We start from the raw sequence: 56222 nt of genomic DNA on the forward strand, positions 1-56222 counted from the left end.
TCCTTCGGCCTGCCCGCGGAGCAGTACGCGATCCAGACCGGCACCCACCCGCGGACCACCACGATGGCCAACATCGAGAACATGAAGCGCCAGCTCGGGGCGCTGGGTCTCGGCCATGACCAGCGTCGCTCCGTGGCCACCACGGACCCGGAGTTCTACAAGTGGACGCAGTGGATCTTCCTGCAGATCTTCAACTCCTGGTTCGACGTCGCCCAGCAGAAGGCGCGGCCAATCGCGGAGCTGTACCCGATGCTGGAGGCCGGCGAGGTCTCCATCCCCACTGAGTTGGCGGAGAAGCACGGCACCGCTTTCGCGGCCCTGGACAAGGTGGCCCGCGAGGAGATCATCGATGCCTTCCGGCTGGTCTACCGCTCCAACTCCACCGTGAACTGGTGCCCCGGACTGGGCACCGTGCTGGCCAACGAGGAGGTCACCGCCGAGGGCCGCTCCGAACGTGGCAACTTCCCCGTCTTCCGCAAGAACCTCTCGCAGTGGATGATGCGGATCACCGCCTACTCGGACCGCCTGATCGACGACCTGGAACTGCTGGACTGGCCCGACAAGGTCAAGGCCATGCAGCGCAACTGGATCGGCCGTTCCCGCGGTGCCGAGGTGGACTTCACCTGCCAGGACCATCCGATCACCGTGTTCACCACCCGTCCGGACACGCTTTTCGGTGCCACCTACATGGTGCTGGCGCCGGAGCACGAGCTGGTGGACACCCTGGTGGCCGGTGGCACCGGCTCCTACGAGGGCGTCGACTCCCGCTGGACCAACGGCAAGGCCACCCCGGCCGAGGCCGTCGACGCCTACCGCGCGTCCATCGCCGCCAAATCGGACCTGGAGCGCCAGGAGAACAAGGAGAAGACCGGCGTCTTCCTGGGGGCGTACGCCACCAACCCGGTCAACGGTGACCAGATCCCCGTCTTCATCGCCGACTACGTCCTGACCGGCTACGGCACCGGCGCCATCATGGCTGTCCCGGCGCACGACACCCGTGACTACGAGTTCGCCACCGTCTTCGGCCTGCCGATCATCGAGGTCGTGGCCGGTGGGGACATCGCCCAGGAGGCCTACACCGAGTCCGGTGAGGCGGTGAACTCCGCTAACGACCGTGGCCTGGACATCAACGGCCTGGCCAAGGACGCCGCCATCGAGCGCACCATCGATTGGCTGGTCGCTCAGGAACTGGGCCGGGAGAAGATCCAGTACAAGCTGCGCGACTGGCTGTTCGCCCGCCAGCGTTACTGGGGTGAACCCTTCCCCATCGTCTACGACACCGACGGCGTGGCCCACGCCCTGCCCGAGGAGATGCTGCCGATTGAGCTGCCTGAGGTCGAGGACTACAAGCCCGTGTCCTTCGATCCGGAGGACGCCGACTCCGAGCCCTCTCCCCCGCTGGCTAAGGCCCGTGAGTGGGTTGAGGTGGAACTGGACCTGGGCGATGGCAAGCAGACCTACTACCGCGACACCAATGTGATGCCGCAGTGGGCAGGTTCCTCCTGGTACCAGCTGCGTTACATCGATCCGACCAACAGCGAGCAGTTCTGCAACCTGGAGAACGAGCGCTACTGGACGGGGCCGCGCCCGGAGAAGCACGGGGTACATGACCCGGGCGGCGTGGACCTGTACGTGGGCGGCGTGGAGCACGCCGTGCTGCACCTGCTGTACTCCCGCTTCTGGCACAAGGTGCTCTTTGACCTCGGTCATGTGACCTCGAAGGAGCCTTACCGTCGCCTGTACAACCAGGGCTACATCCAGGCCTACGCCTACACCGATGCCCGTGGCGTCTACGTCCCGGCCGCAGAGGTCGAGGAGCGCGACGGCAAGTTCTTCTATCAGGGCGAGGAGGTCAACCAGGAGTACGGCAAGATGGGCAAGTCACTCAAGAATGCCGTGGCCCCGGACGACATCGCCGAAAACTACGGTGCGGACACCTTGCGCGTCTACGAGATGTCAATGGGGCCGCTGGACACCTCGCGGCCCTGGGCCACCAAGGACGTCGTGGGTGCGCAGCGTTTCCTGCAGCGCCTGTGGCGCCTGATCATTGATGAGAACACCGGGAAGGTGCTGGCCACCGGCGGTGACCTGACCGACGAGGACAATAAGCAGCTGCACCGCACCATCGCCGGCGTGCGGGAGGACTACGAGCACCTGCGCGTGAACACCGTGGTGGCCAAGCTGATCGAGTACGTCAACTACCTGACCAAGACCTACCCGGGCCCGGTACCGGCCGCCGCGGTCGAGCCGTTGGTGGTCATGGCCGCACCAGTGGCCCCGCACATCGCGGAGGAACTGTGGCAGCGACTGGGCCACGAGGAGACCGTGGCCTTCGAGAGCTTCCCCACTTGCGAGGAGAAGTGGCTGGTCGACGACGAGATCGAGCTGCCGGTCCAGATCAACGGCAAGGTCCGCTCCCGGATCATGGTGCCGGCCGACGCCGCACAGGACGACATCGTCGCCATCGCCGTGGCCGATGCGAATGTGGCCTCCCACCTGGAGGGCAAGAACCTGGTCAAGCAGATCGTGGTCCCGGGCCGCATGGTCAACCTGGTGGTGAAGTAGGCGCAGTAGTCTTCGCGATAGCCGACGGCAAGGGCCGGTGCGGAGGCATTCTGCTCTGTGCCGGCCCGCGTCGTCGGTGAGACCATCGATGCTGCCCGTGGCGTTCGGCCGAGGGGCTTGCGCGGGTCAGCGTTTTCCCCTAATCGTCCGCCGGGAGTTGCAGGGTCTGAACTGAATGGCGCTTCAGGATGTCGATGACGGCCCGATGCGCCGGGCTAACAGGCAGATGCTCAGGAATGCAGGCGACGACGCCTTGTGCGGGGAGTTCACCGGTCAGGGGGACGGCTGTCAGTGGTTTCCCTTCATCCGAAGTGAAGGAGAGCCCAGGGCTGACGACGGGGCTGACGGCGAGATTTCTCCCCACCAGGTTCTTGATCACGTCGGTGCTTGTGGTCTGCCAGTGAACGGCGTGGGCAACGCCGTGGCGCCGGAGCAGGTCGTGGAGGAGTTCAGAAACCGGGTTCAGTGACCGGATGATGAGGCGTTCATCGCCGAGTTCATTGAGTGCGATGCTCCTGCGGTGTGCGAGCGGGTGGTCTGCGGACACGAGAACCCGGAACTGCACCGGGGCGATGGGGACCACCCGGACGCCCGGCTGCACGTGATTGCGGAAACCGATGATGATGTCGAGTGTCCCGCGGCGCAACCGGTCGTGTAGGACGTTGAAATCTGATTCCAGCAGTTCGATTCTGACATCCGGGTAGTGTTCGGAGAAATCGGCGATCACCGGAGGCACCGCCCATCCCGACAGGGTGGGAAAGGTGCCGATCCGCAGGATGGGCTTCATTCGCTCCGCAGCGGCGTCAATGAGAAGCGGTAGACGTTCCACCGACTGGAGGATCTCCCGGGCGTGGGTGACAACCTCCTCCCCGAGGTCGGTGAGTGTGACCCCTCTGGAACGTTGACGGCGAGTCAGGACAGCCCCGAGGGAGCGTTCCAATTCATCGAGTGACTGGCCTACCGCGACGGGTGACACATGACATTGTGCAGCGCCTTTACTGATCGATCCCACATCAGCGACAGCGACGAGATATTCGAGCTGGCGGAGCGTGACTTCATTCATAACCAGCAGTTTACAAGATAGTCACTTAAACAAGGTTTACTTTTGTTAGCCAAGGCTGATTTCTGCGTTATGGTGCTGTGTGTCACATAGAAAGTTGTCAGAGAGGTAAGCCATCGTGAGCACAGTAACTGAACCCCGAGTGATCACCCTGGGGACTGGCGGAGGCCCGAAAGTATGGACCAGCCCTCACCAGGAGGATCTTCCGCGCAATGGCATCGCCACGGCCGTCGTGGTTGGTGAGCGGTGGTACCTGGTCGACGCGGGCAACGGCACCTTCACCCAGCTGAAGCGGGCCGGCCTGGACGTCTCCCGGCTGGGCGGAATCTTCCTGACTCACCTGCACTCCGATCACATCGTCGACCTCAATTCAGTCGCCCTCTTCGGGATGTTCGACCTCGTCGGCGAGCTGCCCTCCATCCCGATCTACGGCCCCGGCGACAGGGAGGTACTCCCGGAGACATCTCCTCGGGCCCAATCACCGGTGGAGCCGATTTACCGGGAGGATCCCACTCCGGGAGTATCCAGTCTGTTCCGGTCCCTGATGCACGCTCACGCCACCGACCTCAACGATCGCATCCTGGATGCCCTGCGTCCTTCACCGCTTGATGTGTTTGTTCCGCAGAACATCGCAATTCCTGCGGAAGCGAATTTCCATGCGAATGACAATCCTTCCCCTCTGATGGATCCGTGGGTCATTCATGAGGATGACCGTGTCCGGGTCACCGCCACCTTGGTCATTCACCCGCCCATCGCTCCGGCCTTTGCGTTCCGCTTTGACACTGAGGGTGGCAGCGTCACCATCTCCGGCGATACCCGCCCCAGTGACAATCTGGTCACCCTGGCGGAGAAGACCGATCTGCTCCTGCACGAAGCCATCGACTTTGACTGGGTGAGCACCGTATATCCCGGGAGGACTGAGCTGGAACGCGCTTCCGCGGATCACCACCGGAAGTCGCATACCAGCCCTGTTGAAGCCGGGGAGATTGCCGCCCGTGCGGACGTCGGCCGACTCGCCCTGCACCATGTCGTTCCCGGTAACAGCCCGCGAGCCGTGTTCCAGGCGGCGGCAACCAGTTTCGCGGGAGAAGTCCTCGTTCCCGATGATCTCGATGTCATCGCACTGAATTCCCTACGAGTGCGTTAGCCCGAACAGGAGAAGGCAACCAATGGAGACCACCAGACAACATATTCTGCGTGCCCGGGCTGTAATGGCCGTCGTCGTGCTCGCCGGACTATTGCTCAGCGGGTGCCAGGCCAATGCCCAGAGCGTCGGTGAATACCCGAGCAAACGGGTTCAGTTGCTCGTCGGCTACGGGGCGGGTGGCGCAAACGACACCACCGCTCGCTCCTTCGGTCAGGCCTTTGAGGAGGTCAGTGGCGAGACCATGCTCGTGGTCAACCGGCCCGGCGCCGGCGGCATCATCGGTGCAACCGAGGCCATGCTCGACGCCCCGGACGGCCACCGGCTCTTCCTCGCCCCGATCGCGGCGTTTACCTCCGCCCCACTCCAACAGGACGTGCGCTACGGTGACGAGGACTTCCGCTCCTTCGCTGTGCTGACGGAACAGCCCTTGGTCATGGTGGCACCGGCGGACTCGCCCTACGACTCCATCGAGGATCTCGCCGAGGCGGAAGGTCCCCTCACCCACACCACTTTCGGTGAGGGGCACATGACCCAGCTGGTTGCCGGAGAGGTACTGCACTCTCTCGACGTCGAGTCGCAGGCGATCCCCTTCGACGGCTCCCCCAGCGCCGTTCAGTCGGTGGTCAACGGCGAATCCGACCTCGGTGTCATCGATATCACCAGCGCCCGCCCGCGGGTGCAGTCAGGTGACCTGAAGGCGCTGGCCGTGACCGGACCGGTCCGGGCGGAAGGACTCGAGGATGCCCCCACCGTCACGGAAGCCGGCTTCCCGGAGGCGGACTACGTGGTCTCCCAGGCGCTGGTGGGTCCCGCCGACGTGCCGGACGAGATCGCCGAGGAGATTGAGAAGTTAGCCGCGGAGGCCGTGAAGCAACCGGTCTTCCGGGACTACCTGGAGACCACCGGCAGCCATCTTCCCGACTCCCCCGGGCCGGAGTGGATGACTGATTACGTACCCGCGGAGCGAAACCGCACGGAAGAATCCTACGACAAACTGGGGGTGGAACGATGACCCAGCTGGATAACACCAGGGAACAACCCGTCAGGGCCCCCGTGATGAGGGAAGTAGAACCCGTGATGACGATAACTGGACAGTCTGAGATACCGGAACCGGAGGAAGTCGCAGTTCACACCGGAAAACGTGCCCCGGTGATCTCGGAGTGGCTGACCTGCGCCGCGATCGCGCTCATGACGGTCATCGTCATAGCGCAGATGTTCGGCATCGGGGTCGGCACCCTCTCGGAGCCGGGGCCGGGGCTGTGGCCCCTGATGATCTCCGTGGTCATCCTGGCCGCAGTTCCATTCGCGGTGTTGGACAAGTCCGCGTCCGAATCTTACCGGGTTGCATCGATGGCTCGACCCGCTCTCATGGCAGCTGCGCTGCTGGCCTTTCTTCCGCTCTACCCGCTCCTCGGGTTCATTCTGGCGACCTTCGTCACGATGTTCGTCATCACCCGGTGGGTCTGCCACGAAGGGTTGATCACCTCCGCGCTAGTCAGTCTGGTCACTCCAACTGTGGCCTACCTGCTGTTCGGTTTCGTTTTCAAGGTCGCACTGTCTCCCCTCCCACTATGGCTGGGTCTGTGATCCCACCCCGACACTGAAAGAAGAGAAGCCATGGACATCCTTTCCAGTCTCGGCGCTGGGTTCGAAGTAGCCTTCAGCCCGGTCAACCTGTTTTACGTCACCCTGGGCGTGGTGGTGGGAACCGTCATCGGTCTCATCCCCGGCCTGGGCCCGGTGACCGCTATTGCGCTCCTGCTGCCCCTGACATTCAATCTCGACGCCCCCACCGCCATCATGCTGCTGGCCGGAATCTACTACGGGTCCATGTACGGCGGCCGCATCCCGGCGATCCTGCTCCGTCTGCCCGGCGATGCATCCGCGGTGGTCACCACCTTCGACGGCTATCCACTGGCACAACAGGGCAAGGCCGGATCAGCGCTCAGTCTCACCGCGATCGGCTCGTTCATCGGTGGCACCGTGGCCATCATCGGCCTGACGTTCCTCGCCCCCACCTTGGCGAACCTGGCCGCTGGCATCGGCGCCCCCGATCTCTTCGCCCTGGCTCTGATCGGCCTGCTCATGATCGTGTTCATCGGGCAGGGCTCGAAGGCGAAAGCTCTCATCACCGGTGGCCTGGGTATCCTCGTGGCCACCATCGGTCTCGACCCGATAAGTGGCACTGAGCGGCTGACCTTCGGTTCACTGGACCTGCTCTCCGGCATCGACATTGTGGCGGTGGCCGTGGGATTGTTCGGCATCGGCGAGACCCTATACAACGCCGAGCACGGCTTCCACGCCGGCATGAAGAAGATGAAGTTTGACCGGATGCTCCCATCCAGAGCAGACTGGCTGCTTTCCCGGATGGCGATCTTGCGCGCCTCGATTCTCGGCTTCTTCGCCGGTGTCATTCCCGGCGGTGGTGGAACGGTGTCTTCTGTTCTCGCCTACGGCGTGGAGCGCAAGATCTCGAAGCACCCCGAGAAATTCGGCAAGGGCGCCATTGAGGGACTGGCGGCCACCGAGACCGCGGACAATGCTTCGTCCAATTCGGCGTTCATCCCGCTGTTGACGCTGGGCGTCCCGCCAAACCCGGTTCTCGCCCTCATCTTCGGTGCTCTCCTACTGCAGAACATCACTCCTGGTCCGACCATGATCAATGATCACCCGGAGGTTTTCTGGGGAGTCATCGCCTCCATGTACATCGGCAACATCCTGCTGCTCGCCCTCAACCTTCCACTCATCCGGGTCTTCGTCCAAGTACTGCGCCTGCGGGGCAGCCTCATGGCACCGATCATCCTCGTCGTCGCTATCTGCGGTGTGTTCAGTGTGAGGAATTCCATCTTCGATGTCGGCGTGGCAATCGTCTTCGGCATCGTCGGCTACCTGTTGCGCAAGGCATCCTTCGACCTCGGGCCATTCATTCTCGGCTTTATTCTGGGCCCCATCCTGGAGGTCCAGTTCCGCCGCTCCCTGCTCATCTCCGACGGTGATTTCGGGATCTTCCTGGAGCGTCCCCTTTCCCTTGCCGTGATCCTCATAGTCACGGCGGTGCTGATCCAGACCTTGCTCAGTAAAGTCCGGGCACGCCAGCGCAAGCTGCGGGAACAGGCGCATCCCGAGTCGATCTACGTCTAGGGCAAGGCACCATGGATTCTTCTCCGGCTGATCAGAAATCACACGAAGCGGTAGTGGACAAGCGTTCTTTTCTGGCGCGGAACCTACTGCCCGAAGGGGTGGAGCCGGACCCCCGGTTCACGCTGGCTAATGAACGAACCTTCCTGGCCTGGACCCGGACCTCCCTGGCTTTCCTGGCCGGCGGTATCGCCCTGGCGGCCTTCCCCTTTCCCGATACCTCGGCTGCGACGCAGTCCGCGACGGCGGTGTCGATCATTGTCATCGGCCTGCTGATCTCCACGGGGGCGGCAGTGCGGTGGATCCGGGTCGAACGCGCCATGCGGACCGGGGGCCCGCTGCCGGTGCCCGCCATCGTCCCCCTGATCGCCATAGTGGTGATCGTCGCCTGCGCGATTGCGATATGGAGCCTGCTCTGATGACGCTGGTCGCCCGTCTGCACAATGACCCGGGGCTGCAGCCGGAACGCACCTCATTGAGCTGGGCTCGGACCACCGTGTCCTTCGCGGTGACCGGTGCGGTGCTGCTGCGGTGGGCCAATCATTTCCCGGCACTGATCTACGCGCTCGTCGCCGTAATGTCCATGATGGCGCTGGCCATCTACCTCACCCAGCGCCGGCGCTACCTCCGTGCCGGATCGGGGCTGGCGGAGGGGAGAATAGAAGCCAGTGTCGGAACGGTGCTGGCCATGATGCTGGGCCTGGTCCTGTTGGGAATCGCCGGCCTGGTTCTCGTCTACCTCGGTGTGTCGCCGTGAACCCTGTGCCGCAGAGCCGGGAAAGCAGATCTGGGGAAAGAGCGTTGAGACTGAGGCGGGGATAGAACGCTGGCATGGCCCTCATAGCTACTCCCAGCCCGCGTAACTTCAGTCAGGCAGGCAGACTCCTCTGTCGGACACCACAGTTAATCCGGGAGCGAAATGACTTGTGCTGCGCTACAAGTTCTCTATCTTTCCGGTCCAGCTCCGGACTTCTCACGGGCAGACAGATTATGGTGAAGGGGATATGGCGACCGAGCCCCGGCTGCGCAGCCGGGGCTTCGTTCTGTTCCCGGCCCGGCGAAGATGACGCCGGAGCCGATCCGATGCCTGTCTAGGGCGTGATCATCCCACCGGTGACGGCGAGGGTCTCGCCCATGACGTAGGACGCCTCGTCAGAGGCCAGGAACACGTAGGCACCGGCCAGCTCCACGGGCTGCCCCGCACGGCCGAGGGGAGCCATGTCGTCGAAATTGGTCAGTGTCTCCTCCGGCTGACCATGGCTGGGCTGCAGCGGGGTCCAGATCGGACCCGGTGCCACGGCGTTGACGCGGATCCCCTTGGGAGTCAACTCCTGGGCCAGGCCCTTGCTCAGGTTGTTCATCGCCGCCTTCGTCATCGAGTAGTGCATCACCGGCGGGGAGGGCTGATAGGACTCGACGGATGAGGTGAAGATGATCGCCGAGCCGGGTTCCAGGTGCGGTAGGGCCGCCTTGGTCACCCGGAAAGCGGAGTAGACGTTCGACTTCATGGTGGCGTCGAATTCCTCGTCGGGCAGCTCCGCGAGACTCTCGAACCAGATCTGTCGGCTGGCGTTGTTGACCAGGATATCCAGGCCCCCGAAAGCCTTGACGGTCTCCTCGACGATCTTCTCGCACTGGGCGAGTTCCTGCAGGTCGCCGGGCAGAGCCAGGGCCTGCTGGCCGGCGTCCTCGATCGCCTTGATCACCCGCTCAGCGTCGGGTTCTTCCTCCGGGAGGTACGAGATGGCAACATCGGCGCCCTCACGGGCGTAGGCGATGGCCACGGCGGCACCGATGCCGGAATCCCCGCCGGTGATCAGGGCCTTGCGGCCCTTCAGGCGGTCATTGCCTTTGTAGGTTTCCAGGCCGATGTCGGCGGTGGGGGTCATTTCCACGTCCAGGCCTGGGTGCTCCTGGAGCTGATTCGGCGGGTTGACCTTGGGGAACAGGGTGCGAGGGTCGTTCAGGGAAGTCATTCTATGGTCCTTCCTGGCAGTTGCTGCTTGATGTGTGACGGCCTGCGTCACCCGAGGGTAGTGAAAGCCGGTTGTCTCCGTCGCCCTTATCCGGGATTGGCAGGTCAGGCGGTTTCGGGGCAGCTAGTCCAGGAGGAAGGGAAATTCCTCTTCCTCGGTGAGAGCCTTATCGAAGACCTCGGCCAGTTCGTCGGGCCGTTCCCCCTGTTCTTCGAAGCGCTCGAGGAGCCGGCCCAACCGGTCCAGCTCATCGAGGGTGAGCCGCAGCGGGTGCAGTCGATAGCCGTCCGGATGCACCCGTTGGTGTTCCACGCAGGTGGCGTAGAAGATGTACGGGTCGGTCCGTTTGGCGTCCAGCGCGGTGTACCAGCCCCACTTCCCGGTGATGCCCGCTAAGAATTCGCGGGTCTGCGGTAACAGCCAGGGGTTCGAGGTCGGGCAATCGTGGATGAAGAGTTCCAGCGTCCCTCGTGCGGTGCGTGTGAAATCGCTGATACCCAGGCCGTCGTTTTCGAGCTGGCGACCGAAGACCTTGAGGGCGGGCGGAACGATACCGGACTCGACCACCGCCCAGGGCAGGCTGAGTTGCCAGCTGCCGAGTTTGTAGATATTTCCCTCCAGGACGTATTCGCCTGTTTCCCGGCTGGAGTAGATCAAGGGGAATAGGAAGGCGGCGTCAGCCTCCAGGGGCAGGTTCTCCCGGCAGGCGGCGTGGTAGAGCTCCAGCGCGGAATTCGTCCGCTCACTGAAGAATGCTTGACTACCGAGCAGGGTGTCTGGGTTGTGGAAGACGTCCAGTACCCGGAAGTGCCGCAATGCCTCAGCCAGGGTGGCCACCGGAACTTCGGAATGGGATTCGGCCGACTCCCGGTCGCGGTTCTCCAGGATCTTCACATTGGGGATTAGATCCAATATCCGGCGGGATACGGGTGGCCAGTCATAACCGATACTGAAGTACTCGTGGACGTCCAGGTCAGTGTCGACGAAATCCGGATCCCAAGAATCCGGGTCCGCGGTCACGGCAGCACATAACCAGTCGAGGTCGTTGGGGAATCGGAACATGGGCATCGGCCATTCTTTAGTTGTCGGGAACGTTTCCCGGTGATCCTCGCATTCCACCCGGACACCGCAGACAGACCCTCGCCCAGATTTTCTAATACAGTTGTGGTACTTCAAGGGCCGGGAACGGATTCTGGGACAGGTTGCCAGCTGACAATTGGGTTTCCTGCCAGGCCGCGTACAGGTGAGCTCGCTACGGTCTGTCGCATGGTCATGCAGAAGACAGAGACGCAACGTAACTTCGTCGCCTTCGCCCTGGGCATCGTCGGGGTGACGGTGATGATGCTGACTCTGATGAAGAGTCAGTTCGTCATCGGCGATCTGTGGAATCCCGCGGCCCATCAGCAGCGCTCATTGGATCTCGTCCTGTTCAACGGTTTCGTCGACGCGCCGGTCTGGTACGGACCCTGGGTCAACAGCGTGGGCAACGTGCTGCTCTTCCTGCCCGTCGGCGCGCTGGTGCAGGACCTGCTCCAGCGCAGCAGCCGGCATCCGGTGCTCTGGGCAATCCTCATCGGTTTCACGGCCAGCTTGGGCATCGAGGTCGCTCAATTCGTCTTTGCCGTCGGCTATTCGGATGTCGATGATCTGCTGCTCAACACGGTGGGAGCGGCCCTCGGTGCCTGGTGGGCCGCACGTACCGGATCGCGCAGCCGCCGGGTGTTCACCATCGTCGCGGTGGCCGGTTGTCTGGCGGTCCTGACCGCGATGACGGTGGGATAGCTCAGTATCAGTCGTTGTGGTCAGCTGGGTCAGCAGTCGGCAGGTTCAGGGGTGTCGGGTAGGTAGCGGCTACTGCTGGTTTGTGGGCTGCTGTAGGGGGTAATTGTTCGGTTTCCGCTACCTACCCGACAAAGCCGTGGAGAGCCGGCCCCTGTGGCCGCCAATCCCCACAGCCCCTGTGGCTCCCCCGGCCTTGTCCGGCAGGTTCAGGGGTGTCGGGTAGGTAGCGGCTACTGCTGGTTTGTGGGCTGCTGTAGGGGGTAATCGTTCGGTTTCCGCTACCTACCCGACAAAGCCGTGGAGAGCCGACCCCCGCAGCCCCCAATCCCCACAGCCCCCGAGGTCCCCCGGCCCTACCCCAGCTTTCCGCTCAACCGCTCCAACCGCTGCTGACTCGGCCCGTCCAGGCCGATGATCTCCACCGTCTTATTCCGGTCCGCGAACTTCTGGGTGATGGAATCCAGGGTCGCCACCGTGGAGGCGTCCCATACCTCGGCCTGGGTCAGGTCGATGACGATGTGGTCGGCGTCGTCGTTGTAGTCGAAGCGGTAGACCAGGTCATTGCTGGAGGCCCAGAACAATTGGCCGTGGACCCGGTAGGTGCGCACGTCGGCGGTGCCGTCACCGTCCACGTCCAGCTCGGAGACCTTCTCGATCGAGACGATGTGGGCCACACGCCGGGCGAACATGATCATTGCGGTGATCACGCCCAGCACCACGCCGATGGCCAGGTTGCTGGTCGCCAGCGTCCCCACCACGGTGACCAGCATGACGAGCGTCTCGCTCAGCGGCATCATCCGCAGGGTGCGCGGGTGGATGGAGTGCCAGTCGAAGGTGCCCACCACCACCAGGAGCATGATCGCCACCAGGGCGGCCATGGGGATCAGGCCGACGATGTCTCCGAGGGAGACCACCAGGATGAGCAGGAATACGCCCGCCACCAGAGTGGACAGCCGGGTACGCGCGCGGGAGGCCTGGACGTTGATCATGGTCTGGCCGATCATGGCACAGCCACCCATGCCGCCGAAGAAGCCGGTGATCACGTTGGCCACACCCTGTCCCCAGGACTCGCGGGTCTTGTCGGAGTGGACCTCGGTGATGTCATCCACGAGTTTCGCGGTCATCAGGGACTCCATCAGTCCCACCAGCGCCATGGACAGGGCGTAGGGGGCGATGATCTGCAGGGTCTCCAGGTTGAAGGGGACGTCCGGGATGATCCACCCGGGCAGGGAGGTGGGAAGTTCACCCTGGTCACTGACGTTGGGTACCCGCCAGCCGAAGAGCAGCACCAGACCGGTGATCACGATGATGGCGATCAGCGGTGCCGGCACGATGGTGGTCAGCCGGGGCAGCCCGAAGACGATGACCAGGCCGAGGACGATCAACGGGTAGACCAGCCACGGCACGTCGACCATGTGGGGTACCTGGGCCAGGAAGATGGTGACGGCCAGGGCGTTGACGAAGCCGGTCATCACCGAGCGCGGCAGAAACCGCATCAACTTCGCCACGCCCAGTAGCGCCAGGATGATCTGGAAGACGCCGCCCAACAGCACCGTGGCGATCAGGTAGTCGAGTCCGTAATTCTGGGCCACCGGGGCGATCACCAGGGCGATGGCTCCGGTGGCTGCGGAGATCATGGCCGGGCGGCCACCGGTGAAGGCGATGGCCACCGCCATGGTCACGGAGGCGAACAGACCGACGCGGGGGTCCACCCCGGCCAGGATGGAGAAGGAGATGGCCTCCGGGATCAGGGCGAGGGCGACGACCAGCCCGGCGAGGACCTCGGTCTTGAACCGCCCGAATGAGGTGAAGGCGTAACGGAAGGAGGCCAGGACACCGGTCGGGGCGTCGGAGCCGTCCGGATCCGGGTTCTTGGCCACCTCATGAACGATGACATTGCTCATGGATGAAGATTCCTAATGATGGGAGGGAGCTGCCGGGCAGCGGGCCGGGACCGGGCCGCTTGCTAGGATCAGCATGAGATTCAGAAACTCTACCGTAACGGTAGAGTTTTGCTCAGGCAAACGCTGAGCTGGTGAAACGTATGCGAAGCCGGTCACACCCCGCGCGGGCGTGCAGAGAGCCGGCACACGGTCAGGAGGCAATCAGGTGGAGGGCATGAAGATCGGCGAGGTGGCCGAGCGCACCGGCCTGTCGATCCGCACCATCCGGCACTATGACGAGCTCGAACTCGTAGTGCCCTCCGGCCGTTCCCCGGGCGGCTTCCGCCTCTACTCCCCCGCCGACGTGGACCGGCTCCTGCTGATCCGCCGGATGAAACCCCTGGAGTTCAGTCTCGAGGAGATGCGGGACTTCCTGCGGGCCACGGATCTGCTCGGCGGCGCAGCGGAGTCCGCCGCCGCGGAGGAACTTGCCGACGCCCGGGCCACCGTTGCCTGGGTGCGGGAGGAGACCGGTGCGCGGCTGGCCAAGCTGCGCAAAAAGGTGGGGTACGCCGAGGAATTTCTCGGGTTGCTCGGCACCCTGCCGGGGGCCGGTGCCCCAGACCGGGCTTAGCGTCCGATGCGGCTGTCGAGGACCTCGGAGAGAAAACGCTTCCCGGCGGGCGTCGGCTGTTTCGGGGCCAGCACGGGCCTGGTGCGGTCCAGGACATTCATCACGAGCAGCAGGTGGTAGTTGTCGGCGTAGCCCTCGGGTTTGCCCAGGTGCCGATCCTCGTCCCCGTTGTGCCAGAACAGAAAGATCTCCAGCATCGCGGGCAGATCGGTCACCTCGTAAAGCAACGGCAGCCGGGCGATGATGTAGCGTGCCAGCTCCAGCGGCTGGGCGAGCAGTTCCCGGCCGAGTTTGGTCACCAGCACCTTGCCCCGGTACTTGCGCAGCAGCTTCAGGTGGGTCAACGCGTCCCGCAGGTTCATCACGGGCAGGGTCTCCACCTCCCGGTTGAATTTGCCGATCCAGTACTTCTCCGCCTCGATCTGGGCGGCGATGGCCTGCACGTCCCGCGGTTTCAGGTAGCCGGCCTGGGTCAACGGCAACCCGTCCCCGACATAGTCGAGGAACCAGCGGATGGAGTCGGTCACGGCCTCCGCCGCGGCGTCGTCCAGTCCCTCCCACTGCTCTTCGTCCAGGGTGGGAGCAGATCCCGGGTCCGCGTCGGCGGTGACCTGACTGAGGGCGTCGTGGATCTCGGCCATGGTCTCCGCGTCGAAGCCGCGGCGGTCCTCCTCCGGAAGCTGTTCCGGCACCTCGTCGGAGCCGACGGGATCCGCTGCGGTCATTCCGGGGTAGTCGGACGGGTCCGGTTCATCGGGGGGGAAGAGGTCGGGGGTTCCCGCTCCCTCCATCATCTTCGGCGGAGTCGCAAACGCCACGCGGTGGGCGATCGAGGCCGGGTCGGTGTAGGCCAGCCGTTGGGCCGCCCGGTCCGGGGACATGCCGGGCAGGAAGATGGTGATCAGGTCGAGAGCGTCGGCGTCCACGGGCAGCTCGGCCTGGGTCTGCACTGCCGCCCGCCGCATCGCGCTCATCGCCTCTGCCCCGCCGCACCCTTCGACCACGTCGGGGCCGAGGGCGTCGATCAGCTGGGGGACGAGCATCTCCGAATGCGGATGACCGAGGTTCTCGATGTCCACCGCCCAGGTGTCCCCGTCCGCGTTGCCGTAGTGGTAGGTGGCGCGGCCACCCGGGATCTTCAGCAACGTGGCCAGGACGGCCAACGGGTGGGGCGAACCCGGGTGTTCGGCGGAATAGCTGTGCTCCTGCAGCCCACTGAAACCGAAAGCCGCGCAGATGACCTCGTGGATGGCACCCATCCCACCGGCGGGATCGATCAGAACTGTGCGGCGGATGGCCGGGTCGGAATTCCGCACGGTCATCTCCAAAGTGATGCTAGGCATGGGTGCAGCATAGAGCCTGGGGCGGGCCCCGGGGGCAAAGGTCCGCCGGGGACGGCCGCGTCCCGGGATGTCGTCCGCGACACTTATCATGAGCCTGAGAAGCCCACCGCACCGATTCCGCCGAAGGAGCCAGCATGGCATCCGCATCCGTTCCCACCCTGGAAGTGCCGCTCAAGGAGGCCACGGCCCCGTTCGTGCTCGCCCTCGACGTCGGTTCGACCGCTTCCCGTGGCGGGCTCTACGACGCCACGGGACGCCCGGTCACCGGCACCAAGCAGCGGCAGCCGCATGAGTTCACCAAGGCCGCCGACGGCACCAGCACCATCGACGCCGAGCAGGTGGTGCAGGAGTGCCGCAGCATCATCAAGGGAATCTGGCAGTTCATCGCCGATGAGGGTATCGGCGGACAGGTCACCGGCGTGGCCATGGACACCTTCGCCTCCTCCCTCGTCCTGGTCGGCGACGTGGACGGCCGGCCGCGGGCGTTGACACCCTGTTTCACCTACGCGGACTCCCGCTCTCACGGGCAGGTGCGGCAGCTGCGGGAGCGGATCGACGAGCAGGAGTATCACGCCCGTACCGGAGTCCGGCTGCACACCTCCTACCTGCCGTCCCGCATCCTCTGGCTGCAGCAGACCCGGCCGGAGCTGCTGGAGCAGACGGAATCGCTGATGAGTCTCGGCGAATACGTCTACTTCCGGCTGGCGAAGGTGCGCGGACTGGCACGTTCCACCGCCGCCTGGGCCGGCATCCTCAACGCCCACACCGGCGAACTCGATGCGGAGATCCTGCGGGAGGTCGGCGCGAAGTCGGAGTGGTTCGCGGAGCTCAAGGATCCGGACGAGCCGGGCCGCAGCATGAAGAAGAAGGTGACCAGACACTGGCCGGCCCTGGCGGAAGCCGCCTGGTTCCACGCCATCCCCGATGGCTGGGCCTCCAACGTCGGTCCCGGCGCGGTGGACGAGAAGACGGTGGCCGTGGCCGCGGCCACCTCCGGCGCGATGCGCGTCATCCTGGACACCGTGCCCGAAACCATCCCCCAGGGTCTGTGGTGCTACCGGCTCTCGCGCTCGCGCTGCATCCTCGGTGGGGCGCTGAACGACGTCGGCCGCGCGGTGAGCTGGCTGGAGGAGACGGTCGCGCCCGTCGAAAGCCTTGCCGACGTCCTGACCGGCTCTGCTCCGGAGGGCACTCCGGTGGTGGTGCCCTTCTTCAGCGGGGAGCGGGCCACCGGCTGGGCCGCGCAGGCCACGGCCTCGCTGACCGGGGTCACCGCCGCCACCGGGCCGGCCCATCTGTGGCGCGGGGTCGTCGACGGGCTAGCGCTCTCCTACGCCCGGGTGTGGGAGCAGCTGGAGGCGGCCGGTGCCCGGCCGGAACGGGTCGTGGCCTCCGGCAGCGTGACCACCGAACTACCCGCCTGGCTGCAACCCCTGGCCAACGCCCTGGAAACCCCGGTCACCCCACTGGAGATGAAGCGCGCCACCCTGCGCGGCACCGCCCTGATCGCGATGGAGACCCTCGCCCCACGGACGGCGGCCTCGCAGCTGCCGTTGGGCGAGGCCTATGAGGAGCTCGACGGGGTAGCGGAGTATTACCGTCAGCTGCGGGAGCGCTTTGAAGCGCTGTATGCCGCCACCGTGTGAGCGGATGGCCTGCCGCCTCAGCGCAGCAGTGGCCGGGACCAGCCCAGCAGTACGGTGAGCCCGAGGACGGCGAGCACCGCCATGATCCACAGGGTCAGGCTGATCTGCCCGGCGTCCACCACCACGGAGCCGGCGGCGGCGCCGCTGGCGATGCCCACCTGGAAGGTGACCACGTAGATCGAGGAGGCGGCGTCGGGGTTCTTGCGCCCGGCGTGCAGGAAGAAGGTGGTGGCCACCGTGGGTAGCGCGCCGTAGGCCACGCCCCAGATCGCGATGGCGCCGAACATGAGCGCGGCCGCCGACCCGCCACCGAGCAGGAAGGCCCCCTCGCCGAGCACCGCGGCCACCACCATTCCCCCGGTGACCAGGAGAGTCGCCCGGATCATGCGGTGGTCGACGAAGCGGGCCGCCAGCATCACGCCGACCAGGCCGAAGAGACCGAAGGCCACCAGCCCGACCGGTACCAGCGACTGGTTGACCGTCTCCTTGAGGATGAGGCCGAGGTAGGTGTACCCGGCAAAGGCGGCGGTGCAGGTCAACAGCAGGTAGACCACCAGGGAGGGCAGGCCCCAGCGGGAGGCGCCGAGGTGCAGCTCCCGCTCGGTCGCGGGCACCGGCGGCAGCGGGGGCAGGGTACGCACCAGCACGGCCACGGCGAGGACCGTCAGCGCGCCGAGGACCCACGTGGCCGCCCGCCAACCGGACAATTCGCCCAGCAGGGTGGACAGCGGGGAGCCGAGCACCATCGCCATGGTCGAGCCGATCGAGACCATGCCGATCGCCTTGCCGGAACTGCCGGCCGGTGCCAGGCGGGTGGCCATCGGGGCCACCAGCGCCCAGAACACCCCGTGGGTCAGGGCGGCGGCGACGCGCGCGGCCACCAGCATCGCGTAGCTGGCGGCGGTGGCCTGGAGGACGGTGCCCAGCAGCAGGAAGGCCAGGGTCAGCAGGAACAACGGACGCTTGTCCAGCTTCCGGGCGAACCACATCACCGGCAGCGTGACCACCGCGACCACCCCGGCGTAGACGGTCATGAGCAGCCCGATGCGGGACTCGGCCACGCCCAGGTCGTGGGCCATCGGGCTGATGAGTCCGACGGTGAAGATCTCGAAGGTGACGTAGACGAACGCCGCGAAGCTCATGGCGGTCAACGGGACATGGGGGAAAGCCCGGGTTCCGCTGGCGGAGCCAGGCGCGGAATTCACCGGATCGGGTGACGCAGGGGTGGAAGAGACAGCGGTGGAGGTCACGGCGATGGCTCCTTTCGAGGGGTCGGCGGCGATGAAGACCCGCGGGATATTACGCTGCCGGAGGACGATCGTCACCATGGAAAGTGCTGTTCGTGGGGGGTTTTACCCGCAACGAGCGGTTGTGTGTCAGGTCACATTGCTACGGTGGGGGTACGGGGCGCCCCTGACTCCCCCGGGCGTCCGTCCAGCCCCAACGAGTAAATGAGGAGCACCACCATGGCGACCATCGAGGACAAGGCCAAGCAACTACTGGAACAGGCGCGCAACGCGGACAACGGCCGGCAGGCCAAGCTCCTGGCCAAGGACGGCCCGCTGCGGCAGAGTGTCATCGCGATGCGCGCCGGGGAGGTTCTGGCCGAGCACAACTCCCCGCCCGCGGCCTCGGTGTTCCTGCTCAAGGGCCGGGTGAAGGTCTCCGCCCAGGAGGACGCCACGATCGAGGAGGGTGAGCTGGAGATCCTCACCCACTACCGGCATTCCGTGGAGGCGCTCGAGGACTCGGTGTTCCTGCTGACCACCGTGACCAGCGTGCCCGGTGCCGAAAGCCACTCCGAACAGCGCGATTAGCACTCCTTGGGCCCCCGGGAGGGCAGGGCGTGGAAGAACCCCGGGTCCGTATCTATCCTGGCGGGCATGCGAGCAATGACTTATTCCAGGTACGGCGACGACGATGTTCTTGAGCTGCAGGACCTGCCCATCCCCACGGTGGGGCCGGGGCAGCTCCTGGTGCGGGTGACCCGGGCCGCGGTGAACCCGGTGGACTGGAAGGTCATGTCCGGCGGACTCGACGCCCTCATGGACGCCCACTTCCCGGTGATCCCGGGGTGGGACGTCGCTGGCGTGGTGGAGCAGCTCGGGCCGGACACGCCGGAGTTCTCCGTCGGTGATCGGGTGGCCGCCTACGCCCGCAAGATCGTGGTGTCCGGGGGCACGTTCGCGGAGTACGTGGTCCTGCCTGCCGAGTTCGCGGCCGCCGTCCCGGAGGGGGTCGGTGACCGGGACGCGGCGGCGCTGCCGTTGGCCGGGTTGACCGCCCGGCGGGCGATCGAGGCCCTGGAGGTCACGGAGTCCGACACGGTTCTCCTGCACGCCGCCTCGGGTGGGGTCGGCTATCTCGCCGCCCAGCTGGCGGTGCTGCGGGGGGCCACCGTGATCGGTACGTGCTCTCCCGGTAACTTCGACAAGCTGCGTGATGTCGGCGTGACCCCGGTGGAGTACGGGGAGGGACTGGAGGACCGGGTCCGGGAGGTGGCGCCGGACGGTGTGGACGCCGTGGCGGACTTCGTCGGCGGGGTCCGGGGCACCACGCTGGCCCTGCTGAAGGAGGGCGGCCGGCACGTCTCCATCGCCGATCCGGAGGTCACCGAGCACGGCGGCCGGTGGCTCTGGGTGCGTCCCGACGGCCCCGCGCTCCGGCAGCTGCTGGAGCTGGTGGCGGTGGACCGGCTCTGTGTGGACATCGACGCCACCTATCCGCTGGGAGAGGTCGCCGCGGCATTCGCCCGCAGCAGGTCCGGTGCGGCGAACGGCAAGATCATCATCGACACCACCCGCTGATTCCACTCACACCGACCTGGAGGTTCCATGACTGAGCACGACCGCACGATTCTGCTCACCGGCGCCACCGCCGGCCTGGGCGAGCAGATCACCCGAGAACTGAGCGGGCGCCCCGGCCACCTCATCCTGCACGGCCGGAACCCGGACAAGCTGGCGGGGCTACGCGCGGAACTCAGCGGATCCGCCGCCCGGATCGACACCGTCACCGCCGACCTGTCCGAACTGGCACAGGTCCACGCGCTGGCCGACCAGGTAGCCGGACTCACCGACCACCTCACCGTGCTGGTCAATAACGCCGGTATCGGCCAGGGGCGCGGCGCTGACCGTGAGCTGTCCCCCGACGGCCTCGAGCTGCGGCTAGCGGTCAACCACCTTGCGCCCTTCGCCCTCAGCCGACGGCTGCTGCCACTGCTGCGCCGGGGTGCTCCCGCCCGGATCGTCAACGTGGCCTCGGCCGCGCAGACGGAGATCGATCTGGATGACATCCAGCTGACCCGCGGCTACTCCGGATCCCGGGCCTACGCGCAGAGCAAGTTGGCGATGATCACCACCGGGTTCGTCCTCGCGGAGCAGCTGGATCCCGCCGAGGTCACCGTCAACAGCCTGCACCCGGCCACGCTGATGCCCACCGCCATGGTGCGGGAGGGCTGGGGCCGGTCCATCGACGAGCTGGCCACCGGGGTCGCCGCCACCCGTCGGCTGATCGAGTCCCCCGAACTGGCCGGCGTGACCGGGCGCTACTTCAACGGGCAACGGGAGGCCGAGGCCCTCTCCCAGGCCTATGAGCCAGACTTCCGGCGGAGACTGTGGGAACTCAGCGGACAGCTGAGCGGGATCGACTCTCAGTAGAGCGGTGCCCAGCGCGGGACGCGGCGCCGGTAAGCCCCGTACTCCGCGCCGAAGATACGGGCCAGCGCGGTCTCCTCCGCGGGGATCTGGCAGCGGTCAATCACCAGCACGAAGCCGGCCACCGGCAGCAGCGCCGCGAGGGAACGGCGGTGGGCGGCGTGCGCGAGCAGCAGCCCCGTCACGGCCAGGTACATCGGGTTACGGGTCAGCGCGAAGACACCGCCGGTCACCAGCGCCGCCGAGCGATCCAGCTCCACCGGGTCGACCGTGGTGCCGCGGGCACGGAACTGGCCCACCGCACCCAGTCCCAGCCCGGCCGCGCCCGCGCCGAGTAGCACAGCTGTGCTTGTCGACGCCCGGGTGGCTCGGGATCCGCGGGCGAGCAGCAGCTGAGCCAGGCCGGCCGCACCGGCCCACACCGGGGGTGGAATCCGCATGGTGGTCACGCTACCCGGAACTATCCCGCGGAGGGAAGGGCCGGCAGCCCCGCGGGGCGGTGCGGGCGGGCGACCACGGGGAGCATCGTGGCGAAGGTCAGCACCCAGGCCAGCACGCCGACCCAGACCCAGCCGCGGCCGATCTGCTCCACCAGTGGCAGGGTGTCCGCCCGGCCGAGCTGCATGCCGGCCACCGCGTACATGCCGAGCGGGAAGACCACGCTCCACTGCGCGGCTTTGTAGTGCAGCGGAATCTTGTGGACCAGGTGGCGCCACACGCCGACGGCCAGCAGCACCGGGATCAACGCGGTGGCGAAGCACCACATGATCACGCTGATGCCCGCGATGAGCTGTTGGGAGGCCGCCACCATCGGCGAGCTGGCAGGATCGAGCTCCACGATCAGGGAGCCGCCGACGATCGTCACGGCCATCGCCCCCATGGTGACCCAGTAGGACTGGTTCATGTCCGCGGGCCCCACCGGCAGGGTGGTCAGCCGCACCAGCACCAGCGCCGCCACCGCCAGGTACAGTGCGGTGCCGGCGGACCAGCCCATCACCGCGGCGGTGGCCAACGCCTGCGTCCAGTCCGGGTAGAGCGGGGCGAGCATGGCGGCGAGGATGGCCACGGACTGCGCCGCCACCACCCAGATGAACCAGGTGCCGTCGACCTGCCGCAACGGCGGCGGGCTGCCACCCAGGACCGCCAACCAGGGCACCACGTAGCCCAGCCCGAGGCCGGCCACCAGTCCGATGAGCAGCAGCACCAGTGCGGGTTGGTGGGCGCCGTGTTCGACCAGCGCCACCCCGAGGACGTCCGTGCCCGCGACGAAGGTGAAGAACCCGAAGGACCGTCCGGAATTCCGCAGATCCCCGGCCACCAGGTGCCGCCACCGGAGGATCCGGGTAGCCGCCATGAGTACCAGGACGACATAGCCCAGCGCAGTCAGGATCAGCAGCACCAGGGAGGCGGCGCTCAGCCCGAGGTTCTCGAGCCCGACCGCCACGATGCCGGTGGCCATCACGAAGGCGAAGGCCCCGGGGGGAAGCGTCATCACCATCTCGCGCAGCCGGGTGCTCATAGCTCCTCCTTCAATCTCTGCCGGTGAGGTCCGCCCACCGTCACACGGTTGCCCGTGGCATCACCGCTGGGCATGACACATCCACGCTACCCGGCTGGGTCAGGAGCGGGGCGCTCACGCGGTCCCCCGGTCCTGCCGGATCGACGAGTGGCCCAGCACCGCCACCCCAGCAGCGCGCCGAGGGAGAGGAGTGACGCCGCCCCGATCCCGGTGGCGACGGCGCGACTGCCGGGCCGGTCGCGCCCCGGCTGCCCGCAGACACGCCGCAGCCCGCGTTGCCCGGCCGCCATCACGGCGTCGTGCGACCAGGCGGCCACCGGGCGCAGGGCGCCGGGCAGCCGGTGCCGGGTGACCACGCACCAGGTGATCTTCGTGTACGTCCACCCATTCTGCTCCCGGTTTTCCAGGGTGCCACCGCCGCGGAGGTCCCCGGAGACCGAGAGTTCGGCGTGCTCGGGGGCCTCAGCCCGGTCCAGGTCGACGAGGATGCGCAGGTGCCGGCCCAGTGGGCTGCGGACCAGCAGCCGGGCCCGCTCGCCATCGCGGAGGATCCGCGCGGCACTCATGCCGGGCCACCAGGTGGGCCAGGCGTCGATGTCGGAGAGCACCTTCCAGACCCGGTCGCGGTCCGCGGCGGTCCGCCAGACCGTCTCGAAGTGGAAGGGCGCGGATTCGCCAGGCCGCGGCCTGACGTGGCGGTGTGCCATGGCGGCTCCTTTTCCGGCCTCTCCCCCACGGACGCAGGGCACGTCAGGGTGGGAGGCGATTGCGCCAGGATAGACCGCCGCCCTGCCCACTGGTGGCCAGGTGGAGCTAGCGGGACTGCGCGATCTCGGTCGCGGTGGCCTTCGCGTACGGTCCCACGCCGAGGATGGTGGCGGAACCGGGGCCGGTCCAGTCGCCGTAACCGACCAGGTACAGGCCCGGCTGCTTCGGCTCCCGGCCGTCGAGCACCGCGCTCAGGTGCCCGAGGGCCGGATCGAAGCCGGTGCACCAGATGAGGTGGTCAGCGTCCACCTCGTCGACGCTGTCGAACATCGGGGTCGGTACCAGCCGGCCCTCGTCACGGGCCCGGCGGACCTGTGGCACCATGACGATCTCGCCGAGCTCGCCGGTCCCGGGGTCTTCTCCCCCACGTTGGATGTTCCGGGCCCGCTGGCGGGCCCGGTGGAACAGGTCCCGGCCGTCGATGTCCTCGGGCATCCACTTCGGAGTATCACGGGTGTACCAGATGACCTCGGCTACTTCGCTGAGCTCGGCGGCGATCTGGGCGCCGGAATTTCCGCCGCCCACCACGGCCACCTTCGTTCCCCGGAAGGTCGCCGGGCCGGGGTAGTTCGCGGCGTGCCAGAAGGTCCCCGTGAGAGCCCCCGGATAGGACGGGGTGTGGGGTGCGGACCAGATGCCCGTCGCCGAGACCACATTCGGGGCGGTCCAGGAGCGCTCCGCGGAACTTACGGTGTATACCCCGTCCTCCCAGCTCACCGATTCCACCTGGACCGGCCGCTCGACAGGGAAGTCATAGCGCTGTTCATAACGGGTGAAGTAGTCTACCACATGGTCTGCCGGCGGATACTCGTCCTGGCCGTAGGTGGGCATCATCATGCCCGGGAGATTGGAGAAGCCCGCCGTGGAAAACAGTGTCAGGGTGGGCCAGTACTGCTGCCAGGCCCCGCCCGGCGCCAGCTGGTTGTCCAGGATCAGGAAGTCGACGCCCGCCCGGCGCAGATAGTACGCGGTGGCCAGGCCGGCCTGCCCACCGCCGATGATGATGGCCTCATGGTCGGTGTGTGCTGTGTCCGCAACCATCAGCTGTCCTCCCCGTCAATGTAGTTGATGCATCAAGAATATCGCCATCCGGCGAAAAGACAAGCTCCCGTCCCGGGATCGCCAGTCAGATCAGGCGCCGTTCCCGCGCTACGGTGATCGCCGCGGTGCGGTTTTCCACCCCCAGCTTCTGGTAGATGTGCACCAGGTGGGTCTTCACGGTCGCCTCCGAGATGAACAGGGATTTCGCCAGTTCCCGGTTCGCCGCCCCGGTGGCCAACGCCTGGAGGATCTCGATCTCCCGCGCAGACAGGGCCTGCTGCGGTTTCCCCACCCGTTCCATGAGGGCGGCGGCGACCTCCGGGGACAGCGTGCGCCTGCCCGCGGCGGTGGCGGTCACGGCGTCGTGCAGCGTCTGCTCGGGAGCGTCCTTGAGCAGGTAGCCCAGTGCCCCGGCCTCGATGGCGGCCACGATGTCGGCCTCCGTGTCATAGGTGGTCAGGATCAGCACCGGTGGCCCCGCAGCCGCCACCAGCCGCCGGGTGGCGGTGATGCCGTCCATGCCGGGCATCTGGATGTCCATGACCATCACGTCCACGTCCTCCCCGTGGTCCAGGGCGGCCTGCCCGTCCGCTCCCTCAGCCACGACGGTGATGTCGTCGAAACTGTCCAGGATCGTGCGTAGCCCCGCGCGGACCACGGGGTGATCGTCGATGAGCATGACGCGGATCATCAGGCCTCCTTCGGTGTCGGACGGGCCGAGGTCAACGGGATCTGGACCGCCAGCACGGTGCCCTCCCCGGGTTCGGACTCCACCGTGAGAGTACCGCCGAGAGAGTCGAGGCGTCGGGACAGGCCGCGCAGCCCGTAGCTGTCCGGTGGCGTGTGGTCCGGGTCGAAACCGCGGCCGTCATCGAAGACGTCGAGGGTGAGCTCCAGATCCCACACCGCCAGCGTGACCACGGCCGCGTCGGCGGCGGCGTGCTTGACCACGTTGGCCAACGCCTCCTGGCACACCCGTACCACTGCGGTGCTGATGGGCTCCGGCAGATCACGGTGCACGTCCCCGGCCAGCTGCAGGGAGATCGCCAGCGGTTGTCCGAGAGAATCCTGACGGGTGTCCACCCGACGGATCACCTCCCGCAGCGCGGCCGGCAGGTCGGTCTCCAGGGCGGGGGCGGCGAGGTCCCGGACGAAGCGGCGGGCCTCGGCGAGGTTGTCGACGGCCGCTTCCCGGATCGTCGCCAGTTGGCGCGCGGCGCCCGCCGTGTCCCCGCGGCGCAGACTCTGGTCCGCGGCCCGGGAGACCAGCACGATGGAGGACAACCCCTGGGCGACGGTGTCGTGGATCTCGCGGGAGAGCCGTTCGCGCTCCTCCAGCCGGCCGGCCTGGTGCTCACTCACGGCCAGTTCCTGCCGGGTGGCGCGCAGTTGTGCCGCGATCCGGCGGTGATGCTGCACCTCGGCGTGCAGCGCCCGGTAGGTGTAGTAGGTCGCCACCGCGAAGACCGCCCCGATGGCCGGCCCCACCGCCGCAGCGACCCCCCACGACTCCGGGTGCAGCCAGGCGGGCACGAAGGCGGCCACCGCCCACAACGCGAGCACCGCGACCGGGCCGACGACCCGGGGCAGCAGGTGGAGGAAGAGGAAGATGAGCGGGAAGAGCAGCCACACGAAGTCCTGGGTGTGGGCCACCAGCCCGATCCAGAGCAGGGTGACCGCGCCCAGCCACCACCACGCCCCACGCGCCGGGTCCGCCCGGGTCCGGCCCCGGGCGTAGCGGTCCTCCCAGACCGTGCCCGCCAGGTAGACGAGCGCCAGGGCGCACACCAGCGGCAGGACCGGGGTCCGGTGTGCGCGCTCCGGATCCTGCAGGAGAAAACGCAGCAGCCCGAAACCCAGCAGGAACGCGAAGATCACGTGGAGGGCCACCCGCAGCAGCAACAGCAGCCGCAGCAGGGGACGGGCCGTGCCCTCGGGCAGGGCGGGACCGGAGACGGGTGCAGTGGGGCTCACAGCCCCACAGGCTAGTCGGGCAAGTGGTTGACCCGAATCAACCGGACGGTTGACCGTGGATTCAACGCCTTCCCCGATGTTTCTCCTGACCTGGGGGAACACACTGGAGAGCAGTTCAGTACCCCCAGTTCCCAAGGAAGGCACCGCATCATGTTTCTCGGTCTCCGCGACCTCGTCCACGCCAAGGGGAGGTTCTCCCTCATCGGCGCGGTCGTGGGTCTGATCACCCTCCTGCTGGTCATGCTCACCGGTCTGACCGGTGGCCTCGGCCAGCAGAACACCTCAGCGCTCGAAGCCCTCGACCCGGACCGCTTCGTCTTCGCCGCCACCACCCCGGGCGAGGAGGCGGAGGTCTCCTTCACGGATAGCCAGATCACCACCGGCCTCGTCGAGCAGTGGCGGGACCTCGATGGCATTGACACAGTCGTGCCACTCGGCGCCACCCAGACCCGGCTGGAGGCCACCGGCGCCTCCTCCGTCGCCGTCCTCGGCATGCCGGCGGGCGCCGAGCTCCCCGGCGGCGGCACCCTCGGCGAGGGCCTCGTGCTCTCGGAATCCGTCGCGGAGGAGCAGAACATCGCCACCGGTGACACCGTCACCCTCGGCGGCCAAGAGGTGGAAGTCACCGGCACCACCGCCGACGAGTACTACTCCCACAGCCCCGTCGTCTGGACGGACACCGGCACCTGGACTGAGGTGGCGCACGTGGGCGATCGCGTCGTCGGCACCGCGCTCCTGGTGGACGGCTCCCTGGACAAGGAGGCCTGGGCCACCGCGGCGGCCGCCACTGATACGACGGCCACGGACACCAGCGGGGCGTTCGCTGGCCTGCCGGCCTACAGCTCGGAACAGGGTTCCCTGGTGACCATGCAGGGCTTCCTCTACGCCATCTCCGCCCTGGTCACCGTCTCCTTCCTCACCGTCTGGACCATCCAGCGCACCCGCGACCTGTCCATCCTGCGGGCCCTCGGCGCCTCCGGGCGCTACCTGCTCCGCGACGCCCTCGGCCAGTCCGCCGTCATCCTCGCCCTCGGCACCACCCTCGGCGCCCTGCTCGGCTGGGGACTCGGCACCCTGGCGGGCCAGGCGGTGCCCTTCGAGCTCAGCGTCCTCAACGTCGCTGGCCCCGCCATCGGAATCTGGTTGCTCGGCATGCTCGGCGCCTTCTTCGCCACCCGCAAGGTATCCCAGGTAGACCCCATGATCGCACTCGGAGGTAACGCTTAAATGTCCACCGCAACCGCACTGAAGACCCACCTGACCATTTCCGACGCCCGGGTGGTCTACCCGGACGGCACCACCACCGTCACCGCCCTGGACGGAGTCTCACTGAGCGCCCGCGCACGCGAGATGACCGCCATCATCGGCGAATCCGGCTCCGGCAAATCCACCCTGCTCTCCGTCGCCGCCGCCCTGATCGCCCCGGACTCCGGTGATGTCACCGTGGCAGGCGAACGGGTCGACGGTACCGACGACACCGAACGGGCACGGATCCGCCGCGAACACATCGGCTTCATCTTCCAGCAACCCAACCTTGTGGCCTCCCTGAACGCCCGCGACCAGCTGCTGCTGACCGATCACATCCGCGGAGTCCGCGGCAAGGAACTGCGCAACCGCGCCCGGCGCGCCGATGATCTGCTGGACCGGGTCGGCCTGGGCGGGTTCGGCGAGCGCCGCATGCACCAGATGTCCGGCGGCCAGCGCCAGCGCGTCAACATCGCCCGGGCCCTCATGGGCTCCCCCGAGCTGCTGCTGGCCGATGAACCCACCTCCGCGCTCGACCACCAGCTCTCCCACGAGATCGTGGAGCTGCTGCGCTCTCTCACCGATGATCTCGGCTTCGCCACCGTCATGGTCACCCACGACCGCGGCCTGCTGCACGTGATGGATCAGGTGGTGGAGATCCGGGACGGTCGGGTGCTGGAGGGGCCTGAGCGCCAGTAGAGTCGGCGGACAACGCTGACGACGAATCAGGAAACCCCAGCCATGAGTACTTCCGCGGAACCCACCCATCCTGATCACCTCGAGCTGCGTGCCCGACGGCTCATCGCCCAAGGGCTGGCCCCCACCGGTGCGCGTGCGCAGCTGCGCACTCCACTCGACGTCGCCCGGCACCTGCTGGCCCTGCAGGGTCAGAACTACCAGGCCGGCATCGCCGCTCTCGCGGTGCGCGCCGGGGTGGACGTGGCGGCGGTGCTCGCGGCCGTCGACACCCGCGAGCTCATCCGTACCTGGCCGCAGCGCGGCACGCTGCACTTCATGGCGGCCGAGGACGCGCGGTGGATGATGCGGTTGTGCAATCCGCGGGTGGCGCGCGCTCAGGAGCAGCGCCGTCCGCAACTGGGCATTGGCCCGGACGCCTTCGCTGCCGCCCGGGAGGCGTTTCACGGGAAACTCCTGGAGCCCGCCGACGAACCGTTGACCCGGCGGGGAGCCTATGCGGTGTTCGCCGCCGCCGGCGTCGATCCGGCCGACGGACGGGGTTCGCACCTGTTGCGCGCCTTCGGCGGAGAAGGGGATGTGGTCCAGGGGCCGAAACTGGGCACGGAGGAGACCTTCCTGCACGTCAATCACCTGCCGGTGCTCCAGCGCGAGCTCAGCGGTGACGAGGCACTCGCGGAACTGGGCAGCCGCTACTTCCACGCCCACGGCCCGGCGCGGGTGAAGGACCTGGCGTGGTGGTCCGGGCTGAGTCAGACCGAGGCGAAACGCGCCCGGCAGCTGTCCCGGGACGTCACAGAGATTGAGCTCGCTGGCGAGACCTTCGTGATGGGGGCCTGGCAGGAGCAGGTCACCGGCGAAGAACTACAGGCCGCGCTGGAACGGGACTACATCCTGCCGGCCTTCGACGAATACCTCCTCGGCTACGGCACCCGCGCCGAGATCGTGGCCCCGGAGATCGCGCCGGAAGTGCTCAGCAAGAACGGCCTGAGCTGGCCGTTCCACGTCTCGAGCGGGGCGATCACTGGCCGGGCCACGTAGCCAGCCGGGCATTGGCCTGGGGAACGGCCGCTGCGATCTTCGACGCCGAGGTGGGCGCGGGCCCGTCCGGGGTTTGGGCGGCCAGGGCGGCGGCTACCGAGTGGATCCGCACCGCGGTTTCCACGTCCTGGTACTGGTCCGGCAGCAGTGACCGTTCCCACTCCGGGTACCGGTCCTTCATCCACTCCATGTGCGCCTCCCATTCGGCCATGAGCGCTCCCGCGATACCGGAGAGCACGTCTCCGGAACCGGCCGTGGCACCCCAGGAGGAACCGGCGTCGATCACTCGGACGCGAACGCCGTAGGCGATCACCGTGCGGCGCCCCTTCAGGAGCACGCCGCAGCCCAGTGTCCGGGCCATGGCACGTGCGGCCCCGATCCGGTCCTCGTCCGGGTCCGGGATCTCCTCCTCCAAAGCATCGGCCAGCCGGCGGAACTCGCCGGCGTGCGGGGTCAGCAGCGTCGGGACCGTCCGGTTCCGCAGTTTCTCCCGCAGGTTCGCGTGCGCAGAGAGCAAAGTGATGGCATCGGCGTCGATGAGCAGCGCCTCCGCGCGGTCCAGCAACCAGGCCAGCTCCTCGTATGCGGCGTCATCGGTGCCGCGGCCCGGGCCGACCACCCAGGACTGCACCCGGCCGGCGCTTTCGACATCGGCGTGCGCGATCACCTCGGGCAGGGCGCGGACGACCTCCTCCCAGCCGCTGCCGATGTAGCGCACCATGGAACTGGTGGCCCGCACCGCGCCTGCGGTGCACAACACGGCGGCGCCGCGGTAGGCATCGGAGCCGGCGCAGACGCCCACCACTCCCCCGCTGTACTTGTCTGAGTCCGCGCCGGGCTCGGTTCGTAGCCCGTAGATGCCGGGCCGGACGGTACGTAGCTCCACCTGCTTTGACGCGGACCAGTCGAAGCGTGGGTGCTGGTCCGGCCAGGCGCGCTCGGCCTGAATTTCGGAACCGCCCTCGCTGAAGTCCTTGGCGAAGATGTTGAAGAGGGATTGCCCCAGGTTCAAGGCGCCCTCTTCCGTCTTCAGCCCCAGATCCCCCACGACCACCTCCCCGCAGTCCGTGGCCACCGCATGCGCTGGCCGCAGCCCACCGAAGGTGACCGTGACATCGGCCTGCACATGTGCGGGGACCCGCTCGATCTTGAGGGGGGAGTCTTCCTGGCTGGGCTGGCGAGCCGGCACCTCCACCTTCTCCGGTAGGGCTCCGGTGTCGGCGTTGATGCCGGAGGGGACGTCGATGGCCAGAATCGGGACACGGGGGTAGAACTCGCCATTCAGTGTGCGCGCGACCTCCGGGGAGAGCCCGCCATGGCCGCCGATGCCGAGGATGCCGTCAATGAGCAGATGGTAATCCTGTGTGCGTTCCCCGACCTCAGGGATGTCGTCGAGTACCCGGCCCCCGGCCTCCCGAAACACGTCCAGGGCAGCCTCGTGAACTTTGCCCTCCCGGCCGAGCAACACGGCGTCGACGCCCCACCCCGCCGCGCACAGCAGGACCCCGGCGTAGAGGGCGTCACCGCCGTTGCCGCCGGAACCGACGAGCAGCAGCACCCGGCCACCAGTCCGGTGCTGCGGTCGCGGGACCGCCAGCATCACCTCTGCGGCGGCGGCGACCGCGCGGGCGGCTTCCTTCATCAGTTGGTCCTGCTCCGACTGTTGCTCGAGCAGCACCTGCTCGCCACGGCGAACCTGGTCGACGGTGAACACAAAGTTGGGGACGAAGCTCATGGCGCCCACGCTACCGGGATATGGTTTCGGGCATGAGAGAAACTGGCGGGCCCTCCCGTCCCTGGGTCGCTGTCACGTTGTTCGCCTTCGCTCTGGTGGTGCTGGCACTGACCACGCTGAAGTCCTTCTTCACCATCGGCCTGCTGTGGAAGCCGGAGAACCAGCGGGTGCGCTCCCTGGAGCTGATTCCGCTGGAGAACTGGTTCACCTCGGAGACCTGGTTCTCCCCGGTCTTCGACACCCTCGGCAACATCGCGTTCTTTGCGCCTCTTGGTATGCTCGCCGCGATCCTGCTGGGGAAGGTGCGGCACCGGGTGCTCAAGGTGGCGGGCCTGGCGGCACTGTTCAGCCTGGTGATCGAGCTGACGCAGTTCGCCTTCTCCCTTGGCCGCACCGACATTGACGACCTGGTGTTCAACACCCTCGGCGGACTGGTGGGTGCCTGGCTGGCGGGGCTCGGCGGGAAGCGCTGGCACACCCTGTTGACCGTGCTCAGCGGTTTGGCGGTGGTGGTGTTCGTCGTGCTGGTGATGCTGGGGCCGAGTCTCGGGGACCCGTCGAAAGTGGCGCCGACGGGCTGAACATCCGCTGGCTATGAGCTGTGTCTCACATTGGGCGGCGTTTGTGGCTAGCGTGGGTGTTGTACCTGCACAAATCCCACGACGCACAGGAGATCGCCATGACCCGTATCGCCATCATCGTCGGCAGCACCCGCCCCAATCGCCTGGCTCCCCAGGTGGCTGAGTGGGTGCACGAGAATGCCCAGCATCACCCCGGCGCCACCTTCGAGCTGGTGGACGTCGCCGACCAGAACCTGCCGCTGCTCGACGAACCCCTGCCACCGGCCATGGGCCAGTACGCCAATGACCACACCAAGGCCTGGGCGGAAAAGATCGCCTCCTATGACGGCTTCATCTTCGTCACCCCCGAGTACAACCACTCCGTGCCTGCCGCGCTCAAGAATGCGGTGGACTACGTCTACGCCGAGTGGAACAACAAGGCCATCGGGTTCGTCAGTTACGGCAGCGCCGGCGGTACCCGTGCTGTCGAGGCCTGGCGGTTGATCGCGGCGGAGCTGCAGATGGCTGACGTCCGCGCCCAGGTCTTCCTCTCCTTCGCGAACGAGTTCGAGGACATGTCCGAGTTCCGCCCCACGGACGGTTCCACCAAGGCACTGACCGATGTCTTCGACCAGGTCACCAGGTGGGCCGAGGCGCTCAAGACCGTGCGGGAATAGGAGCGGGGTTCCCCGCGGCGTCGACAAGCGTTACTTCGCCTGGCACTCCGGGCACCAGAACAGGTTGCGGCCCTCCATGACCTGCTCGGCGATCGGGGTGCCACAGATGAAGCAGGGCTGGCCGGTACGGCGGTAGGTGTAGACCTCACCGCCGTGGTCGTCCTGACGCGGTTCCCTCCCCATCGCCTCCGGGGTGTGCTCCGGCCGGACGGTGTCGATCCGCGCGGCCGCCACGCCCTCGGCCATCAGGCCCACCAGGTCCGCCCAGATCGAGTCGAACTCATTTCGCTGCAGTTTCCTTCCCGCCCGAAACGGTGAGATGCCCAGCCGGAACAACGTTTCCGCCCGGTAGATATTGCCCACTCCGGCGAAGAGTTTCTGGTCCATCAGCAGCGAACCGATGCTGCGGGTGGACCGCTTCACCTTCTGCCAGATCGGCGCCGGGTCGGAATCGCTGCGGATGGGATCCGCACCCAGCTTGGCGACGGCCGCGTCGCGCTCGTCCTCGGTGATCAACCGGCACCACTGCGGGCCGCGGAGATCCGCGGCGAGTTCGCCGTCACTCAGGCGCAGCCGCACCTGGCCGCGCGGGGTGGTCTCCGGCTCGAACTGCAGGGTGCCGATGAGTCCTAAATGGATGTAGATGATGTGGGCGGGATCGTCGGCGTCGAACTCCACGAACAGGTGCTTGCCGAAGGCCTCCGCGTGACTGAGGGCATGTCCGTCGAGGCGGGCGGCCTCGGCGGCGAACCTGCCCTGGGGAGAGGTCACCCGCAGTGTTTTCCCGGCATAGAAGGAGTTCATCTTGCCGGCGAGATGGTGAATGACATGACCTTCAGGCATGTCTGCCAGCTTAGCGAGCGGCCGGGACGGTTCTGGCGGGTGCCCGGGGACGGTGGGGTTTTGTGCGCGCGGAGTGAAAGCCAGGACCTTTTGCCGGCCGCGAATCAGCTCTCGGAGGCTCCGGATGTCCTCCGGAGCTGACACGTGCAACGGCAGGGAGGGCGTGGCGGTGGTCTCCGGCGACTGATTCAGGGTGAACAGGGTGGTTCCACCGTGAGGTGACGTTGTCCTGCACCGTCGGGAATAGCACCGGTGAAGTCAGCGAACGGCAAAGGATTTCGGAAGCGGAACCCCAACGGCGGGCGAACGAGGTCAATGGTGGCGGGGATGAGAGCCGCCGAGACCTGGGGCACGGGTTCGGCCTGGCACCAGTGTCTCCACCCGGGCATGGGACAGCCCGAATACAGGGCTTATGGCGAAGGCTGGCATCTTGGGCCAATTCTGTTGCGCTCCAGACAAACTATCTGACTGTGTTCTGGATCATACTCATGCATGGTTCACCTCCCCAACGACCTAATCGGAGACTTCCATGAGTGACCGAACAACATTGAAACGAGGGCAGTTGGGCACCACTGCGCTTGTGTTCATGATCATCGCGGCTTCGGCGCCGTTGACGGTGCTGGCGGGTGGAGCACCCACGAATTTGGCGGTGTCTGGCCTGTTGGGTCTGCCGCTGAGCTATCTGGTGCTTGGTGTCGTCCTTATTCTCTTCGCCATCGGCTATTCGGCGATGAGTTCCCGGATTCATAACGCAGGTGCCTTCTACGCCTATATTTCCCAGGGTCTGGGGCCGCGGCAGGGAATCGCCGCGGCGTTGCTGGCCCTGGTCACCTACAACATGCTGCAGGCCAGCCTTTATGGTCTGTTTGGTTTCTCTCTTTCTGCAGCGATCGCCACCTGGACTTCCGTTCAACTGCCCTGGTGGTTGGTCGGGGCCGTCGGCTGGTTGCTGGTGGCGTTGCTGGGGGTCAGGAACGTTGACTTCTCCGCCAAGATTCTCGGTGTGCTGGTGGCCCTTGAGTTCCTGGTGGTGGCCATCGTCATGGGTATTGCGTTGACTCATGCCCCGGAGGGGGTGAGCGTGGTCTCGCTACGGTACGGGGACTTCATGAGCTCGGGAGTGGGCGTTCTGCTGGCCTTCTCCATCGCGGCTTTCATGGGGTTTGAATCAGGGGCGATCTATTCGGAGGAGACGAAGGATCCCAAGCGGACCGTTGCCCGGGCCACCTATATCGCGGTAGCGATCATCGCCCTCTTCTACGGGCTGTCGACGTGGGCGCTCACCATGGGGGTGGGCCCCTCCGCGATCATCGACGAAGCCAGGACTTATGGTCCTGATCTGGTCTTCGTGTGGCTGGCGGAGTTTTCACCGCTCCTCTCTGATGTGGCTCACCTGCTCTTTGTCACCAGCATCTTTGCGGCACTGGTGGCGTTTCACAACGCCTCAGCCCGCTACTTCTTCGCGCTCGGGCGTTCCCGGGTGTTGCCGCAGGTACTGGGAAGAACCGGTGGAAACGGGTCCCCGGTGGCCGGATCGGTCGCCCAGTCAACGGTTGGGCTCGGGGTGGTGATTCTGTTCGCGTTGACCGGCATCAACTCCTCGCTGGGAGAGCTGTACCCGGTGATCACCCTGTTCACGTGGTTCTCCACCGCAGCGGCTTTCGGCCTGGTTTTCCTGATGGCCGTGACCTCGGTTGCGGTGCTGGTGTGGTTCAGAGGAAACCATCATGGTTTTGGCGTCTTCACGCGCGTCATCGCCCCGGCACTGGCGACCATTGCCTTGATCTCCGTGGCCGTGCTCATCCTCATCAACTTCGATCTCATGATCGGGGAGGAGTCGCCGCGGGCAATGGTCTTCATTATGCCGGGAATCATCATCGGCTCGGGCGTGCTCGGCGCGTTGTGGTCCCTCCGATTCGACCGGCACACCGACATCCACACCATCCCTGATGATGAACCGCCGGTGGAAGCTGAGGCCACCGGGGCTGACTCAGCTTCGGCATCCGCCACCTTGACCGCCCCCTAGCCATGCTTTACGCATAACCGACCACACAATTTTAAGGAGCAGTTCATGAGCAAGAAAGTCATCGTCATCGGTGCCGGATTCGCCGGACTGATCGCGGCCCGGGAGCTGCAGAGCGCAGGGATCGAGGTCGAGGTCCTCGAAGCCCGTGACCGCATCGGTGGCCGAGCATGGACCGACAACCGGCTGGGGGCGCAACTGGAGATGGGAGCGACCTGGGTGCACTGGCACCAGCCGCACGTATGGGCGGAGATCACCCGCTACGGGCAAAAAATCCACGAGAGCCCAGCCCCGGAGCAGGCCTTCTGGCTGGCCGATGGCCGACTATTCCGCGGCACCGAAGAGGAGATGGACGGCCGCCGGGCACGCGCCATGGAAAAGATCTATGACGGCTCCCGAACATTCTTCCCCAACCCCTATGAGCCACTTTCGGCGCTCAACGATCCCGCACTGCGGGAGGATTTCCTGGCAACCGACCAGCGTTCTCCACTGGAGGAGCTGATCGGCGGAGATTTCTCACAGGAGGAGATCGACCTTTGTGAGGCGTACTGGTCCGGGGGCTATATCGGCGATCCACACCAGGGATCCGCCCTGATGGCAAAGCAGTGGGCGGCCCTCTGTGACCATCGGTTGGAGGCGGTGGACGCCCAGACGCTGCAGTACAAGCTGGTGAAAGGTATGCGTGGCATCTATGAGAATATCGCTGCGGATCTGCGTTGCCCGATCCGGTTGCACACACCGGTCACCGCCATCGCCCATGGTGAGAGCTCCGCCGAGGTCACCCTCGCGGACGGCGAGAAACTGCGGGCGGACGGGGTTGTTGTCACGGTGCCGGTCGGGGCATTGGACGCTATCGAGTGTGATCCGCCCTTGCCTCCCGGTATGCGCCGGGTGATCGATCAGAAGTGGAACTCCACCGGAGGCAAGATCTGGATCAAGGTCAAGGGGCACCATAGCTTCACGGCAATGGCACCGCAGCCGGCCGTGGTCAACGTACTTAAGTCGGAGGTGTTCACGGAGGACGGAAACACCATCATTGTCGGTTTCGGTGCTTATCACCAGAAGTTTGATTTCGGGAATCCTGCCTGCGGCCAACAGATCATCAACCAGTGGCGCGATGATCTCGAGGTGGTGGACTGCACGGGCCATGACTGGGTAGCGGACCGATGGAGTGGCCAAGCGTGGGCCACCCTGAAGAAGGGGCAGTTTACCGATGGCTGGCACCACTTCCGCGAGACAGGTACCCGAATGCGCTTCGCTGGCGCAGATTGGGCGAACGGCTGGCGTGGGGTGTGCGTGGACGGTGCCATCGAGATGGGCCTGAGCACCGCCCGGCAGCTGATCCGGGATCTCGTCTAGTCAGTACTGTCCTGGGCTGGGGATTGTGAGACGGGCAGTTCGGGCCCAGGGAACGTAATGGCAGTGGCTCTGAACAAGCAGAATCGGAGTTTGCCGCGGTTCCCGGGAGCTGGTTCAGCAAGGGGTGCCACCGGCGTGCACGGCCAGCTTCCACAATGACATCCCACTGCTTTTCGGCGGTGCTCCTTGAGCGACGTCGTGCCACTGCCGCAAGACCGCCGACCGGCGGGGAGCTGCGGATGCGATTGGCATGGGACCGTCGATGCTGCAGAACCCGAACCTGGGCCTGGTACTCCTTGATGCCGGGCCGGTGACGTGGGTGTGATTCGTCCCGCGGGGCAGCGGTTTCAACGGCCCGCCACCCTCATGAAAACACTGTCTACCGCGGCCGTGTCCGTTCAACCAAGATGAACCGAATACACCTGTGACAGCTCCGTGGCAGGTGATTCTGGAGATGTGGTTGCGGTTATCTCAGCCATTTCCTGAGGTGATCCGACTCCGGAAGGAGCGCGGAGATTCCCCGTACTCGGCTCGAAAAGCTTTGGAGACGTGCGAGGCATCGAGAAGCCCGTAACGGGCGCTGATCACATGAACCGGCGTGTCTTTCAACGTGGGATTGGCGAGATCGGCATGGATTGCGGCTAGCCTGCAGGTACGGATATAAGTGGCGACTGTGGTTCCCATCGCGGAGAAATGGGTGTGCAGGCTGCGGACAGAAACATAGAGGGCCTCGGCGATGGTTCCCGGGGAGAGGTCTGGGTCGGCGAGATGATCGTCTATGTAGCCACTTGCCTGCCGGAAGAGCAGGGAAGCCTCGGCGGCTTCCTCACCGAGCTTCTGGATGTGATCGGCGAGCACGGTCACCAGCAGATCAAAGGAAGTCTGCATCAGGGATTTCGCGTGTTGTCCATGAAGCTCATCCAGATTGGCGGCCAACTGCTCGAACAACGGGACCGCCACCTTGCCCAGGCCCTCATGGCGTGACACGGGGACAGCAGTGACTTGGTCGAGCTGGTCATCACGCAGATGGAGAAAGGCGCGGGGGAAGTAGACCACCAGGCTGTGCTGGGGATCCCGGAACACCAGGCTGTACGGCCGCTCAACGGTATAGAGGGCCAAGTCGCCTGGACGCATTTCGCAGGAACGACCATCCTGCAGCAGGGTGGCTGTTCCCTTGATCTGGAGACTCAATTTGCACTTGGCGGCCCGGGGGTCAGAGAGGGTGTTCTTGGCATGAATGACGGTATGGGCGTCGGAACGCATGTCAAACAATTCCACCTCCCCGACCTGCTGCCGTAGTGCTGTGCCGCGGAAGTTTGGTGCCGGGCAGGTCGCCCGGACATTACTGAAGCTGCCGGCAACCATCCGGCGCCACTCGGTGAAGTTGTACTGCTGCCCGGATTCCATGGGGAACTCCTGTTGACACGGGAATTACTGGGTGAGGATTGTATTCACCATAGGTGACGCACCACACACTGTGGAACAACTTGGGCGCACGCTAAAGCAATTCCTTACTCCTTACGGGTGTCAGGATGGTCTCACCCGGCACCCAAACAGCGTCTCGACAATGTCGTGATGCCGGTGGAAGAACCGGGAAACCTCACTGACCACCTCACCCATATGGAGCTCCCTGTCATGAACCAGCCGCTTCTGGAAACCAGCGCCCTCACCATGGCCTCCGGCCGAGCGATACACGATCCCGCCACCGGGGACCTCATCGGCCATGCCCCCGAGCACACCGTGGCTGATCTGGATGCAGCGGTGGCCGTGGCCACGGCGGTGCAGCCGGCCTGGGAGGCAGCGGGACATGGTGAGCGTTCCCGGCTGCTCAAGGCTGCCGCGGATGCGATCGACGAACAGGCGGAAACCCTGGCGCACCTGCTCAGCCGTGAAACCGGTAAGCCGCTCAACGGGCCCAACGCCCGCCTGGAGGTGGCGCAGAGCAGCGCCTGGTTGCGTGCCACCGCTGAATTTGACACCCCGGGCGAGGTCCTGGTTGACGATGGGCAAGCCTATGCCACCCTGGCCTATGAAGCGGTCGGGGTGGTGGGGGCCATCGGCCCCTGGAACTGGCCATTGATGATCACCATCTGGCAGATCGCCCCTTCCTTGCGTATGGGTAACACCGTGGTGGTCAAGCCCTCGGAATACTCTCCGCTGAGCGTGCTGGCGCTGGGTGAGATTCTCAACAGCGTCCTCCCGGAAGGAGTGCTCCAGGTCGTTTCCGGCGGTCGGGAGGTCGGTGCCCGGATCAGTGAGCACGAGGACATCGCAAAGGTCATGTTCACTGGTTCGACCCGCACCGGGAAGGCCATCGCAGCCGCAGGTGCGGCGAATCTGAAGCGGCTGACCCTGGAGCTGGGTGGTAATGACGCCGCCATCGTGCTCGATGACTGTGATCCTGAGGTCATTGCGGAGGATTTGTTTTGGGGGGCCTTCATCAACACCGGACAGACGTGTGCCGCTATCAAACGCATCTATGTGGCAGACAATATCCATGACGAGGTCGCAGAGGCACTGGCCGCTATCGCCCGCGACGTTCCAATGGGGCCGGGGCTGGACGAGAACAATGTCCTTGGCCCCCTGCAGAATCGGCAGCAGTACGACATCGTGACCAGGCTCGTTGATGCCGCCCGAGAAGGTGGCGCACGAATTCTGGTCGGTGGTGATCCCGCTGAGGGGCCGGGCAACTTCTACCCGGCGACCATCGTCGCCGATATCGCGCCGGATAACCCGCTTGTGGTGGAGGAGCAGTTCGGCCCGGCCTTGCCCATTATCCGCTACAGCGACCTGGACCAGGCGGTGGCCTGGGCCAATGGGTTGGATGTCGGGCTCGGCGCCTCGGTGTGGTCAGCGGACCGAGACCGGGCACTGGAGGTAGCCAAGCGGGTCAAGGCCGGCACCGTGTGGATCAACAGCCACGCGGTACCTGACCCACGCATCCCCTTCGGAGGTATCAAACAGTCCGGCTACGGTCTGGAGTTCGGTGCGGAGGGGCTGAAGTCCGTGGCAGTACCCAAGGTCTACAACGGCTGATACGCCGGATCCGCCCCTGCTTCCGGCAGAGGCGGACACGAATCGGCGCCCGGAGACTTCAGGCGTCCTTCGCCGACACGTGCAACGGCAGGGAGAGTGTGGCGGTGGTCCCCTGCGGCTGATTCGGGGTGAACAGGATGGTTCCGCCGTGACGCTGCGCGATGTGCTCGGAGAGGATCAGGCCGATCCCGGAACCGTCCTTCTTGGTGCTGAACGCTCCAGCGGCCAGCTGGTCAGCGGGCACCGTCTGCATGCCTCGGCCCTGGTCGGAGACGGCTATGGAGGCCATCCCGCCGTACTCGGTGAGCTTGATGTCCAGTTGCTTCACCGCGGTTTCCGGGCGTCTGATCTCGTCGATGGCGTTCATGCACAGGTTGATGATCACCTGTCCGATGAGCACACTCTCGCCCGTCATGGTCAGTGGTTTCGCCCCCAGATCGGCGTTGACCGCCACTCCCTCCTCCTCGGCGCGCAGGCGCACGAAGTACAGGGACTCCTCCACGGTGGCGGGAAGACTGAATTCGGCGGTCGTGCTCTCGATGCGGCGGACATAGCGTTTGGCGGAGGCCACAATCTCTGACGCCCGTTTGAGCTGCTTCTCCACCATCTCGATGCCGTAGTTGAGCTTTTCCGGATCAAACGGAGGAGTGCTGATCCGGGCCTTCAGGCCGCTGAGGAAGTTGAGCGAGGCCGCCAGTGGCTGGCCCAGGTCATGCGCCATGACCATTGCCATGTCTCCCATGGCGTTGTAGCGGCTCAGATACTGCAGCTGGCTGCGCTGTGCCTCCTCCCGCTTCTCCGCCTCCACCCGGTCAGTGATGTCCCGGACCGTCAGTACCCGGTAGGTGCTCTCCTCAATCTCCACGTTCTCCAGGTAGCAGGCCAACCAGCGCAGGTCCTGGTTTCCCACGCTCACCTTCATCCGGAAGTTCACCCGCCCCTGCGGATGGGTGATCGGGGCACGGAGCTCATCCTCGCTGATACCGGGATCCGTGGCGCCGAGGTCGGAAAGATTCTGGCCGATGATGCCGTCAGCGGTGAAATTGAAGAGGCCCGCGGCATAGGGGGAGGCGCGCTCCACCTGGTTGTTTATGTCCAGCACCAGCACGCCGGCTGCCGTGTGGGACATTATCCGTTCCAGGGAGGTGGCGACCCATTCCGTGGACTCGATGGGCTCATCCCCCTCACTGACCAGGCGCATCTCAACCATGATGACTTCCTCACTCCGGAGGGGGACGATCGTCGCCACTGCCTCGGTGAGAAAGTCCCGGCCTTCGGCGTCCTGGTACTTCCACCGCTTCCGGCTGGATCCGTAGAGCGCCGCCGAGTGGAGCCAGGCCACTCCGTTCTCCCGACGGTAGGGACGTTCCTGGGAACTCATGTGATGGGCCTTGAGTGAACGCAACTCATCGACGTTGTACTTGAACATTTCACAGGCGCGCTCATTCGCCCAGAGCACTCGCAGAGTGTCTTTCTCGTGGAGAAGGACACCGACGCGTGAATGCTGTGCCAGGGTCAGACGTTCTTCAGGCGTGGGGATCATGCCTTTAGATCCTAAGATCCTTTTCCCTGCCGGTGGGATCGGGAAAAATCCGCTGTCAACTAAAGAAATGCTTAGTCACCTGCCGGTTTTCTCCAATACCGCAGCTGTGAAGCACGCCATAGCATCGCAGTCATAGCAATTGAAGTCGCAGAAATTGGAGAAGCTCATGGCCCTGGCAACGAGAAATGATGACGTCACGTTGAGTGACGTGGTCGCGGAACCGGCAGGCCCGGCCCGGGAGGCGGCCTTCCAGCACGCACTGGACGTGCTGCGGGAACGCCGTGATGAGTTCAACGAGCAGGGTTATGTTCCGCGGGACTACATGACCCTGCTCAAGAAGGCCGGCCTGTTCCGGGTCGCCGTCCCGGAAAAGTTCGGTGGGGAACCGCTGCCACCGGCGGAGTTCATGAAGCAGGTGGAGCAGATCTCCGCCGTGGACCCGGCCACCGGTTGGGTCGCCAGCTTCGGCTCCGCACTGGTCTACTTCTCCTCCCTGCCGGTGGAGACCCAGCGCCAGCTCTACTCCCAGAGCAAGGACATCGTCTTCGCCGCCGGAATGTTCCCGATGTTTGAGGCCGAGAAGGTCGAGGGCGGTTACCTCTGCTCCGGTGAATGGCAGTTCGCCAGCGGCTGCAAGGGGGCGGATCTGCTCGGCATGGGTCTCCGTGGTGGCGAGGAGACCGGCGGTAAGCCGCTCACCGCTCTGATCGACCGGTCCAAGGTGGAGATCGTGGACAACTGGGACGTCGCCGGGATGAAGGCCACAGGATCCCACAACGTGGTCGCTGACCGGGTCTTCGTTCCGGAGTCGATGACCTTCATCCGCGGCGGGGAACCCACCATCGACGAGCCGATCACCCGCTACCCGGTCCTGGCCTACGCCGCACAGGTCCTGGCCGTGGTCACCCTCGGCGCCGCCCGTGGGGCGCTGGACTACGTCACCGAGGTCGGGTCCGGGAGCACCTCGATCACCGGTGGCCCCGCCAAGGGCAACCGGCCCGCGTACAAGGCGGGACTGGCGAAGGCCGAAGCCAAATTGCGCTCCGCCCAGGCGTTCTTCTACGGATCCACCGAGGAGGTGTGGGCGAAGGCGGTCGCCGGTGAAGAGATCACCGAGAACGACAAGGCGCTGCTGCGGCTGGCCTCCACCGAAGCGGCGCACGTCGGACGCGACGTCGTGATGAGCGCCTTCAATCTCGCCGGCACCGGGGCCATCTTCGCGCAGCATCCTCTGCAGCGGTACCTCCGCGACGGTCTGGTCCCGGCCCAGCACGCGATGCTCCAGGAGCACACCTACGAGGCCTCTGGCGCGCTGCTGATGGGACTCGACGCCGGCATCCCCAGCTTCCCCTGACCTTCGTCCCCTGAACCCACCCCCAGCCCAGTCACAAGGAGTCCTTCATGGCACAGGAACCACTGCGCACCCTCTTCTGCGTCGGCAACAACCAGAACTTCTTCGATCTCCCCAAGGCCGACATCGGCCCGGTGTGGATCGCCACCCAGAACTTTCTGACCAGCCTCCGCGACATGGACGGCGTGGAGGTCATCGGCACCTTCGACGATGACGCCCACATGGTCGGCCCCTCCGACGGTTGGCCGTGGACCTTCTACGTGCTTGCCGACGTCCGGGACCAGGAGACCGTCAAGGCGGCATGCAACCTGCTGCGCACCATCATGGTCGGCGAGTACGCCCTCTGGCGGTACTTCAAGATCGAGGCGCGGATGGGCCGGGAACTGGTCATCCGCGACGACGTCGAACTCTGATCCCGATTCCCGCACCGATACCCCACCCCTTACTGCTACTGGAGGACAACACATGACCACCACACACGAGCCCATGGGCGGATTCGCCACTCTGGTCGAGGACGACCGGGTCGCCGGCGCCCTCTACACCGATCCGGAGATCTTCCAGGAGGAGATGGAGAAGATCTTCTACAAGACCTGGGTCTGGGTCGCCCACGAGAGCGAGATCCCCGAGGCCGGGTCCTTCAAGACCACTTATGTCGGCGACCAACCGGTGATCGTCAACCGCGACCGCAAGGGCAACTTCAACACCCTGCTCAACCGCTGCCGCCACCGCGGCGCCACGGTCTGCGACCAGCGCAACGGCAAGGCCAACGGCTTCACCTGCCCGTACCACAACTGGTCCTACACCCTGGACGGCCGGTTGCGCGGCATCCCCTACCCCGATGGCTACGAGGGTGTGGTGGACAAGAAGGACTTCCCGCTGCAGAAACTGCGCACCGAGTCCTACCTGGGCATGATCTTCGCCACCTTCAACGAGGACGCTCCGCCGCTGGAGGAGCACCTGGGCGACGCGAAGATCTGGATGGAGCGTTTTCTCAAGCAGACCAACGGCTTCCCGGCCAAGGTCATCGGCATCCACAAGTTCCGCTTCAAGGGAAACTGGAAGATCCAGCTGGAGAACACCACCGACGGTTACCACTTCCCGATGGTGCACAAGTCCTGGATGGCATCCGTCGACTCCGAGACCGCCGACATGATGTCCTTCATGGATGACCCGGCCGCGGAAACCCACGCGTTGGGCAACGGCCACAGCGTGGGCATCATGGCCACCGCCCACGTGGATCTGGACATCGATGACGGTACCGAAGAGATCCAGCCGAGGTTCCAGCACCTGGTCGATGAACTCGAGGCCTCGGGTGAGAGCCCGGAGCGGGTCCGCCGCTACATGCGCTCCATGCACGGCTGCGGGTTCAACCTCAACATGTTCCCGAACATCGGCATGTCCTCGGCGTTCTTCCGGGTGCTGATTCCGATCTCGGTCGACGAGACCGAGATCTGGCACATGGCCCTCGGCATGGACGGTGGTCCGGAGTCCATCAACCGGGAGCGGCTCCGCATCCACGAGCACTTCCAGGGCCCCTTCGGCTTCGGCTCCCCGGATGACGCCGAGGGCTGGGACCGGGTCCAGATCGGCGCCGGCGGCAACCCGAACATGCCGATCCTGGTCAACCGTGGTCTGAACCGCGAATACAAGAACGACGAAGGCTGGCCCACCTCGCATGTCACCGACGAAACCGGCATGCGTGAGGCCTACTACATGTGGAAGAAGATGATGAGCGATGACTAATTCCCTGCTGCACCTCCAGGCGACCACTCTCTCCGATGAACGCGTGCTCCGTGCCATCGAGCTGATCTGGAAGGAGGCCGCTATCCTGGACGCCAAGGACTACCCGGCCTGGGAGGAGATGTTCACGGACGAGGGCTACTACGTGGTGCCGATCGATCCCGACACCGAGGATTTCGCGGCCTCGCTGAACATGATCTACGACGACAAGCGGATGCGCCGTCTGCGCGTCGAACGGATGATGCAGGGTTATGCCCCTTCCGCCGTCGCCGCTGCCCGGACCGCGCGGGTGGTGTCCACGTTCGTGGTCAAGTCGGTCTCGGATGAGGAGGTGGTCATCCGCTCCACGCAGGTGCTCACCGCGTTCAAGCGGAACAGCCACCAGACCCTCGGGGCGGAACTGACCCACACGATCGCCCTGTCCGACGAAGGTGACCGCATCGCGCAGAAGGTCGCCCGCCTCATCAACAGCGAAGATGCCGTCAGCGCCGCCGGCTTCCTGATCTAGGGGGACCGGAATGACCAATGACACAGCAGGGATCGCCCTGGTCACCGGCGCCGCCGGTGGAATGGGGCAGTTCATCGCCCGGCAACTGCACGCCGACGGCCACCGGGTCTACCTCGCGGACATCGCACTCGAGCAAGCTGACGCGCTGGCGAGGGAGCTGTCCCCGGACGGCGCCACCGCCCGCGCGATCCGTCTCGACGTCTCCCGCCGCCAGGACTTCGTCGACGCTCTGGCGGAGATCACCGAACACTGGGGAACGCCCACCATTCTGGTCAACAACGCCGCGGTCACCCGCGCGGCAGACCTGATGAGTCTGGGGGAAGAGGACTTCAACTCCGTGCTCACCACGAATGTGGACAGCATCTTCTTCGGTTGCCAGGTCATCGGCGCTGCCATGGCGGAGGCCGGTTACGGCCGCATCATCAACATGGCCTCGCTCGCCGGTCAAAACGGTGGCACCTCCACCGGCGGCCATTACGCGGCGTCCAAGGGGGCGATCCTGACCACCACCAAGATCTTCGCCCGGGAACTCGCGGCCAAGGGAGTGACGGTCAACGCCATCTCCCCCGGGCCGCACGATCTACCGATCGTCCACCAGACCGTGCCGGCGGACAAGCTCGACCAGGTGGTCGCGGGCATCCCGGTGCAGCGGCTGGGGAATCCGGCGTTCATCGCCCGAACCGTCGGCCTGTTGGCTGCTGCGGACGCGGCCTTTGTCACCGGTGCCTGCTGGGACATCAACGGTGGGCTCTACGTCCGCTGACCTGAACCACCATCAGCCGGTCACCCGCCGGCAGCGATCGAACCGAAGGAAAGGGGAGTGCAGAGATGTCTCTCATTGACGTTGTGGTCTCGGACATTGTCCAGGAGACCCCCACAATCAAGTCGTTCTACCTCACTCTGCCCGATGGCAGCCCGGTGGGCCACTACTCCCCCGGCGCACATATCGACGTCGTCGGACCGACCTCACTGACCCGGCAGTACTCCCTGTGCGGTCGCCCGGACGGTGACGACGCCTACCTCTTCGCGGTCAAGCGCGAGGAAGGTGGCCGTGGTGGGTCAGAGGCGCTGCACGACCTCAAAGTCGGTGACAGGCTGAAGGTCTCCGAGCCCCGGAACCTGATGAAGATCGCCGAAGCGGGAAAACATCACGTGCTGGTGGCCGGTGGCATCGGTATCACCCCGATGCTCAGCCTGGCCCGCTACATGGATGTCCGGGACATCAGTTTCGAACTGCATTATTATGCCCGCAGTGAGGAGGAGGCGGCGTTCCTCCCGATCCTCACGGAGAAGTGCCCGGACAAGCTCCACGCCCACCTCGGGGTGGACCGGGACACCCAGAGCAGCCACCTGGCAGCCATGGTCGAGGACCTGCCGGAGGGAAGCCACCTCTATGTCTGTGGTCCCACACCGTTCATGGACCAGGTCCGTGACATCGCGGGAAAGGAACTGCCCGAGGACTCCATCCACTTCGAGAACTTCAAGCCGGCGGAATCAGAGGGGGAGCAGGAGAACACGGAGTTCGACGTCGAACTCGAGGGGGAGACCTACCATGTTCCCGCGGACCGCTCGATCGTCGAGGTGCTCAACGAGGCCGGCTGTGAGATCGACACCTCCTGTGAGGAGGGGATCTGCGGCACCTGCATCATGGAGGTGCTGGAGGGAACCCCGGAGCACCGGGACAGCGTCCTGACGAAGTCGGAGCGGGAGTCCGGTGAAACCATGGCGGTGTGTGTCTCCCGGACCAGGGACCCGAAACTCGTGCTCGAGTACTTCTGACACCATCTCCCGATCTGCCCCGTGGCCCTGTTGGGCTGCGGGGCTAAATTTCTGTCCGGCGCCGGTGGTACCGGATGAAACCGGTCCGGGCGTCGGGGCCCGTTCCGCGCGCCTGCAGCCGCGAGCATCGGTTCGACGTCCCCGTCCAGGTCACCCGGAACTAGGGATTTCCTTAGTGGAGTGACAGGTTCTCCCGATTTCTGTGCGGCCCCTCCTCCAATAATATTACCCACATCACATTAATTGTCCGATGTGAGAGACGGCGGGGTCGAAGTGTTCGATCCCGCCTTTTGAGAGTCTCCGACCATCCTCAGGAGGAACCTGATGCGATCGACTTTAAGAGCCGGGCGAAGCTGGTTGGCACCTTTGCTGGCCGTATCCCTGCTCCTGGCGGGGTGCTCCTCCGCCGGATCCTCGGATCCGGCGGACGGCGGCCGGGAAGAGGTGACCCTGACGCTGGCCACGAGCTTCAACCAGACCCACTCCAACAATGACGGAGTGTGGATGTTCATCGAGAACCTCAGGGAGAACGCCCCCTGGATCACCATCGAATACAAGGGCGGCCCGGAGGTGATGGCGCCGAACGTGCTGATTGAAGGGGTGTCCGCCGGGGTCTTCGACATGGGCTCGATGCCCGGCGACTACTACGTGGACCAACTGCCGGCCATGGAGGTTCCGCGGTTCACCCCGTACTCCCCCATGGAGGAGCGCGAGCTCGGCATCACCGACATCTACGACGAGATCCACCGGGACCAGCTGGGCATCACGTACCTGGGCCACACCGTGGCCGGCATGCCCCAGGTGCTGCTCGTCGACACCCCGATCACGGAGGCGAACCTGCAGGGCAAGTCCCTACGGACCTCCTCCGCAGCCTCCGGCATGGTGCAGGCGATGGGTGGAGTACCGGTCGATCTGCCGGGCGGTGAGGTCTACACCGCCCTGGAACGCGGCGTGGTCTCCGGCGCCAGCTGGGCGGCGGTGGGGCCGAGCAGCCTCGGGCTGCAGGAAGTGGTCGGCTACCACGTGGCCCCGCGCTTCTACGAGTCCATGGCCAACCTCGTGATGAACGAGAACACCTGGGAAAACCTGGACCAGGAGACCCAGCAGGCGATCACCGAGACCATCACCGAGACCGAACCGGAGATCTTCGAGCACTTCATGAACAAGTCGGTGGCCGAGACCCGGGAGTGGGAGGACGCCGGCGTGCAGGAGACGACGCTGCGCGAGGAAGAGGCGGACCGCATCTTCGAGCTGGCGTATCACGCGGGCTGGGAGGAGCTGGACTGGGACACCATCCTGGCCACCACCCCGGACGCCGCGAAACTCAAGCAGGCCTATGAAGACGGCATGACCGGCGACCTGGTGGACATCGTGCCCGGCGGCGCGACCATCGACCGCACCATCGCGCAGATCGAGCAGCTCAAGGAGGAGTCATGAGCTCACCACGTCAAGAAGAGCACACCACGCCCGTAGACCTGGGAAAGGCAGCGGAAACCCCGCATGATCTGGCCGCGTTGCCTGGTCGGGCCCTACTGCCCCAACGCCTCCTCCAGGGGGTCGGGGCCGCAGTTCTGCTGGCACTGGCCGTGCTGGTCACCATCGCGGTGATCATGCGCTACCTGGGCAACGGAATCATCGGCGTGGTGGAGATCGCCTCAATGTGCATGGTGGTCATCACCGTCCTGGTCATTCCGGCCGCCACCGCCGCAGATGAGAACTTCCGGGTCGAGGTCGCCGACTTCTTCGTCGGGGAAAAGACGATGGCGGGACTGAACATCCTCAGCATCATCGTGCAGATCGTGGTGGCCGTGTTTCTTGCGATCGCAGCCGTCGACCTGCTCATCCACGACATCGACACGCTGACCACCATGGGTGGCGAGCTGTCCCTGCCCCGCTGGTGGCTGTCACTGCCGGTGGCCCTGGGCTTTGTCGGCGTCGTCTACTCCACGATCCTGGTCGCCCTCCGCATCCGGCGGGACCCGGGGGCCAACACCGCACTCCCGAAGGACTGAGCGCCATGGAATGGTTCATCTTTCTCCCCGTATTCATCCTCGCGCTGGTCGTAGTTCTGCTGCTGCGCATCCCGGTCGCCTTCGGCATGCTGGCGATCGGCATCGCCTCCTGTTTCCTGATCTTCGGCAGCTTCTCCGCCGCCTCCAAACTGGTGGGGCTGAGCGTGATCAGCTCGGTCAACAGCTTCACCTTCTCCGCTATCCCGCTGTTCATCCTGATGGGTGAGATCCTCTTCCGCTCCAAGATCGCCCAGGAGGCACTCGCGGAGATCTCGGTGCTCATGCGGGGGGTGCCGGGCAGGTTGCCCATGGTGGCGGTCGCCGGCGGTGGCGCCTTCGGTCTGCTCTCCGGATCTTCGCTCGCCAACACCGCCCTGTTTTCCCGGACGCTGCTGCCGCAGATGCGGGACGCCGGCTACAACCGGGAGCTGTCCGCCGGTTCCATTCTGGCCTCCGGCGGCCTGGCCATGGTCCTTCCGCCCAGCGCCCTCGGCATTCTCTGGGGCGGTATCGCCCAGGTGTCCATCGGGCCACTGATGATGGCCGGGATCATCCCCGGCATCCTGATGGGCATCGGCTACGTGGTCATCGTGCTCTGGCGCAGCCGGGGCGGCAATGACGTCCGCGACGAGGATACGTCCCGACGGTCCCCTGCCGAGGTGATCCGGGGATTCTTCACGAAACTGCTGATCCCGGGGGTCATCGCCTTCGTGATCCTGGGCCTGATCTTCTTCGGCGTCGCCACCCCGACCGAGTCGGCGGCGCTGGGTGCCACCGCCAGCGTGATCGTCGCCGCGGTGATCGGGCGACTCAGCCCCCGGGAACTGTGGCGGGCGGCGGTGGCCTCCGTGCGGACCACCACCACCATCTTCTTCCTGGTGATGGCCTCTACGCTGTACTCGCAGATCATGGCCTACATGGGGGCGACCCAGGGACTGGTCAACTGGTTGACCGAGTCGGTGACCAACGGCCTGATCATGATGGTGATCATCATCGTCCTGCTGGTGATCCTGAGTGCCTTCATCGACCAGGCCTCGATCATGATGATCACTGCTCCGTTGCTCATGCCGATCGCCGCCCAGTTCGGCTGGAACGGCATCTGGTTCTCCATTCTGGTGCTGGTGACCCTGCAGATCGGCAATATCTCCCCGCCCTTCGGCATGGGACTGTTCGTCATGAAGTCCACCGCCCCCTGGCTCCCGATGTCGGCACTGTACCGGGCCGCGATTCCGTGGATCATCTCGGACCTGGTGGTCGTGACGATCCTGGCGATCTTCCCGTGGCTGGTCATGGTGATCCCGAACCTCATGGGCTGACACTCCCCCGGTCCCCCCGAAATCCGGCAGTGGTGAGACCACTGTCCGGAATCGTGGATCATCGCGGTGCGGGCGGACAGGGTGGGACTACGTCGCAACAGCACCGACGGACTCACCCGGTAGGACAGGCCCAGGCCTGTCCTACCGGGTGAGTGGCTTGTGCCGCGCCGTGCAGTCAGCACCGTGCCCGGAATCTGGCCGGCTCCCGACCGGGGCCGGTGGTGACGCCGCCGGCACCCCGGGACACGCAATAGCCGGGCGGCCGATGCAGCGGTCGAAGGCGTCACCGCGCAGGCAGGCGGAAGATCCCGGGCACGCGGAGGAGACCGGGATCGTGGGAACTGTTGCCGTGGTTCTTCTGCGGGGACGGCCGGTTCAGCACTGACCGACCACGGATCCCCGCGGTGCTCAGCGCACCTCGACCTGGTAGCGCAAAATGTCGCGCACCAGTGTGCCGATGCTGTCGGCGTCCGTCTTCATCTTGATGCGGGTGCGGTGCACGTCGACGGTCTTCACGCTCATACCCAGTCGGCGGGCGATGGTCTGGCTGGGCAGTCCCTCGATCACCAGCACCAGGACCTCCCGCTCCCGGGGGGTGAGCAGATTGATCTTGTCCGACAGCTGCCGGGCCCGCCGGTAGGCACGGAAGCGCTGGGCGGCGTTGTCCACGCCGAGCTGGACGGCGTCGATGAGCTGCTGCGGTTCGTAGGGCTTCTCCAGGAAGTCCTGGGCACCGGCCTTCATGGTGGATACGGACATGTTGATGTCGCCGTGGGCGGAGACGAAGATGATCGCCACGTGGGGAGCGATCACGTTGAGCCGTTCCTGCAGGCGGGTGCCGCTCATCCGGGGCATACGGACATCCAACACCAGGCAGGCGGGGCTGTCGGGATCGAACTGCTCCAGGAATTCATCCGCGCTGTGGCAGATGGTGCAGGTGATGGCGGCGCTGTCGAGCAGCCATTCCACGGATTCACACAGTTCCGGGTCATCGTCGATCACATAGACCCGGGCGGGCGGAACCGGGTCTTTGTCCTGGTTCATGGCGTCTCTGTCAGGGCTGAGGGACGGGGTGGGTCGGGTGGTGGTCATGGTTGCCTCAGTCCCAGGCGGCGTCGGCCGTCCAGTAGTTCATGCCGAAGTCACTGACCTGGTGCTGCCAGTCGGTGGTGCGGCGTAGCTCGGGCTCTTCCTGGCGCACCGAGGCGTCGGCGGCCTCGGGGCCGTCGGCTTCCACGGTCCAGTGCACCCAGTTCACCTCACGGCCGTGCTCGTCGTGGACGAAGAGGTCCACGTGGTGCCAGCCGTAGTTGAAGGTGTCCTCGTAGCAGGTCAGGAACATGTGGTGGTGAGTGGTGGGACGGGGTTTGATTACCATGTCAGATCCTTCAGGGTTGGTTGGGTGTTGTGCTCCGAAAAGGACGGGAGGCGCCGCAGCAGCTGCTCGAGACGGCGGCCGAGGGCGAGCAGCCGGGGTTCGGAGCCGGGCAGACCGATCAGTTGCAGACCGAGGGGCATTCCGGTGGTGGCGCGGGCACCGGGCACCACGACCACGGGTAGGCCGAGCAACTGCCAGGGGCGGCTGAGATCCGGGGAGCCGGTGCCCGTGCTGCGGTCCGGGGCCGGTCCCTGGGCCGCCGGGCCGATGATGATGCCGTCTGCGCCGAGTTTGCGCTCCAGGGCCCGATAGGAGATCTCGCGGCGGATCAGCGCCTCCCGGTAGTCCTGCTCCGGTACTTCGGAACCGCTCCGCAGCAGCTCCTGCAGCTGCGGACTCAGCTCCGTCCCGTGTTCCGCCCTGACCGTGGCCATCGTGCGGGCAGCCTCATGGCCCATCACTGTGCGGTGGTCACTGGCCAGGGTGGTCACGTGGTCGTTCCAGTCCAACAGCTCATTGCCCGCGCCGACCTCGTCGGACAGGCGGGGGACCTCCCGCAGGAGGTCCTGCATCTGAGGCGCCAGTGGAAGCAGGTCCGAGCCCTGCCACACATGCAGGGTCGTCTCACCGGGAACCGGTTGCGGCGTGGAATCGTACTCCCGACCGGTGATCGCCGCATGGACATAATCCAGGTCAGCCACCGTCCGGGTGAGCAGGCCGAGGGCGTCGAGGGTCTTACTGAGGCCGTGGACGCCGGTCATCGGGACGGACCCCACCGCCAGGACCATGCCCGCTGCCCCGCAGAAGGATGCCGGGCGCGTCAGGGAGCCCGCGGTCTGCGTGCCCAAGGCCACGGCGATCGTGTTGGCCCCGACCGCTGCGGCGGAGCCGCTGGAGGAGCCGCCCGGCGTGTGGCTGTGGTCCCACGGGTTCGCGGTCGGTCCCGGAGAGAAGTAGCCGAACTCGGTGGTCACGGTCTTACCCTGGATCACGGCGCCCAACTCCCGGAGCCGGGCGACGAATGCGGCGTCGGAGCGCGCCGGGGCGTCGGCGGTGATCGGCGACCCGGAGCGGGTGGGCAGGCCGGCGACGTCGATGATGTCCTTGACGCCGATGGAAATACCCGCCAGGGGGCGCGGATCCGGTGCCGTTTCCCCGGGAACCGGGATGGCGGTGTTCTCCTGGGAGAGCGCGACCCAGGCCTTGAGTTTTCTCTCGTAGCGGGTGATGTCGGTGCGGACTGCGGCGGCAAGTTCGGCGGCGGAAATGGCACCGTTATGCACGGCCTCCACCTGCTCGCTGATGCCCCGGTTCCGGTAGATCGAAGTCATCGGATCTCCTGGACGGCTGGTGATTGCTTCATGGGGTGGGGTGAATCACGTCACTAAATCATGAAGATCACATTACGACAGTCCATTTCCCTATAGAAGCAATCAAGACTAAAGGTTTCCCCACTATCTGTGTAAGTCGGATCACAGTTACCTTGCTGGCAGATCGAAAGCCAGCTGCCGGCCACGGGCCGGGGAATCGGAGAGATGATGACCGTCACCAAGCAGTCAGCGGGGGAGTTGACCTCGGCCGAAGCCGAACAAGCCAGACGGCGCAGACACCGTCCGACGGCCCGGGCCTGGGTCATCGTCGGACTCCTGGTGGTCTTCCAGATCATCGCCTTCGCGGACAAGGCCGTCCTGGGACTCGTCGCACCGCACGCGATGCCCGAACTCGGGCTGAGCCCGACCCAGTTCGGCTTCATCGGCAGCGCCTTCTTCTTCCTCTACTCCGTGGTCTCCGTGCTCGCCGGCGTTCTGGCGTCCCGGATATCCGTGCACTGGATTCTGTTGGCCCTCGGCGTGACGTGGGCCGTCATGCAGTTCCCGATGCTGCTGGGTGGCGGAGCGGCGGTGCTGCTGGCCACCCGCATCGTCCTGGGCGGGGCTGAGGGGCCGGCCACCGCCATGTCGCTGACCTCGGCGCACACCTGGTTCCACCCCTCGCGCCGGGCCCTGCCCTCCAATCTGGTGGCTATCGGCTCGACCCTGGGCCCCGTCGTCGCCGCCCCCTTCATCGCCGCAGTGATCGGCATGTGGGGCTGGCGCTGGGCCTTCGGTGCGCTCGGCATCATCGGCCTGGTCTGGGTGGTGGCCTGGCTGCTCTTCGGCGGCGACGGCCCGTACCGTGCCGGGGCGACACAGCCGGAGAACGCCTCCGCAGAGGACCTGACCACCACCGCCGAGGTGGCCTCTGATGCGACCGAGACCGATGTGGTGGACCAGCAGAAACCGGTCAACATCTGGTACGCGTTGGGCAGCGTCGCCTTTTTCGCGGCGCTGTTCGGCGCCGCCTCCAACTTCTGGGTCCAGGGTTTCCTCACCACCTGGCTGCCGCAGTACCTGGGCACCGTCATCGGCCTGTCCCTCGCGGAGGTCGGGGTGTACACCACCTTCCCCTGGGTGCTCGGCGCCCTGGTGCTGCTGGGACTCGGCTGGGCCGGCCACCGCATGATGCAGCGGGGGCGTTCCGCCCACCTGGCGATCGCCGTCCCCTTCGGGCTCTCCACCGCAGTGGCGGGACTGGCCTTCCTCCTGATCCCGGTGGCGCCGGGCGGGCTGTCCGTGGTCCTGCTCTCCATCGCGGGCGGCTGCAGCCTGGTGTTCCCCATGTCAGCGTCGGCCCTTGGCTACGCCGTGGGCCCCAAGCAGCGCCCGATCATGATGGCCACGCTGGGCGGGTTCGCCGCCATCGGCGCGATCATCTCGCCGATCCTGGTCGGCTGGCTGATGACGGCCGCCGGCTACGAGGCTCCGGCCGCAGGGGTCGAGCCCTCGGCGGCGACGGTGGCCGCGATGGCTGACGGAGTGCACCTGGCCTTCCTGATCACCGGTGTCTTCCTGGTGACCGCAGGTCTGCTGGCGGCGATCTTCCTCCGGCCGGAACAGCTGGGCCGTCGCCTGCAGGAGCGCCACGTCACCGCCGCATCGTGACATCCCGATAGCCCCCATTTTTCAGGAAAAGGAGAAAGACAATGACCACACTCATCCCCGACACCTTCGATCCCCAGGTCTTCCGCGAAGTCATGGGCCACTACCCCACCGGGGTCGCCGTGGTGACCGGACGCAGTACCGAAGGCGAGATCCTGGCGCTCGTGGTGGGTACCTTCTCGTCGGTGTCCCTGGACCCGCCGCTGGTGTCCTTCATGCCGATGAAGACCTCCCGGACCTTCCAGAAGCTGCGGGCCTGTGATTCGCTGTGCATCAATATCCTGGGTGGCGAGCAGCAGGCTGAGATGCTGGCCATCGCGCAGCGCTGGGAGAACAAACTCGACGGCATCGAGTGGTACCCCTCCCCCTCCGGGGACCCGATTCTGCGTAACTCCATCGCCTGGATCGACACCACCATTTCCGATGTCGTCGAGGCCGGTGATCACTGGATCGTGCTCTGCGCGGTGGCGGACCTGCAGGTGACCAACTCTGTGGCCCCGTTGCTGTTCTTCCAGGGCGGGTACGGCAGCTTCGCGGGCACCGAGCAGGTCTCCCGGCTCAGCCATGAGATCCTCCCGGCCATCCACGCCGCCCACACGGCCAGCGGGAAGCTGAAGGACCTGGCCCACTCGATCGGCTGCGAGGTCTCGGTGTTCGCCGCCATCAGTGACGACGAGTTCGCCACGGTCTTTTCCGAACTCTCCGCTGACGCCACCCGCGAGGGGGGACTGCCCAGCCGGGTCCCGCTCGTCCCGCCGATCGGTGACAGCTATCTCTTCGACAAATCCGCGGAGCTGCAGGAACGCTGGATCAGCAAGCTCAAGAAGCCCTCCGATGAGGTCCGTGAGCTGCACCAGCGCCGCCTGACGTTCATGCGGGAACACGGTTATCTGCTGGCCTTCCTCCCCGAGGAGGATTCCACGGCCTACTCGCAGATGATCCGCGCGACCAGAGAGTACAAGAAGGCCAGCCTCACCCCGCTGGAGGAACGCAGCCTCCGCGAGACCATCGGTTCCACCCCGCTGGACTATGAGCCCCGGGAGCTTGACGACGGCGCGGTCTACCACGTCGGCTCCATGGTGCTGCCCGTCAGGGACCCCGCCGGCCAGTACACGATGACCCTGCGGCTGGCGCAGCTGCCGGGCGGGGTCACGGGAGCCACCGTCCGGGACTGGGTTGAACGCGCCAAGGCGGTGATCCCCGACATCGAGAACGCGGGATCCGCAGAAACCACTGAGAACTGAGAGAAGGACGACATTCATGAGTGAAGAACTGATCACCAAGCTGGAACGCCGCATCGACATCCTGGAGGCGGAGGCGGACATCCGCCGCATCCAGGCCCGCTACATGTACCTGTGTGACACTCCCTGCCCGGTCTATCCGCCGGTGACCGACCAGGAACGCATTGAGCTGATCCTCGAGCTCTACACCGAGGACGCCGTGTGGGAGGGTGTGGGAGAGTACTACGACAACCAGTTCGGTAAAGCGGAGGGCAAGGACGCCATCCGCACCCACTTCAACCGTTTCTGGCCGGAGGACCAGGACCCGAAACTGCTGCTGAACGCCCACTACCTGACCTCCGAGCAGATCTTCGTGGACGGGGATGAGGCCACCGGCCTGTGGATCCACATGCAGCCCTGGTTGTTCTCCGACGGCACGTCCCTGCTGCGTTCCAGCCGTCTGAACAACGCCTTCCGGCGGGAGAACGGGGAATGGAAGATCACCCGGACCCGGACCGAGAACGTGTTCATCGCCCCGCTTCCGGACAACTTCGCCGAAAGCTACCCGAGCACCTCCGAATTGCTGAAGTAGCTCTTCCGCCACTGCCGCGGTGTAATCCCCCGGGGCGGAACCCCTCACCGCACCGGTCACAGCTCCAGTTCCTCGCCCAGCAGCACCGTCCTGGTGCGGGGAAGGCGGAAGGTCTCGGTCCGGTCGGCCTGGTTGCGCTCCATGATGAGGAAGATCTTCTGGCCCCAACCACGGAAGCGGTGGGCACGGGACGGCCGCAGGGTCAGCACCGAGAGGAAGTAGAGGGCGCTGTCCAGGTCGAGTTCGAGTTCCGGGGTGCGGTGGAGTGCCAGGGCGAGGTTTCGGGGCACGTCCTGAACGTCCGTGAAACCGGTCCGGATCGTCACGGCGACGATGCCGTCGGATACTGAGCCGATGCTGTCGACGGACACCCGGTCCGCGGAACGCACATGGGGGACATTCACGTGGACCACCCGCACGATGATCACGTGCTCGTGCAGCAGGCGGAAGTTTCTGACGCA

General features: G+C 65.8%; 52 protein-coding genes and 1 pseudogene (2 of these 53 running past the window's edge). 33 read left to right on the top strand and 20 right to left on the bottom strand.

The annotated features are described in order from the left end of the window. Positions 1-2565: the 3' portion of a leucine--tRNA ligase gene (gene leuS / locus ACQCVD_RS08645; RefSeq protein ID WP_426823334.1), read on the top strand. 315 nt of this gene lie to the left of the window's left edge; the window shows 2565 of its 2880 coding nt (coding positions 316-2880); its start codon lies beyond the left edge, outside the window; the stop codon is at positions 2563-2565. 139 nt (positions 2566-2704) lie between these two features. Here leuS and ACQCVD_RS08650 read toward each other — a convergent pair whose 3' ends face one another. Further along, positions 2705-3628 carry a LysR family transcriptional regulator gene (locus tag ACQCVD_RS08650; RefSeq protein ID WP_426823335.1) on the bottom strand — a complete coding sequence of 308 codons (924 nt, stop codon included), beginning with the start codon at positions 3626-3628 and terminating at the stop codon, positions 2705-2707. A 115-nt stretch (positions 3629-3743) separates the two neighbouring features. Between ACQCVD_RS08650 and ACQCVD_RS08655 the strand changes: the two genes are divergently transcribed. From ACQCVD_RS08655 to ACQCVD_RS08680, 6 genes are all read left to right on the top strand, one after another. Then, positions 3744-4772: an MBL fold metallo-hydrolase gene (locus tag ACQCVD_RS08655; RefSeq protein WP_426823336.1), complete on the top strand. Its 1029-nt coding sequence runs from the start codon at positions 3744-3746 to the stop codon at positions 4770-4772. A 22-nt stretch (positions 4773-4794) separates the two neighbouring features. Next, entirely contained in the window at positions 4795-5784 is a 990-nt protein-coding gene (locus ACQCVD_RS08660; RefSeq protein ID WP_426823337.1) for a Bug family tripartite tricarboxylate transporter substrate binding protein, read from the top strand. Between the two features lie 65 nt (positions 5785-5849). Further along, positions 5850-6359: a tripartite tricarboxylate transporter TctB family protein gene (locus ACQCVD_RS08665; RefSeq protein ID WP_426823338.1), complete on the top strand. Its 510-nt coding sequence runs from the start codon at positions 5850-5852 to the stop codon at positions 6357-6359. A gap of 30 nt (positions 6360-6389) precedes the next feature. Continuing rightward, positions 6390-7913 carry a tripartite tricarboxylate transporter permease gene (locus ACQCVD_RS08670; RefSeq protein WP_426823339.1) on the top strand — a complete coding sequence of 508 codons (1524 nt, stop codon included), beginning with the start codon at positions 6390-6392 and terminating at the stop codon, positions 7911-7913. Positions 7914-7966: 53 nt separating this feature from the next. Next, entirely contained in the window at positions 7967-8329 is a 363-nt protein-coding gene (locus tag ACQCVD_RS08675) for a YidH family protein (protein WP_426823340.1), read from the top strand. After that, positions 8329-8667: a DUF202 domain-containing protein gene (locus ACQCVD_RS08680; RefSeq protein ID WP_426823341.1), complete on the top strand. Its 339-nt coding sequence runs from the start codon at positions 8329-8331 to the stop codon at positions 8665-8667. The genes ACQCVD_RS08675 and ACQCVD_RS08680 overlap by 1 nt, the downstream gene beginning before the upstream one ends. A gap of 334 nt (positions 8668-9001) precedes the next feature. Here ACQCVD_RS08680 and ACQCVD_RS08685 read toward each other — a convergent pair whose 3' ends face one another. Together ACQCVD_RS08685 and ACQCVD_RS08690 are read right to left on the bottom strand one after the other, a co-directional pair. Further along, positions 9002-9886: a glucose 1-dehydrogenase gene (locus ACQCVD_RS08685; RefSeq protein ID WP_426823342.1), complete on the bottom strand. Its 885-nt coding sequence runs from the start codon at positions 9884-9886 to the stop codon at positions 9002-9004. Between the two features lie 123 nt (positions 9887-10009). Then, positions 10010-10954: a hypothetical protein gene (locus tag ACQCVD_RS08690; protein ID WP_426823343.1), complete on the bottom strand. Its 945-nt coding sequence runs from the start codon at positions 10952-10954 to the stop codon at positions 10010-10012. Between the two features lie 198 nt (positions 10955-11152). Here ACQCVD_RS08690 and ACQCVD_RS08695 point away from each other — a divergent pair, with 198 nt between their 5' ends. Then, complete coding sequence (locus ACQCVD_RS08695) at positions 11153-11668, top strand: VanZ family protein (RefSeq protein ID WP_426823344.1); 516 nt, start codon at positions 11153-11155, stop codon at positions 11666-11668. Positions 11669-12021: 353 nt separating this feature from the next. Here the strand turns inward: ACQCVD_RS08695 and ACQCVD_RS08700 are convergent, their stop codons facing one another. Continuing rightward, on the bottom strand, positions 12022-13572 hold the full coding sequence (locus ACQCVD_RS08700; RefSeq protein ID WP_426823345.1) for a SulP family inorganic anion transporter: 1551 nt from the start codon (positions 13570-13572) through the stop codon (positions 12022-12024). A gap of 214 nt (positions 13573-13786) precedes the next feature. On the opposite strand from ACQCVD_RS08700, the gene ACQCVD_RS08705 reads away from it, so the two are divergent. Next, positions 13787-14185 (top strand): MerR family transcriptional regulator, encoded by a 399-nt coding sequence (locus ACQCVD_RS08705; protein WP_426823346.1) that lies wholly within the window; start codon positions 13787-13789, stop codon positions 14183-14185. Here ACQCVD_RS08705 and ACQCVD_RS08710 read toward each other — a convergent pair. Further along, positions 14182-15528, bottom strand: a complete 1347-nt coding sequence (locus ACQCVD_RS08710) for an IS1096 element passenger TnpR family protein (protein ID WP_426823347.1) — start codon at positions 15526-15528, stop codon at positions 14182-14184. The genes ACQCVD_RS08705 and ACQCVD_RS08710 overlap by 4 nt on opposite strands. 134 nt (positions 15529-15662) lie before the next feature. Here ACQCVD_RS08710 and ACQCVD_RS08715 point away from each other — a divergent pair, with 134 nt between their 5' ends. Next, positions 15663-17174, top strand: coding sequence for a gluconokinase (locus ACQCVD_RS08715; protein WP_426823348.1), 1512 nt, complete (start codon positions 15663-15665; stop codon positions 17172-17174). A gap of 17 nt (positions 17175-17191) precedes the next feature. On the opposite strand, the gene ACQCVD_RS08720 is transcribed toward ACQCVD_RS08715, so the two are convergent. Beyond that, positions 17192-18316 (bottom strand): MFS transporter, encoded by a 1125-nt coding sequence (locus ACQCVD_RS08720; RefSeq protein WP_426823412.1) that lies wholly within the window; start codon positions 18314-18316, stop codon positions 17192-17194. A gap of 324 nt (positions 18317-18640) precedes the next feature. Between ACQCVD_RS08720 and ACQCVD_RS08725 the strand changes: the two genes are divergently transcribed. The 3 genes from ACQCVD_RS08725 to ACQCVD_RS08735 all read left to right on the top strand — a co-directional run bounded on the left by ACQCVD_RS08725 (position 18641) and on the right by ACQCVD_RS08735 (position 20830). Next, a complete protein-coding gene (locus ACQCVD_RS08725) occupies positions 18641-18991 on the top strand; it encodes a cupin (protein ID WP_426823349.1) in 351 nt (116 codons plus the stop codon). A 66-nt stretch (positions 18992-19057) separates the two neighbouring features. Next, complete coding sequence (locus tag ACQCVD_RS08730; RefSeq protein ID WP_426823350.1) at positions 19058-19981, top strand: NADP-dependent oxidoreductase; 924 nt, start codon at positions 19058-19060, stop codon at positions 19979-19981. Positions 19982-20008: 27 nt separating this feature from the next. Beyond that, the gene (locus ACQCVD_RS08735) at positions 20009-20830 is read left to right on the top strand and encodes an SDR family NAD(P)-dependent oxidoreductase (RefSeq protein WP_426823351.1); all 822 of its coding nucleotides are present in this window, start codon (positions 20009-20011) and stop codon (positions 20828-20830) included. Here ACQCVD_RS08735 and ACQCVD_RS08740 read toward each other — a convergent pair. The 6 genes from ACQCVD_RS08740 to ACQCVD_RS08765 form a co-directional block, all read right to left on the bottom strand. Beyond that, positions 20824-21267 (bottom strand): methyltransferase family protein, encoded by a 444-nt coding sequence (locus tag ACQCVD_RS08740; RefSeq protein WP_426823352.1) that lies wholly within the window; start codon positions 21265-21267, stop codon positions 20824-20826. The two genes, ACQCVD_RS08735 and ACQCVD_RS08740, sit on opposite strands and share 7 nt — an antisense overlap. A 20-nt stretch (positions 21268-21287) precedes the next feature. Continuing rightward, positions 21288-22346: a tellurite resistance/C4-dicarboxylate transporter family protein gene (locus ACQCVD_RS08745; RefSeq protein WP_426823353.1), complete on the bottom strand. Its 1059-nt coding sequence runs from the start codon at positions 22344-22346 to the stop codon at positions 21288-21290. A gap of 86 nt (positions 22347-22432) precedes the next feature. Continuing rightward, positions 22433-23053, bottom strand: a complete 621-nt coding sequence (locus tag ACQCVD_RS08750; protein WP_426823354.1) for an SRPBCC family protein — start codon at positions 23051-23053, stop codon at positions 22433-22435. 106 nt (positions 23054-23159) lie between these two features. After that, positions 23160-24155, bottom strand: a complete 996-nt coding sequence (locus ACQCVD_RS08755; RefSeq protein WP_426823355.1) for an NAD(P)-binding domain-containing protein — start codon at positions 24153-24155, stop codon at positions 23160-23162. Between the two features lie 85 nt (positions 24156-24240). Next, a complete protein-coding gene (locus tag ACQCVD_RS08760; protein ID WP_426823356.1) occupies positions 24241-24846 on the bottom strand; it encodes a response regulator in 606 nt (201 codons plus the stop codon). Continuing rightward, entirely contained in the window at positions 24846-26129 is a 1284-nt protein-coding gene (locus ACQCVD_RS08765) for a sensor histidine kinase (protein WP_426823357.1), read from the bottom strand. Before ACQCVD_RS08765 ends, ACQCVD_RS08760 begins: the two co-directional genes overlap by 1 nt. 150 nt (positions 26130-26279) lie before the next feature. On the opposite strand from ACQCVD_RS08765, the gene ACQCVD_RS08770 reads away from it, so the two are divergent. The 3 genes from ACQCVD_RS08770 to ACQCVD_RS08780 are packed head-to-tail and all read left to right on the top strand — an operon-like array spanning position 26280 to position 29111. Then, a complete protein-coding gene (locus ACQCVD_RS08770) occupies positions 26280-27356 on the top strand; it encodes an ABC transporter permease (protein WP_426823358.1) in 1077 nt (358 codons plus the stop codon). Further along, positions 27357-28073: an ABC transporter ATP-binding protein gene (locus ACQCVD_RS08775; protein WP_426823359.1), complete on the top strand. Its 717-nt coding sequence runs from the start codon at positions 27357-27359 to the stop codon at positions 28071-28073. Positions 28074-28115: 42 nt separating this feature from the next. Continuing rightward, on the top strand, positions 28116-29111 hold the full coding sequence (locus ACQCVD_RS08780) for a DNA glycosylase AlkZ-like family protein (RefSeq protein ID WP_426823360.1): 996 nt from the start codon (positions 28116-28118) through the stop codon (positions 29109-29111). Here ACQCVD_RS08780 and ACQCVD_RS08785 read toward each other — a convergent pair. Next, complete coding sequence (locus ACQCVD_RS08785; protein WP_426823361.1) at positions 29092-30846, bottom strand: bifunctional ADP-dependent NAD(P)H-hydrate dehydratase/NAD(P)H-hydrate epimerase; 1755 nt, start codon at positions 30844-30846, stop codon at positions 29092-29094. The two genes, ACQCVD_RS08780 and ACQCVD_RS08785, sit on opposite strands and share 20 nt — an antisense overlap. Before the next feature lie 32 nt (positions 30847-30878). On the opposite strand from ACQCVD_RS08785, the gene ACQCVD_RS08790 reads away from it, so the two are divergent. Next, complete coding sequence (locus ACQCVD_RS08790) at positions 30879-31427, top strand: VanZ family protein (RefSeq protein ID WP_426823362.1); 549 nt, start codon at positions 30879-30881, stop codon at positions 31425-31427. 98 nt (positions 31428-31525) lie between these two features. Next, complete coding sequence (locus tag ACQCVD_RS08795) at positions 31526-32083, top strand: NADPH-dependent FMN reductase (protein ID WP_426823363.1); 558 nt, start codon at positions 31526-31528, stop codon at positions 32081-32083. A 30-nt stretch (positions 32084-32113) separates the two neighbouring features. Here the strand turns inward: ACQCVD_RS08795 and ACQCVD_RS08800 are convergent, their stop codons facing one another. Further along, positions 32114-32926: an Fpg/Nei family DNA glycosylase gene (locus ACQCVD_RS08800; protein ID WP_426823364.1), complete on the bottom strand. Its 813-nt coding sequence runs from the start codon at positions 32924-32926 to the stop codon at positions 32114-32116. 529 nt (positions 32927-33455) lie between these two features. Between ACQCVD_RS08800 and ACQCVD_RS08805 the strand changes: the two genes are divergently transcribed. Both ACQCVD_RS08805 and ACQCVD_RS08810 read left to right on the top strand, forming a co-directional pair. After that, positions 33456-34952 (top strand): APC family permease, encoded by a 1497-nt coding sequence (locus ACQCVD_RS08805; protein WP_426823365.1) that lies wholly within the window; start codon positions 33456-33458, stop codon positions 34950-34952. A 39-nt stretch (positions 34953-34991) separates the two neighbouring features. Beyond that, a pseudogene (locus ACQCVD_RS08810) lies at positions 34992-36308 on the top strand (flavin monoamine oxidase family protein); the annotation flags it as partial. 471 nt (positions 36309-36779) lie between these two features. Here the strand turns inward: ACQCVD_RS08810 and ACQCVD_RS08815 are convergent. After that, positions 36780-37715: a helix-turn-helix domain-containing protein gene (locus ACQCVD_RS08815; protein ID WP_426823366.1), complete on the bottom strand. Its 936-nt coding sequence runs from the start codon at positions 37713-37715 to the stop codon at positions 36780-36782. Between the two features lie 228 nt (positions 37716-37943). Between ACQCVD_RS08815 and ACQCVD_RS08820 the strand changes: the two genes are divergently transcribed. Beyond that, positions 37944-39344 carry an aldehyde dehydrogenase family protein gene (locus tag ACQCVD_RS08820; protein WP_426823367.1) on the top strand — a complete coding sequence of 467 codons (1401 nt, stop codon included), beginning with the start codon at positions 37944-37946 and terminating at the stop codon, positions 39342-39344. Between the two features lie 58 nt (positions 39345-39402). Here the strand turns inward: ACQCVD_RS08820 and ACQCVD_RS08825 are convergent, their stop codons facing one another. Beyond that, the gene (locus ACQCVD_RS08825) at positions 39403-40887 is read right to left on the bottom strand and encodes an ATP-binding protein (protein WP_426823368.1); all 1485 of its coding nucleotides are present in this window, start codon (positions 40885-40887) and stop codon (positions 39403-39405) included. A 166-nt stretch (positions 40888-41053) separates the two neighbouring features. On the opposite strand from ACQCVD_RS08825, the gene ACQCVD_RS08830 reads away from it, so the two are divergent. The 9 genes from ACQCVD_RS08830 (at position 41054) to ACQCVD_RS08870 (ending at position 49593) form a co-directional block, all read left to right on the top strand. Beyond that, positions 41054-42241: an acyl-CoA dehydrogenase family protein gene (locus ACQCVD_RS08830; protein ID WP_426823413.1), complete on the top strand. Its 1188-nt coding sequence runs from the start codon at positions 41054-41056 to the stop codon at positions 42239-42241. A gap of 47 nt (positions 42242-42288) precedes the next feature. Then, positions 42289-42651, top strand: a complete 363-nt coding sequence (locus tag ACQCVD_RS08835) for a hypothetical protein (RefSeq protein ID WP_426823369.1) — start codon at positions 42289-42291, stop codon at positions 42649-42651. A gap of 52 nt (positions 42652-42703) precedes the next feature. Beyond that, complete coding sequence (locus ACQCVD_RS08840; protein WP_426823371.1) at positions 42704-43981, top strand: aromatic ring-hydroxylating oxygenase subunit alpha; 1278 nt, start codon at positions 42704-42706, stop codon at positions 43979-43981. Continuing rightward, complete coding sequence (locus tag ACQCVD_RS08845) at positions 43974-44486, top strand: aromatic-ring-hydroxylating dioxygenase subunit beta (RefSeq protein ID WP_426823372.1); 513 nt, start codon at positions 43974-43976, stop codon at positions 44484-44486. Before ACQCVD_RS08840 ends, ACQCVD_RS08845 begins: the two co-directional genes overlap by 8 nt. Before the next feature lie 10 nt (positions 44487-44496). Beyond that, positions 44497-45249: an SDR family NAD(P)-dependent oxidoreductase gene (locus ACQCVD_RS08850; protein WP_426823373.1), complete on the top strand. Its 753-nt coding sequence runs from the start codon at positions 44497-44499 to the stop codon at positions 45247-45249. 65 nt (positions 45250-45314) lie between these two features. Beyond that, positions 45315-46265 (top strand): PDR/VanB family oxidoreductase, encoded by a 951-nt coding sequence (locus ACQCVD_RS08855; protein WP_426823374.1) that lies wholly within the window; start codon positions 45315-45317, stop codon positions 46263-46265. 366 nt (positions 46266-46631) lie between these two features. Beyond that, positions 46632-47702, top strand: coding sequence for a TRAP transporter substrate-binding protein DctP (gene dctP / locus ACQCVD_RS08860; RefSeq protein ID WP_426823375.1), 1071 nt, complete (start codon positions 46632-46634; stop codon positions 47700-47702). After that, positions 47699-48277, top strand: coding sequence for a TRAP transporter small permease (locus ACQCVD_RS08865; protein ID WP_426823376.1), 579 nt, complete (start codon positions 47699-47701; stop codon positions 48275-48277). Before dctP ends, ACQCVD_RS08865 begins: the two co-directional genes overlap by 4 nt. A 5-nt stretch (positions 48278-48282) precedes the next feature. Further along, a complete protein-coding gene (locus ACQCVD_RS08870) occupies positions 48283-49593 on the top strand; it encodes a TRAP transporter large permease (RefSeq protein ID WP_426823377.1) in 1311 nt (436 codons plus the stop codon). Positions 49594-50001: 408 nt separating this feature from the next. On the opposite strand, the gene ACQCVD_RS08875 is transcribed toward ACQCVD_RS08870, so the two are convergent. Genes ACQCVD_RS08875 through ACQCVD_RS08885 form a run of 3 tightly spaced genes read right to left on the bottom strand, consistent with a single transcriptional unit; the run spans position 50002 to position 52302 of the window. Continuing rightward, complete coding sequence (locus ACQCVD_RS08875; protein ID WP_426823378.1) at positions 50002-50637, bottom strand: response regulator transcription factor; 636 nt, start codon at positions 50635-50637, stop codon at positions 50002-50004. A 55-nt stretch (positions 50638-50692) separates the two neighbouring features. Further along, positions 50693-50971, bottom strand: a complete 279-nt coding sequence (locus ACQCVD_RS08880) for a hypothetical protein (RefSeq protein WP_426823379.1) — start codon at positions 50969-50971, stop codon at positions 50693-50695. Continuing rightward, positions 50965-52302 carry an amidase gene (locus tag ACQCVD_RS08885; protein ID WP_426823380.1) on the bottom strand — a complete coding sequence of 446 codons (1338 nt, stop codon included), beginning with the start codon at positions 52300-52302 and terminating at the stop codon, positions 50965-50967. Before ACQCVD_RS08885 ends, ACQCVD_RS08880 begins: the two co-directional genes overlap by 7 nt. 207 nt (positions 52303-52509) lie before the next feature. Between ACQCVD_RS08885 and ACQCVD_RS08890 the strand changes: the two genes are divergently transcribed. Genes ACQCVD_RS08890 through ACQCVD_RS08900 form a run of 3 tightly spaced genes read left to right on the top strand, consistent with a single transcriptional unit; the run spans position 52510 to position 55761 of the window. Beyond that, positions 52510-53952, top strand: a complete 1443-nt coding sequence (locus tag ACQCVD_RS08890; RefSeq protein WP_426823381.1) for an MFS transporter — start codon at positions 52510-52512, stop codon at positions 53950-53952. 41 nt (positions 53953-53993) lie between these two features. Then, positions 53994-55193, top strand: a complete 1200-nt coding sequence (locus ACQCVD_RS08895; protein ID WP_426823382.1) for a flavin reductase family protein — start codon at positions 53994-53996, stop codon at positions 55191-55193. 16 nt (positions 55194-55209) lie between these two features. Continuing rightward, the gene (locus ACQCVD_RS08900; RefSeq protein WP_426823384.1) at positions 55210-55761 is read left to right on the top strand and encodes a nuclear transport factor 2 family protein; all 552 of its coding nucleotides are present in this window, start codon (positions 55210-55212) and stop codon (positions 55759-55761) included. A gap of 56 nt (positions 55762-55817) precedes the next feature. Here ACQCVD_RS08900 and ACQCVD_RS08905 read toward each other — a convergent pair whose 3' ends face one another. Further along, positions 55818-56222: the end of a potassium transporter Kup gene (locus tag ACQCVD_RS08905; RefSeq protein WP_426823385.1), read on the bottom strand. It continues 1596 nt past the right edge of the window; 405 of the gene's 2001 nt are visible here — the last part of the coding sequence; its start codon lies beyond the right edge, outside the window; its stop codon occupies positions 55818-55820.

Origin of the sequence: Corynebacterium halotolerans (genome assembly GCF_050107895.1) — a bacterium.
Lineage (GTDB): Bacteria > Actinomycetota > Actinomycetes > Mycobacteriales > Mycobacteriaceae > Corynebacterium > Corynebacterium halotolerans_B.

Coding starts and splice junctions, on each gene's coding strand:
- ACQCVD_RS08785 (WP_426823361.1), bottom strand. CDS start 30,846: ATGAGCTTCGTCCCCAACTTTGTGTTCACCGTCGACCAGGTTCGCCGT.
- ACQCVD_RS08730 (WP_426823350.1), top strand. CDS start 19,058: ATGCGAGCAATGACTTATTCCAGGTACGGCGACGACGATGTTCTTGAG.
- ACQCVD_RS08885 (WP_426823380.1), bottom strand. CDS start 52,302: ATGACTTCGATCTACCGGAACCGGGGCATCAGCGAGCAGGTGGAGGCC.
- ACQCVD_RS08670 (WP_426823339.1), top strand. CDS start 6,390: ATGGACATCCTTTCCAGTCTCGGCGCTGGGTTCGAAGTAGCCTTCAGC.
- ACQCVD_RS08825 (WP_426823368.1), bottom strand. CDS start 40,887: ATGATCCCCACGCCTGAAGAACGTCTGACCCTGGCACAGCATTCACGC.
- ACQCVD_RS08795 (WP_426823363.1), top strand. CDS start 31,526: ATGACCCGTATCGCCATCATCGTCGGCAGCACCCGCCCCAATCGCCTG.
- ACQCVD_RS08900 (WP_426823384.1), top strand. CDS start 55,210: ATGAGTGAAGAACTGATCACCAAGCTGGAACGCCGCATCGACATCCTG.
- ACQCVD_RS08690 (WP_426823343.1), bottom strand. CDS start 10,954: ATGCCCATGTTCCGATTCCCCAACGACCTCGACTGGTTATGTGCTGCC.
- ACQCVD_RS08695 (WP_426823344.1), top strand. CDS start 11,153: ATGGTCATGCAGAAGACAGAGACGCAACGTAACTTCGTCGCCTTCGCC.
- ACQCVD_RS08725 (WP_426823349.1), top strand. CDS start 18,641: ATGGCGACCATCGAGGACAAGGCCAAGCAACTACTGGAACAGGCGCGC.
- ACQCVD_RS08735 (WP_426823351.1), top strand. CDS start 20,009: ATGACTGAGCACGACCGCACGATTCTGCTCACCGGCGCCACCGCCGGC.
- ACQCVD_RS08880 (WP_426823379.1), bottom strand. CDS start 50,971: ATGGTAATCAAACCCCGTCCCACCACTCACCACCACATGTTCCTGACC.
- ACQCVD_RS08685 (WP_426823342.1), bottom strand. CDS start 9,886: ATGACTTCCCTGAACGACCCTCGCACCCTGTTCCCCAAGGTCAACCCG.
- ACQCVD_RS08665 (WP_426823338.1), top strand. CDS start 5,850: ATGACGATAACTGGACAGTCTGAGATACCGGAACCGGAGGAAGTCGCA.
- ACQCVD_RS08660 (WP_426823337.1), top strand. CDS start 4,795: ATGGAGACCACCAGACAACATATTCTGCGTGCCCGGGCTGTAATGGCC.
- ACQCVD_RS08750 (WP_426823354.1), bottom strand. CDS start 23,053: ATGGCACACCGCCACGTCAGGCCGCGGCCTGGCGAATCCGCGCCCTTC.
- ACQCVD_RS08720 (WP_426823412.1), bottom strand. CDS start 18,316: ATGAGCTTCGCGGCGTTCGTCTACGTCACCTTCGAGATCTTCACCGTC.
- ACQCVD_RS08835 (WP_426823369.1), top strand. CDS start 42,289: ATGGCACAGGAACCACTGCGCACCCTCTTCTGCGTCGGCAACAACCAG.
- ACQCVD_RS08745 (WP_426823353.1), bottom strand. CDS start 22,346: ATGAGCACCCGGCTGCGCGAGATGGTGATGACGCTTCCCCCCGGGGCC.
- ACQCVD_RS08740 (WP_426823352.1), bottom strand. CDS start 21,267: ATGCGGATTCCACCCCCGGTGTGGGCCGGTGCGGCCGGCCTGGCTCAG.
- ACQCVD_RS08800 (WP_426823364.1), bottom strand. CDS start 32,926: ATGCCTGAAGGTCATGTCATTCACCATCTCGCCGGCAAGATGAACTCC.
- ACQCVD_RS08710 (WP_426823347.1), bottom strand. CDS start 15,528: ATGCCTAGCATCACTTTGGAGATGACCGTGCGGAATTCCGACCCGGCC.
- ACQCVD_RS08855 (WP_426823374.1), top strand. CDS start 45,315: ATGTCTCTCATTGACGTTGTGGTCTCGGACATTGTCCAGGAGACCCCC.
- ACQCVD_RS08805 (WP_426823365.1), top strand. CDS start 33,456: ATGAGTGACCGAACAACATTGAAACGAGGGCAGTTGGGCACCACTGCG.
- ACQCVD_RS08700 (WP_426823345.1), bottom strand. CDS start 13,572: ATGAGCAATGTCATCGTTCATGAGGTGGCCAAGAACCCGGATCCGGAC.
- ACQCVD_RS08895 (WP_426823382.1), top strand. CDS start 53,994: ATGACCACACTCATCCCCGACACCTTCGATCCCCAGGTCTTCCGCGAA.
- ACQCVD_RS08845 (WP_426823372.1), top strand. CDS start 43,974: ATGACTAATTCCCTGCTGCACCTCCAGGCGACCACTCTCTCCGATGAA.
- ACQCVD_RS08850 (WP_426823373.1), top strand. CDS start 44,497: ATGACCAATGACACAGCAGGGATCGCCCTGGTCACCGGCGCCGCCGGT.
- ACQCVD_RS08840 (WP_426823371.1), top strand. CDS start 42,704: ATGACCACCACACACGAGCCCATGGGCGGATTCGCCACTCTGGTCGAG.
- ACQCVD_RS08780 (WP_426823360.1), top strand. CDS start 28,116: ATGAGTACTTCCGCGGAACCCACCCATCCTGATCACCTCGAGCTGCGT.
- ACQCVD_RS08815 (WP_426823366.1), bottom strand. CDS start 37,715: ATGGAATCCGGGCAGCAGTACAACTTCACCGAGTGGCGCCGGATGGTT.
- ACQCVD_RS08650 (WP_426823335.1), bottom strand. CDS start 3,628: ATGAATGAAGTCACGCTCCGCCAGCTCGAATATCTCGTCGCTGTCGCT.
- ACQCVD_RS08760 (WP_426823356.1), bottom strand. CDS start 24,846: ATGATCCGCGTCATGCTCATCGACGATCACCCCGTGGTCCGCGCGGGG.
- ACQCVD_RS08875 (WP_426823378.1), bottom strand. CDS start 50,637: ATGAACCAGGACAAAGACCCGGTTCCGCCCGCCCGGGTCTATGTGATC.
- ACQCVD_RS08755 (WP_426823355.1), bottom strand. CDS start 24,155: ATGGTTGCGGACACAGCACACACCGACCATGAGGCCATCATCATCGGC.
- ACQCVD_RS08770 (WP_426823358.1), top strand. CDS start 26,280: ATGTTTCTCGGTCTCCGCGACCTCGTCCACGCCAAGGGGAGGTTCTCC.
- ACQCVD_RS08790 (WP_426823362.1), top strand. CDS start 30,879: ATGAGAGAAACTGGCGGGCCCTCCCGTCCCTGGGTCGCTGTCACGTTG.
- ACQCVD_RS08680 (WP_426823341.1), top strand. CDS start 8,329: ATGACGCTGGTCGCCCGTCTGCACAATGACCCGGGGCTGCAGCCGGAA.
- ACQCVD_RS08830 (WP_426823413.1), top strand. CDS start 41,054: ATGGCCCTGGCAACGAGAAATGATGACGTCACGTTGAGTGACGTGGTC.
- ACQCVD_RS08775 (WP_426823359.1), top strand. CDS start 27,357: ATGTCCACCGCAACCGCACTGAAGACCCACCTGACCATTTCCGACGCC.
- ACQCVD_RS08820 (WP_426823367.1), top strand. CDS start 37,944: ATGAACCAGCCGCTTCTGGAAACCAGCGCCCTCACCATGGCCTCCGGC.
- ACQCVD_RS08865 (WP_426823376.1), top strand. CDS start 47,699: ATGAGCTCACCACGTCAAGAAGAGCACACCACGCCCGTAGACCTGGGA.
- ACQCVD_RS08890 (WP_426823381.1), top strand. CDS start 52,510: ATGACCGTCACCAAGCAGTCAGCGGGGGAGTTGACCTCGGCCGAAGCC.
- ACQCVD_RS08705 (WP_426823346.1), top strand. CDS start 13,787: ATGAAGATCGGCGAGGTGGCCGAGCGCACCGGCCTGTCGATCCGCACC.
- ACQCVD_RS08715 (WP_426823348.1), top strand. CDS start 15,663: ATGGCATCCGCATCCGTTCCCACCCTGGAAGTGCCGCTCAAGGAGGCC.
- ACQCVD_RS08870 (WP_426823377.1), top strand. CDS start 48,283: ATGGAATGGTTCATCTTTCTCCCCGTATTCATCCTCGCGCTGGTCGTA.